The sequence below is a fragment of the Collinsella sp. AF15-51 genome, from assembly GCF_003462845.1.
In the GTDB taxonomy this organism is placed as follows: Bacteria; Actinomycetota; Coriobacteriia; order Coriobacteriales; family Coriobacteriaceae; genus Collinsella.
In genome coordinates, this window is the sequence record NZ_QRYG01000011.1 from 1 (window position 1) to 57671 (window position 57671).

Genomic DNA, 57671 nt, shown 5'->3' on the forward strand with positions numbered 1-57671 from the left:
CCTCGCGGTGACATCGTTTTTATGTCAACCTTGGTCTAACAGAGCCAAACAATAAGCGAAACGCGAAAAGGGGGCTCGCCATGTGGTGGGTCCCCTTTTGAACATTGGAGAAGACTATGGGCATTAAAGCGTGTGCGGCTGGTTTTTGCTGCGCGGACGTCTATCAGAACATCGGCGTGTTCTATCCGACTGGCAATGGCATTGACTGGGGTATCCATCTTGCACGAATGGGCGTTTCGGTATCCGCCGTGTCGGTTGTCGGCAAGGACGAGTACGGAGACAAGATGAGAGAGGCGCTGGCCGCTGAGGGGTTCGATATCTCACATCTGCGGGTGGAGGATGGCGACACCTCGGTGATGCTCATGGCATTGAAAGACGGCGTCGATCGCGTGCATCTCGAGGCAATCGATGGCGTAATGGAGACATATCGTCCGAATGAAGATGACCGGGCGTTTATCCTAGAGCATGACATCATCCATACCGACCTGTTTGGCAATTGTTTGGACCTCCTGCCCGAATGGCATGATGCGGGCAAGACGGTGGTTATGGATTTCTCGGTGTTCAGCCAGGATCCCGAATATGCCTGTGAGGCTCATTTTCCTTACGTAGACTATGCGTTCATGTCGTTTGAAGAGGACACTCCGGAGCTGCGAGACTGGGTACGCTACGTGCAGGAATTGGGACCGCGCGTTGCGGTTGCCACGCTTGGCGAGAAGGGAAGCATTGCCTATGACGGTGAGCGCTTCTATGAGTGCGGGATCGTACCGGCGGAGAAGGTCGTTAATACCGTGGGTGCCGGCGACTCGTATATTGCCGGGTTTACCAAGGGCGTGATCGATGGCCTTGATATTCCGGCGTGTATGAAGGCGGGCGCTGAGCTGTCGTCCCGAGTGATTGGTTCGTTTGAGCCGTACTAGGGTCAAATGCCTGGAAAGGAGTACGAAATGGTTATCGACATGTTGGTCCATCCTATGCTCTACGGCGAGATCTGTACGCCGGGTGATGAGCCTGATGGATTCGGTTTTTGGTCACGAGAATTTGGTATGGGGCATATGGGCCCCATGGATTGGGATGAGCTTCAAGTCGAGATGGACGTCTGCGATGTGCAGAAGAGTGTGCTCATGCCGCTCGATGTAACCACGGCATGCGGAGGGCATTTTGGCACCAATGACCAGATTGCCATGCTGGTTGCCGCGCATCCCGATCGTCTGTGGGGATTTGCGAGCGTAGATCCGCAGGTGAACGGTGCCGCAGGCGAATTGGAGCGCGCCTTTACCGAGTTGGGGGCAAAGGGGCTTTGCCTGCATCCGGCAAAGCAGGGTTTTGCCCCCGATGATGCTGTGGCCGAGCCGCTTTATGAGCTGTGCGAGCGCTATAACAAGCCGGTGGTTTTCCATGCCGGTATGTCTTGGGAGCCGGGTGCAGAGCTCTCGCGCAGTAACCCGCTTGCATTTGAGCACACAATCGCAACGCATCCAAATGTGCGTTTTAGTTTGACCCACTTTGGCTGGCCCTGGGTGCGCGAGACCGTGGCGATGCTGCTCAAGTATCCCAACTGCTACGCGGACACCTCTATCACTTATATCGATTCGCCCGAGGAAATGATGCAGCGTCTTTTCACGGTCGATATGGGGCCGCTGTGGTATGAGCGCGCGCTATCGCATCAAGTGATGTTCGCCAGCAATACGCCGCGCTTCCGTGCATTCAAACTCAAGCGGGCGCTCGATACCGTGCCCATGCGCGATGATGCGCGAGAAAGGCTCTACTGGGGTAATGCCCTGCGTTTTCTTGAAGGGGATGAGTGAACATGGTGACGCTCGAGACATTGAGCTATCTATCGACTGCTCCGGACCAGTTCATCGATATTACCGAGGACGTGCGCGCTGCCATCGAACGCAGCTCGGTGACCAATGGCTTGGCGGCGATTATTTTGTCGCATACGACCTGCGGAATCGTGGTAAACGAGGGGCTGCCCTGCGTGGAGACGGATCTTATGGAGACGCTTGATCGCATCGCCCCACTCGATGCCCCCTATGCGCATGCACACTTCCTGCCGAGCTATGGAGCCACCGGTAACAACTCCTGTGGGCATATCAAGAGCATGATTTGTGGAAACAGTTGCTTCTTTCCCGTCCAAGATGGCCACATCGTGTGCGGAGGTGCCCAGAACATCTATCTTGCGGAGTTTGACGGTCCGCAGAAGCGAAAAGTGTACGTCGAGGTGCTGGGGGAGTAACGCCCCTGCAATGACCCTAAGAAGGAGCACGTTATGTCGTTTCTAACCTCGATGTTCAAGACCGAAAAGCCGGTTATCGGAATGCTGCATCTGCGTCCTCTGCCGGGCGATCCACTGTATTACCCGGGCGGAAGCGTGTCGCAGGTCGTGGAAGCCGCCAAGCGCGATCTCGAAGCGTTGCAGCAGGGCGGTGTCGATGGCATTTTGATTACCAATGAGCTCTCGATGCCCTATGAGCAGCACGTTTCTCCCTCAACCCTTGCATCGATGGGCTATGTTATCGGGGCTCTATCCCATGATCTGTCGACTCCTTGGGGAGCTGAGGCTATTTACGACGGTGATGCCACAATCGAGCTGTGCGCTGCCGTCGATGCGCAGTTCACGCGCTGCAATTTTTGCGGTGCCTGGGCCGGTGATCTTGGGCTGATTAACCGAGATTTCGCGCACACCATGCGTCGCAAGGCGGCGCTGCGCTTGGACGACTTCAAGCTTTTTCACTTCATCACGAGCGAGGGGGAGGTTTATCTCAACGACCGCACGACTGCGGACATTGCAGATTCACTTCTCTTTAATTGCCTACCGGATGCGATGGTCATCAGCGGTTCGGCTGCCGGTCGTGGCGCTTCGGGCGAGCTTGCCGATGAGGTCCGTGAGCGTGTTGGCGAAGTACCTGTGGTATGTGGCACCGGTTGTCGCGAAAATACCGTGGCTGACGTATTTGCTCACTACGATGGCGCGTTTGTCGGCACCTGCTTAAAGCGCGACGGAAAGCTGGATGCCCCGGTTGATGTTGAGCGGGTAGCTCGTTTTATGGCTGCCGCTCGTACGGCGCGAGGGGAGTAGGCACCTATGGCGCTCTATCTGGGTATTGATATTGGGACAAGCGCCTCTAAAGGCGTTTTAATCGATGATCGATGCAACATCGTTTGTCAAGCCTCTTGTGGACACGAGACGGACAACCCGTGTGATGGATGGTACCAGCATGATGCGGAGGCAGTTTGGTGGGGCGATTTTTGCCGCTTGTCGCGCGAGCTGGTGGCGCGATCGGGGGTTAGCGCGGCACAGATCGGATGCGTGGGCCTTTCCGCATTGGGTTGCGACTGCGTACCGGTCGATACCGAGTGCAATGCGCTGGCGCCCGCGATTTTGTATGGAGTCGATGCACGTTCGAAGCCGCAGATTGACGAGCTTCTTTCCGAATATGGGTCAGACCGCGCACGCGAGCTTTTCGGACACGATCCCTGTTCGTCAGATATTGCTCCCAAGATCTTGTGGTTTAAGGAGAATATGCCCGAGGTGCACGAACGTGCCGCGAAGTTCCTGACGGCGTCATCGTTTCTGTGCGCGAAGTTGACGGGGCGTTTTACGGTGGACCGTTATTTGGCGGAGGATTTTCTTCCCCTATACGACCGCTACACTTGGAAGGTTGATGCTCGGGAATGTGCTCGTTTCTGCCGGACTGACCAGATGGCGGAGGTAATGTCGGCTACCGATATTGCCGGGGTGATTACGCAGCGTGCGGCTGAGGCGACGGGGCTCGCGGCAGGGACACCTGTCTTAGTGGGAACGGGCGACTCTGGTGCCGAGGCCATTTCGACGGGTGTGTTCCGTCCCGGCGATATGATGGTTCAGTTGGGGAGCACGGCGTATTTCATCTACCTAGCTGATCATATGATCGATGATGCCCGCCTGTGGCCAGGGACGTTTATCATTCCCGGAACTTACGGGATCTGCGCGGGGACCAATACGGCGGGTGCGCTCACATCGTGGCTGCGCCAAGAGCTGTATCGCGACGCTGTAGAGGCCGAGGGCCACGGTGGCCCCGATGCATATTCGGTTATGGCGCATGATGCCGCCGATGTGGCGCCGGGTGCCGATGGGCTCCTGTGTCTGCCGTACTTTGCAGGGGAGCGTACTCCGCTCAACGATCCCGAGGCGCGTGGCGTCTTCTTTGGCCTGACCGGAAGGCATACACGAGCCCATATGGTTCGCGCCGCCTTGGAAGGCGTCGCGTATACCGTTGCATCCCATGTCGACATTATCGAGCGAGAGCATGGACTGCCAATTGGGCGCATTATGCTTGTCGGAGGTGGAACCAAGAATCCAGTTTGGATGCAAGCTATCGCCGACGTATGCGGGCGCGAGGTCTCGGTTGCCAAGGTTACGGTGGGCGCATGCTTCGGTGATGCCATCATGGCAGCTCTCGCAGGTGGCGCCTATGCATCATGGGATGAACTCGCCCAAGTCCTTGGCGTTGCACAAACAATCGTGCCCGATATGGCTGCCCACGAGCTATATGCGTCGCGCCGCCATATCTTTGACGAATTGTATGCACGCAACCGTGATCTCATGCATGAATTGGTGTAATGCCGCCGAGCTGTACCGCCTTCCAATAGGGACTGCGTTGTGCGATTCGCATGCCCCTTGGCATTTTTGCCACAGGGGTTAGCGAAGGTCAAAAACAGAGTGCGCATTTGCTAAAACTGCCGACTCGATGCGCTTAGCGTCACAGTTTTTGAGTGAGGCAATGCGCATCGAGGTTCTTGCGAGCGATCTGATGAGCGACTGTGCGCTTGTCTCTGTGTTTGGTTCGGCTGGCACATCGGTCTCGAGCAGTAGACGGTCGAGTGGAATCTGTCGGGCATATTCGCGTCCACGTTTAGACGCGAGCATGCGTTCGTTGACGGAAAAATAGCAGCCTGCATTACGCGCGCGGACGAGTTCGTCCGAAGTGCCGCTAAACCAGTGGAAGATGATAAAGGGGGAGTCGGGATTTGGGATGAGTAGTCCATGCGATTCGAGGACGTCCAGTACGGTTCCTGCCGAATGAATGGCGTGAATTGATATCACGCGCCCAGCAAGAGCATGCTGCGCGAGCGTATCGCAGAGCCGATTAAGTGCCTGTATTTGTAACGGCTCGCTTCCAGCAAAGCGTGCGGAAAAGTCGAGCCCGATCTCGCCGATAAAACGCTCTTGTGCAGCGACTTCGCAAAGTAGATCGATTTCGGCGGGTCCGCATCGACCGTCGACGAGCCACCAGGGATGGAGGCCTACACCCACGATGATGTTCGGGTGGTGACTGCCACGCGTTTTTGCTGCCACGAAGTCGCGTGGGTCGACGCCGCAGTCAAATAGAACCAGGCCCAGTGCCGCCGACTCATCGGCAACGGTATCCGGGCAGGCCATCAAATCAAGATGACAATGCGTGTCAAAGAATCGCGGTTCCATCGCAGGACATCCTGCTAGTCCAGGCGCTGGCCATCGGAGCGTACGCGTTCGGTGCCGCGCCCGCCGATCTGGCGGATAACCTCGCCGGCAATCATTTGACCCATGATGGGCGGCATAAAACTGGCAGTTCCCAGCTCGGTGCGCTCGTGGATGTTGGAAGGGTCGCGGGGCTGTGTCTTAACCGATTCCTCGCAGCTAAACAGTACGTGTAGGCTCTTGATTCCGCGCTTCTTGCATTCTTTGCGCATAATGCGGCTCATGGGGTCACGTACCGTATCGAAGATGTCGGCAAAGCGGAGGCACTCGGGATGGAGTTTGTTGGCCCCGCCCATGGAGCTAACCAAACGGATGTCATGGTCCTGAGCATATTTGGCAATGGTGAGCTTGGCCGAGATGGTGTCGATGGCGTCGACGACGTAGTTGAGCTTGCCGCCCGTCTGCTCCAAAACGCTCGCGAAGAAATCATCGATGTTGTCGCTCAGCAGATATTCAGTTCGCTTGATGACGGTGGTGGCGGGATTGATATCGTGGATCATGGCTTCCATAACATCGACCTTTCGCTTGCCGACGGTGCTGTGAAAGGCGATGGCCTGGCGATTGATATTGCTGGGCGCGATGGTGTCCTTGTCCAGAATCACAAAATGCCCGATGCCGCCGCGGGCAAGTGCCTCGCAGCAGCTAGAGCCCACGCCTCCGCAGCCGAGTATCAGCACCGTGGCGTTGGCGAGCTTGTCGAGTGCCTCGCGGCCCATGATGATCTCGAGCTTGGTGTCGCGTGTCTCGACGGGAGCTGCGGCTGCTGATTCGGTCATAGATATCCTCCGATGGGGAAGCGGGTCGTGTTTAGCTATCGTCATTATAGGTATTATCGCGATTCCATTTGAGCCCTTGAGGCTTGTTGAAATGGGACCGGGATTCGCATAAGATGAAGCAGATGGCACCCGTTGCAGCGGGTTGGCCAACTCCAAAACACGTTTGTAGCGTGAGAAGTGGCTGTCTTCGCATTACGCGGAGGCGGCTATTTTTTTGAGTACAAGATTAGATAGTTAGACAAACATCTAAATATCGAGTATAGTGTGCACGTCGCGAGAGACAGCGAGAGGAGGTTCTATGCCGGGAGAGGGTTTTAAGGCGCTTGCCGATCCTACACGGCGACGCATTTTGGAGCTACTGCGCGAGGGCAACCGCACGGCAGGGGAGCTTGCCGAGCATTTTGACATTAGCAAGCCGTCGCTGAGCCATCACTTGGCGACGCTTAAAAACGCCGGGTTGGTGACCGACGAGCGCCATGGCCAAAACATCGTTTACAGCTTAAACACCACCGTCATGCAGGACTTGATTGGCTGGTTTATGGGCTTTACAGACACTGAAGGTGATGAGGATGAATAACGAAAACAAGGGCATTCACGCCACGGGGGTATCGCCGCGTGTATGGGCCATGCTTGTTGTGGTCTGCGCTATTAATGTCGCGGCGCACCTTATGGTGATGCCGAGCTTGCCTGCACAGATTCCCACGCACTGGGGAGCGAACGGCGCCGTCGACGGTTGGGGCCCTAGCTGGATGGCCTCCGCGCTCGGCGTGCTGCCTCTGGCACTTCTTGCAATGTTCTACGTGGTGCCACGCATTGACCCCAAAGGTGAGGCATATCGAACCTCGGGCAAGTTCTATCAGGGCTTCGTAATCGCCTTCACCTTGTTCATGTGTGCCATAAGCTGGTTGGGTGAGCTTACGGTCTGGGGCGTGGTGCCGGCGGTCGGTTCGGTCAACGTGCTGATTTCCGGTGCTATCGGTTTGCTGTTCATCGGCGTAGGCAACTACTTGCCGCGTGTGAAGCAGAACTATACGCTCGGTATCAAGACGCCTTGGGCGCTTGCCGATCCCGAGAACTGGCGCCGTACGCAGCGTTTTGGCGGCGCCTGCTTTATGGTGCTGGGCGTTGGCCTGATCGTGATGGGCGTGGCGGGCAGCGTGCTGTCGAGCGAAGTCGTCGCCGCGGTGATTGCGGTTCTGGCGTTTGGTTCAGCCGGAGCTGCCTACGTCTATTCGTATCTGCTGTGGCGCAAATCGCAGCGAGCCGCTCGTTAAGGTTGCGGAAAACTAGCGTACGCAGTTCATAGTATGTTCCGGGGGACTTTTCCCAGGTAGTATTAGGGGGTGTGGGCAACCATGCCCCTTTTTCGTTAAGTTTCAGAGCTGGTTTCCTCATTTCGTTTCCACTAAAGCGAATCAAGAATAGGGAAACAGCAGGTAGAAAGGATAAAACAGGCAAATGGCGGAGTTTATCTACCAGATGTATCAGGCTCGCAAGGCCCATGGCGACAAGGTAATCCTTGACGACGTGACCCTGAGCTTCTACCCCGGTGCCAAGATCGGTGTCGTGGGCCCCAACGGCATGGGCAAGTCGACCCTGCTCAAGATCATGGCCGGTATCGAGGAGGTCTCAAACGGCGATGCCAGGCTCACCCCCGGCTACACCGTGGGTATCCTGCAGCAGGAACCGCCGCTCGACGACGACAAGACCGTTATCGAGAACGTGCGCATGGCGTTTGGCGATATGATCGCCAAGGTCGATCGCTTCAATAAGATCGGCGAGGAGATGTGCGACCCGGATTGCGACATGGACGCCCTCATGGCCGAGATGGGCAAGCTCCAGGACGAGATCGATGCCGCCGACGGCTGGGATATCGATTCCAAGCTCGGCCAGGCCATGGACGCCCTGCAACTGCCCGATTCCGACATGCCGGTCAACGTGCTTTCCGGCGGCGAGCGCCGCCGCGTGGCCCTGTGCAAGCTGCTGCTCGAGGCTCCCGACCTGCTGCTGCTCGACGAGCCCACGAACCACCTGGACGCCGAGTCGATCCTGTGGCTCGAGCACTTCCTGCACAACTACCAGGGCGCGGTGCTTGCCGTCACGCACGATCGCTACTTCCTGGATAACGTTGCCGAGTGGATCTGCGAGGTCGACCGCGGTCACCTCTATCCCTACAAGGGCAACTACTCCACGTATCTGGAGACCAAGGCCGCGCGTATCGAGGCACAGGGCAACCGCGACGCCAAGCTCGCCAAGCGCATGGAGGCCGAGCTCGAGTGGGTGCGCAGCTCGCCCAAGGCTCGCCAGGCCAAGAACAAGGCCCGTCTGGCTCGCTACGAGGAGATGGAGGCCGAGGCCCGCGCAAGCCAGAAGCTCGACTGGATCGACATCCGCATCCCTGTGGGCCCGCGTCTGGGCAACAAGGTGCTCGAGGCCCATCACCTGCACAAGGAGTTCGATGGCCGCGTGCTCATCGACGACCTTTCGTTCACCCTGCCGCGTAACGGCATCGTGGGCGTCATCGGCCCCAACGGTGTCGGCAAGACCACGCTCTTCAAGACCATCGTGGGTTTGGAGCCGCTGACTTCGGGCGAGCTCGAGGTGGGCGAGACCGTCAAGATTTCTTACGTCGACCAGAACCGTTCCGGCATCGACCCCGATAAGAACCTATGGGAGGTCGTCTCGGACGGCCTGGACCACATGATGGTCGGCGAGACCGAGGTTCCGAGCCGCGCGTATGTGGCGAGCTTTGGCTTTAAGGGCCAGGACCAGCAGAAGCGCGCTGGCGTACTCTCCGGTGGCGAGCGCAACCGTCTGAACTTGGCGCTTACGCTCAAGCAGGGCGGCAACCTGCTGCTCCTCGACGAGCCCACGAACGACCTCGACGTCGAGACGCTGTCCTCGCTCGAGGCGGCGCTGCTCGAGTTCCCGGGCTGCTCGGTGGTCATTAGCCACGACCGTATGTTCCTGGACCGCGTCGCCACGCACATCCTGGCGTGGGAGGGCACCGACGAGAATCCGGGCAACTGGTATTGGTTCGAGGGCAACTTCGAGGCCTATCAGGCCAACCGTATCGAGCGCCTGGGCGAGGACGCAGCCCAGCCGCATCGTATCCACAGGAAACTTACCAGGGACTAGTTTGATGTGGCAAAGGGACAGCCCCTTTGTCACACGAACTTATGCTCAACCTGGGAAAATAAAAAAACGCGGCGAACGTTTTTGTGACGTTCGCCGCGTTTTGCTATTCGTTGGATTCTTCAACCTTGTCGATGGCCCAGGTGGCTCCGAGGCCGCCGGTGGTGTTGCGGCGAATGCGTACGGTGACTTCGTGGCGTTTGCCGGCCTGTGTGTAGCGCAGGGGGAAGCTCGCGCGGTTACGGCCGGCCTCGATGGTACCGCGCTCGCGAGCGATCCAGTAGTACTCGCCGACGATGCCGAGGGTGTCGGCGCCGTAGGGGAGATAAGTCGACAGCTGGTGCAGCAGCGGGCTAGGGCAGAAGACCTCGGTCGCGAAATCGATGGGGAAGTCCCCGGGGATGGTCGGTGCTGCGGGAGCGGGGGCCGGTGCTGAATTGGGGACCGGAGTCGGTGCAGGTGTGGGAGCCTGGTCACAGGCGGGTGCGGATGCGGACTCAATGACAAGTGCAGACTCAGATGCCGCTTCTGGCTTAGCTATGGAATCTGTCGGTTCCACGGAGATGGACGTGTCTTCGGTCCCGGTTTTGGCATCGGCCTGCGGAGTGTCCTCTGCCTCGACGTTCGGCTTGGCCTCGACCGGCGTGGATACCATGGTGGTGATGCCGGCGTTGGCGTTCTCGGGGTCGTAGACAACCGTGAGCGAGATGGCAGGCTGGGGCGCCTCGGGCTCCGGTGCTGCCTCGGCAGCATCTTGATCCGCGAGCTCGTCGGACTGATTGTCCTCGGTGTTGTCGCCAAAGACATCGTGGTTCTGGAACACGGGCGCCTCGGGCTGGCCAGCCGCCTCTTCGGTTGTCGACTTGGATGCCTCGTTGAGCTCCGCAGTGGCTTCCTGCTCGGATATGACTTCGGGATCGGTCGTGGCGGCGATTTCGGTTTCGGCCTCTGCTGTTACTCCAATAGCGACTTCGATCTCTGTCTCGGGTTCGGGTTCCGGCACGGCTCCAACCATGGCTTCGGGCTCGGGACGCTTAACGTGCTTGGGGCGCACGGCCTTCAGGTCCTTCTTGCCGCGCTTCTTCTTTTTGTAGGACTGCTTGGCGCCCTTGGTAGCCTTGCGCTTGTCCTCGTCCTTGGCAAGGGCGGCATCCCATGCCTCGTTGGCGATGACGGTGGCATACAGGCGGCCGCCTTTGAAGACGGTCAGCTTAATGCAGTCGTTAAGCTCCTCGAGCAATTCGCGCGTGGACTCGAAGCCCAGGTCATAAGCAGTCATGTCGTCTGCGGCGAGCGCCTCCTCGACCTGTGTCATAAATGTTTGCTTGCCGCATCCAATCGCATCGCGCAGCAGGCGATACAGATAGATGTGGTTGCCCAGCGCAAGCGTGGGCCTAACTATTGTCTTGCTCATGGCAAATCTCCTCTTTACATATGTAAAGCATCTTACCATCGCAGAGCGTTCGCCATGGCGGCGCCCAAGGCAAACAGGCGCGAACCGCTGTCGATTCGTGCCCGTTGTACAGGTTGCCTATCTGGGGATGCAGTGCCTAGTTGCCCGATGTCGTGCCTTGGCTTGAGCTGTCAGATGCCGTGCCGGACGCGGTTCCGCTCGAGCTGTTGGTGTTGCTGTTGTCGGTAGATCCCGTACTCGGTGTATTGCCATTCGCCTGGTCGCCCGTGCTCGGTTGAGAGCCGTCAGTCGTTTGGCTTGAGTCGGCCGTGCCGGATGGCGTGCCGCTGTTGGCCGTAGAGGAATCGGTGCCCTGCGATTGGTCTTGGGTGTTCGAGGACGAATTGGCAGAGGTGGAACTGTCTTGCGTGTCGTCCGTCTGCGTCTGCTGATCTTGAGACTGGGTGTTGTCATTTGCATCGCTCTCGGTCGTACGCGACGAAAGGATTGGCTCGGGGCGCTCGCCCAGGCCCTCACCGGCAGTGGTGATAAGGATGGCGCCGGCGCAAGCGATGACCGCGACGATGGCGATGGTGATCGAGAAGACGATGACCTTCTTTTGCGTCTGGCTGCGCTCAGCCGCCGCCTTGGCGCGCAGGCTGTTGGGAGCGACGCGCGCCGTGGTCGCGCGTCCCACAGCCTGGCGCATCTCCTGCGTTGTTGCGGCGCCACCTAGGTGTTCCTCGACATTGGGCTCAACGGGCTCGTAGGCGCCGGTAGGGTAGTCGACAGCGGCATGAGTGCCCTTGATTGCTTCGGCGCTGGCGGAGATAAAGTGGCGATAGACCTGCGAGGACACAACAGTGATGACTGAGCTCACAGCGGCACCAATCACCGAGCCGGCAATGCCGATCTTTGAAGCAAGCGCCACGCTCGTGGCGGCAGCTGCGGCGCCGGCGATGATCTGGGGAATGGAAATGTCATCGAACAGGCCCTTTTTGGGCGCGATGGCCATGGTCTGTCCGATGGAATGGTTCTCGTGCACGCCGTTGTTGAGCGATGCCGGCGTCATGACGCGCGTGCGCGGCGCGTCGGTGTACTTGGTTGTCATACGGGGTCCTCCCGGTTCGTTTAGTGCTGCGACAGGTTGTTCAGCCCTCAGGGTACCCAGTCGGTGTGAACCGGAGATGGATTCGCCCGCAACACCATCAACTCACCAAAGCGCGAAACTTCTTCTCAGGCTGATCGAATGAAGACGGGGCGAATCGTTCGGATGTCGAAAGGAAGGTTGACCGGATTTGAAATCCCGTGGAATAATCGGGCTCGCGGCGCTGTTGCTTGCGCCGGGTAGGGAGCGTCATGAAAATCCTTAAGCGGATCAACAACAATACGGTTATCTGCGTAAACGCCAAGGGCCGTGAACTCGTGGCAATTGGCCGCGGTATCGGGTTTCCCAATGGCCCCGATGAGGTCACACTCGATAAGATCGAGCGAACCTTCTACGGTGTCGACTCGCGCTACCTAGCGCTGCTCGACGAGATCGATCCTCAGGTGATGGAGTTCTCCGCCCAGATTGCCGATATCGCTCGCTCCAACATCTCGCGCGAGCTCTCGGCAAACCTTCCCTTTACCATGGCCGACCATATCGCTTTTGCCATCAAGCGCTGCCGCGAGCATATGTTTGTGCAGATGCCGCTTTCCTATGACGTGCAGCAGATGTACCCCATCGAGTACAAGATCGCCCAGTTCGCGCTCGAGGGCATCAATCGCGGCTTCAACGTTAAGATGCCGCGGGGGGAGGCGAGCGGTATCGCGCTCTGCATCGTCAACAGCGTGGTCGCCTCGTCTTCAAAGGCCAAATCCAATACGGTGCGTAAGGACGAGGTGATGCTCGAGAACTTCACCAAGATCATCGAGTCCGAGCTGGGGGTTTGTGTGGACCGCGACGGCTTTGACTTTTGCCGCTATGCCACACACGTGCGCTACCTGCTGGAGCGCGTGCAGACAGGAGAGCCCCTCAACACGGAGAACGGTGCGCTCTATGGGCCGCTTTGCGAGCAGCATCCCGATGTGGCCGTGTGCGTCGACCGCATGGCCGCGCTTATCGAAGAACGCTTTGACGCCGCGCTCGCCGATGAAGAGAAGGTCTACCTGATGCTCCATGTCAATCGCGTCTGCGCGGGATCCAGGTCCTGATTGACCGTTCATCGCCGAAATTCGACCGTTTGCCGGTTTCGACTTTCGTAAAAGCATCTGTTGGATGTAGTTTCGTAGTCACATAAGGTGTTATTCGAGAAGAGCCTCGAAGCATGACGTAGACAGTTCCCTGTCCGCTTTGTGCTTTGGGGCTCTTCTGTTTTTGTCTTCTTCTTGCTTTTCTCGATTTGCCTCGTGTCAGGCCTGCCGTAATCGGTTCTTCGCGTGTGCGCAAACGGGAAGACAGAAAAGCAAGGGAGTTCAGCTATGACTGACAATAAGAAAATCGCCGCGGACGTGCTCGAGGCCGTCGGTGGCAAGGAGAACGTGACGTTTGTTGCGCACTGTATGACGCGCCTGCGTTTTAACCTCAAAGATATCGATGCCCCCGATATCAAAGAAGTGAAGAAGATTGGCGGTGTGTTGGGTGCTCAAATCTCCGGAGGGCAGTTCCAGGTAATCGTGGGCCAAAACGTGCCCAAGGTTTATGACGAGCTCTGCAAGATCGGCGGCTTTGCCAAGCAGGACGCCATCGACGAGAACCTTGATGCTCCTAAGCAGAAGCTCACACCTAAGGTTATTGGCAATAACATCCTCAACTACCTGTCAAGCTCCATGGTGCCTATGATCCCCGTCCTAATGTGTGCTGGCCTGTTCAAGACCGTAGCGGTGGTGCTGGGACCTACGATGGCGGGCGTGCTGTCCGACACAAGCGACCTTTATGTTCTGATGAACATGGTTTATGACGCAGCGTTCTATTTTATCCCCATCTACCTTGGCTATAATGCGGCTAAGAACATTGGCGTAACGCCTGTCCTCGGTGCCTTTATGGGCGGCATTCTTATCGACCCGACCATGATTCAGCTTGCGACCGATGGAGCTCAGTTCTCCGTTTATGGCATTCCTTGCGTCGCCGCAAACTACACAAAGACGGTCCTTCCCATTCTTCTGTCCGTGTGGGCGATGAGTTATATCGAGCGCTTCTTCCGCAAATATGTGCCAGATACCCTTTCAACGGTTTTCGCGCCTTTCCTTACCATGGTCGTCGCTGTTCCTGTGTCTCTCTGCGCTCTCGCCCCTGTTGGTTCATGGGCCGGTAATGCCCTCGCCGCCGGTTTTGAGTTCCTTGGTACTTCCGGTGGTATCGCCGCCATCCTCGGAGGAGGTATTCTGGCGGGTCTTTGGTGCCCAATGATTATTACCGGCATGCATGTGGCGGTTGCGATGATTGCCATCGCTAACTATATGACTGTGGGAACCGACAGCTTTGTTTTGGTTGCGACGGGCGTTAGCCTTTGGGCGACCTTCGGCTGCGAGGTGGCGACCTGGCTCAAGCTGTGCGATAAAGACGAGAAGAGCATGGCATTCGGCTATTTGGTCGCAAACATTGTCGGAGGCGTCGGCGAGCCTTTCATCTACGGCATGATGCTGCGCTATCGCCGCGTGTTTGTCTGGAAGATTATCGGATCCTTTGTTGCCGGTGCGCTTGCAATCGCTCTCGGAGCCACGGTTTATACTGCCGGCGCGGCATCCAACTTCTTGGAGTTCCTCGCGTTTGCGGGCGGCGGGACCCAGAATCTCATCAACTTTGGAATCGCTGCTGGTGCAGGCTTCCTTGTGAGCGCCTTGGGCACGTATTTCCTGGGCTTTACGGCGGATGAGCTCGAGAATGGTCCCGTTTCCGAGCGTTAAGTTTTCTACGGCCTGCGTGTGGCAGGACGCATTGGAAGGGCGTCCATGACGCCCTTCTCTTTTTGTATTTCTATTTCCGATGTTTGGGCGGCGTGTGCCGCGAAGAGTTGGAGTTGGAATGAACATAGAGTTTGGAATCTCGAAGATTGACGTAACACCCCAGTCTCCTTGCCGCATGGGCGGCTACAACAGAAAAGGTGCCTGGACGGATGTTCTTGATCCTATTGAGGTCAACGCTAGCGCTGTCTGTGTTGATCTTGTCCCGTTTATTCTTATCGAGCTCGATTCAATAATGGTGTCGAAAGATTTTTCCCTTTCGGTCAAGAACGCCGTATCGTCAAAAACGGGCATCGATTCGAGCAATATCGTCGTCGCATGCATTCATACCCATTCTGCACCATGCTATTTTAAGCTTGCCTACGAGGACACGTTACCTGAAACCGAATTGACGAGTGATTTGATTGGCTTGGCTACCGAGGCGGCGGTATCTGCATGGGCGTCCAGGTCGAAGGCGACCGTATCGATGGAGATGTTAGGCATCGAGGGACTGTACGGGAATCGAAATGTTCAGGGCGGTCCGGCCGATAAACAGGTAAGTATTTTCTCGTTTGAGGACGCTCAAGGTGGTCGCCCAATTGGAAAAATGCTGTTCATGTCCGCTCATCCTACCATCCTTAATGGGAAAAGCGCCGTCCTCTCTGCTGATTTGATTGGGCATGTCAGGCAGCGTTTGGAGAGGAAATATGGCTGTCCTGTACTTTGCGTCAACGGAACGTGCGGGGATGTGTCGACGCGTTTCTATCGGCAAGGGGAGGGAGTTGCCGAACTCGAGCGTACGGCTAACGAACTTTGCGCTCAAATTGAATCCAAGCGTGAGCGCGCGGCACTCAGAGTTGATACCCCGCGTTGGGGCTCTATCAGCATGAAGAGTGTCTACGATGCAAAAACAGATCCGGATTGGATCGAGATGACCAATCGGATAGAGGCTATGGATGCGAGCCCGATGCGAGACTTTCTCCTTAAGCGGCAACAGCTTAAGCTCTCGATGGGGAAAATCGAGCTTGAGCTTCCGAGCCAGTTTGCGGTAATTGGTAACTGCATTTTTATCACGATGCCATGCGATACGTGTAGCACATTAGGCTTGGATTTTAAGAGGGCGTTTAGCCAATACAACGTCTTTGTTATCGGCTATGCGAACACGTACTGCAACTACCTTGTGCCTCAGGAAGACTACGGCAAGTATTTTGAAACCTACAACTCGCGAACGCCGCGCGGGGTTGCCGATGCGTTCGTTGCGCGAATCATTCAGGCGGTCGGTGCCGCGCTATAGCAGGCGCTATAGACCATCGTGGTAGATGAACCGGTCAGGATTATACGGAGCATGTATTGTGTCAATCATTGAACCTCTCATCCAACAAGTCCTTATCATGTTTTTGCTCATGGGAATGGGCTACGCTCTAAACCGCTTGGGCATATTGAGCGAGCAGGCTGCAATAGAATTCGGAAAGTTGCTCATCAACCTTGTGATTCCCGCAATCATTCTCAAATCATTTTGGATCGAGTATTCGTTTCAGAGGATGTATGAGTTGGGAATGACCTTAATGCTGTCGGCGGCGATGTTGTTGCTCGCTTGCGTTGTTGCCCGCCTGTTGTTCAGGGCCCGTCCCATCGACATTTTTGCTGCGGCATTCTCGAATGCTGGATTTGTGGGAATACCCCTTGTTGAAGCGGCGCTTGGAAAAGATGCCGTGTTTTTCATCACGTGCATGATCGCTCTTCTCAATGCCATGCAATGGACATATGGGCAGTATCTGCTGTCGGGGTCTAAAAAATGTATGAGTCCTAAAGCGATCCTGACAAGTCCAATGGTCATGGCTTTATTGGGCGGTTTCTTGATTTTTATCCTTCGTGTCCCAACGGTCCCTCTGGCACAGTCAGTGCTTTCGTATATCTCGGGGCTCAACACTCCGCTAGCAATGATGACTCTCGGTATCTATCTTGCTCAGTCTGATTTGATGGCGCTCCTGAGGGCGAAAAGCTTGTTTGCCGTCTCATCGGTCAGGCTGCTTGTCATTCCGATTCTTTCGCTCCTGTTCCTATGTCTCTTTCCATGTGATAGGTCAATTAAGATGGCGCTGCTGATTGCGGCTGCGACCCCCACCGGCGCGAATGTAGCTATCTTTGCCCAGCAGCATAATAAGGACTATCGATATGCATGTGGAACAGTCTGTGTTACCACCCTTCTGTCTATGTTCACTATGCCAGCGATAGTGTCCTTGTCTCAGCTAGTGTTCTAGGCGCTATGCCACGCATCTGCGGATGAACGCTTCGTGGCGGTCGATTATGGCCGGGGCCCAACAATCCGGACCGCCGTCGATCGTGCTGGCAACAGATGCCATCAACTCATCAAGGGGGCTTGCTATCATTGGTGCACTAGCTTGATGCTAAACTGAATTAATGATTGCGAGGTGGTTTACGTGATGTACCCGTATATGACATTCGAAGATGGTACCGAGGTCATTCATTCTGACCTGATCACAGATGGCGATATCGAAAAGGTCATCGTGCATTTTGAACGACCGACGGCAGAGGGTTTCGACTCCGCTCGTTGCGAGCTGCCTTCTTACAATTGGACCATGTGGGAGGGGCGTTTTACCGACGAGGAGAAGCGAGGTTTTGAGACTTTTCTGAGCAATAACGCCCATCTGCTGTATCGCTACGCCGCAAACGGAGGAGCTAAAGTTGCCTAGCCTTTTTCTTATTGGCGGCTATCGGGTCTTCTTTTGGTCCAATGAAGCGGGCGAGCCAATCCATGTCCATGTTTGCAAGGGGGCGCCTTCAGATAACTCGGCCAAAATCTGGCTGACTCGAAGAGGTGGCTGCATTGTCGCTAATAACAAAGCGAAGATCCCCCGGAGCACGCTTGATGACCTCTGTGAAATCATCGCCGCTCAGCATGAATTGATTTGCTCTAAATGGAAGGCATTTTTCCTTGTGGACGAGATCTCGTTCTACTGCTAAACGTCATCCCGGCTTCTCTTTTCCAATTTTAATCATGAGCTTGTCCCATCTGTGCTGATTGAACTTGACAGTACAATGGAGGCGGACTATATCGCCGCCGCTCGTTGCGGCTAACGGATGTGCTGGAGCTCGCATGAACGATTTTCTAAACGGTCAAGTTGAGAACGACGGTTTTTTGCGCGTGGCAGCGGCCTCGCCCAAGATTCGCGTGGCCGATGTTGAGGGCAATGCCGAGGTTGCGCTGGCGGCTGTTCGCGAGGCTACCGAGTGCGGCGTTCGTGCGCTCGTGCTGCCCGAGCTTAACCTGACTGGTTATACCGCGGCTGATCTGTTCCATAACCGCACGCTGCTGCACGCCTGCGAGGCGGCGCTGGTGCGCATCCTCGATGAAACGCGTGAGTTGCCGATCGTCTTTACTGTTGGCTTGCCCGTTGCGGTGACCGAAAACATCTACAATTGCGCGGCCGTGTGCTGCGCGGGCGAGCTTTTGGGCCTTACGGCCAAAAAGTATCTGCCCAACTACGGTGAGTTCTACGAGCGCCGCTGGTTTGCTCCGGCGCCCGCCGATCCCGTGTGGGTTGAATTTGCCGGTCAAGGTCCGGTGCCGCTTGGCTCGGGACTTGTCTACCGCTGTTGTGATGAGGGTGCCGAGGACCTAGTGCTGGGCGTCGAGGTCTGTGAGGACCTGTGGGTGCCGGCGCCCCCTTCGACCGAGATGGCGCTTGCCGGTGCCACGGTGATCCTCAACCCGTCAGCCTCGGACGAGATCATCGGCAAGGCAGATTACCGTCGCAGCCTCATCTCCAACCAGAGCGCACGCCTGTACTGCGCCTATGCCTACGCAGACGCGAGCGAGGGCGAGTCCACGACCGACATGGTCTTTGCGGGCGAGAACCTTATCTACGAAAACGGCTCCAAGCTTGCCGCGACCAGGCTTCTCACCTGTGACATGGCCATCGCCGACGTCGATCTTGACCGTCTGGTTGCCGAGCGCCGTCGCTCGACGACGTGGACACGCGCCGACGATGCGCCGGAGGCCACGACTGTTGAGTTTTCGTTTGAGGGCGTGTTGGCCGAAGAACCCGTCCTGCGCGATGCCTGCGATATCGACCGCGTTTTCCCGCGTGCACCTTTTGTGCCGGCCGACCATGGCGACCTGGCCGAGCGTTGTGAGACCATCCTTGACCTGCAGACCGCCGGCCTCAGGACCCGCCTTGCCCATACGGGCACCAAGGCTGCAGTCATCGGTCTTTCGGGCGGCCTGGATTCCACGCTGGCACTGCTCGTGACGGTGCGTGCCTTCGATGCACTGGGGCTGCCGCGCACGGGTATCACGGCGGTCTCCATGCCTGGCTTTGGCACGACGCATCGCACTAAGTCCAATGCCGAGTCGCTCGCGCGCGACCTGGGCGTGAGCTTCCGCGAGGTTTCGATTCACGCGGCCGTGGAGCAGCACTTCAAGGACATTGAGCACGATCCGTCCGTGCAGGACGTGACCTACGAGAACAGCCAGGCCCGCGAGCGCACGCAGATTCTGATGGATCTGGCCAACCAGGCTGGCGGCTTTGTCATCGGCACCGGCGACCTGTCGGAGCTGGCGCTCGGCTGGGCTACGTACAATGGCGACCATATGAGCATGTACGCCGTCAACGCGAGCGTGCCCAAGACGCTCGTGCGTCATCTGGTTCGCTATGCGGCCGATGTCTTTGGCGGGCGTATTGCCGAGGTCTTGCTCGACATCCTCGATACGCCGGTGTCCCCTGAGCTTCTGCCGCCGACGGGCGATGGCGAGATTGCCCAGAAGACCGAGGATTTGGTGGGCCCGTACGAGCTGCACGACTACTTCCTCTACTACCTGCTGCGTTTTGGCTTTGAGCCGGGCAAGATCTACCGCATGGCGCTCAAGAGCTTTGAGGGCGTCTACGACGCCAAGACCGTCCGCACGTGGCTGCGTACGTTCTACCGTCGCTTCTTTGCTCAGCAGTTTAAGCGCAGCTGCCTGCCCGATGGTCCCAAGGTGGGCTCGGTGACGCTTAGCCCGCGCGGCGATTGGCGCATGCCGAGCGACGCCAGCTCGCGTCTGTGGCTCGCACAGATCGACGCGCTCAATCCCATTGACTAAGGTTGGCTAAATTGAACCAATATAGGGGTTGCAAGCGGTACACTTTTGCAATCTGATGGCCCGTATCGCGCGGCGCTCTTGTCGGAGCGCCGCGTTTTTTATATCGAAAGGTGGCACCATGCAGGCATCGCAGCGTCTCGGTCGCTTTGGCGCGGAGGTATTTGCCTCGCTCAACAACAAGCTTCTCGCGCTGAAGGCTCAGGGCAAGACCATTTACAACATGAGCGTGGGAACGCCCGATTTTAAGCCGTACGACCACGTGGTCGAGGCGCTCACGAAGGCGGCCCAGGACCCCGAGATGTGGAAGTACGCCCTGCGCGACCTGCCCGAGCTTAAGCAGGCCGTATGTGATTACTACGAGCGCCGCTTTGGCGTTTCGGGCATTACGCCGTCCATGGTGCAGTCGTGCAACGGTACGCAGGAGGGCGTGGGCCATTTGGGCCTGGCCCTGCTCGATCCGGGTGACACCATTTTGGTTCCCGATCCGTGCTACCCGGTCTTTGAGGCGGGCGCCAAGATCGCCGATGCCAAGCTCGAGTACTATCCGTTGGTCGCCGAGCATAATTACCTGCCCTATGTGGCGGGTATCGATCCCCAGGTGGCCGATCGTGCCAAGTATATGATCGTGTCGCTGCCCGCAAACCCGGTCGGCTCGGTGGGCACGCCCGAGGTCTACGAGGAGATCATCGCTTTCGCCCGCGAGCACGACCTGCTCATCGTCCATGACAACGCGTATTCCGATATCGTGTTTGACGGCGAGCCGGGCGGAAGCTTTTTGCAGTATCCCGGCGCGCTCGAGGTGGGCGTGGAGTTCTTCTCGCTTTCCAAGTCGTTTAACGTCACCGGTGCTCGCATCGGCTTTTTGGTCGGTCGCGAGGACGTTGTCCAGGCCTTTGCCAAGCTGCGCAGCCAGATCGACTTTGGCATGTTCTTCCCGGTCCAGAAGGCTGCTATCGCCTGCCTGAACGGTCCGCGCGATGAGGTCGAGGCGCAGCGTCTGAAGTACCAGGAGCGCCGCGATGCCCTGTGCGACGGTCTTGAGGGCCTGGGCTGGGAGCGTCCCAACGCGCATGGCTCTATGTTTGTGTGGGCCAAGCTTCCCGGTGGTCGCACCGATTCCATGGCGTTTTGCGAGGAGCTCATGGAGAAGGCCGGCGTTGTGGTGACGCCGGGCGCGAGCTTTGGTCCTTCGGGCGAGGGGCACGTGCGCATGGCGCTGGTCCTGCCGCCCGATCAGATTGCTTTGGCTGTCGAGGCCATCCGCGAGGCGGGTCTGTATTAGAAACCTGTTTCGACTCGTCAATAGCTCGAAACCGATTTCGTGCAGTTATTTTACGATTTCTGCAAACAATTTCGGTAAACGGTCGATTTTTGGCTGCGAATAGGAGCATAATCAAAGTCCCGATTGGATGTATTGGGATTACGGCAAGCCGCTCGGGTCGTTCCCGGGCGGCTTGCTTGTGGAGAGAGATGGGAGTTTCTAATGGTTAACGAGAAGAAGGTCGCTATTGTCGGCTGCGGTTTCGTTGGTTCGTCTTCGGCGTTCGCGCTGATGCAGAGTGGTCTGTTCTCCGAGATGGTCCTCATCGACGTGGACAAGAACCGCGCCGAGGGTGAGGCCCTGGATATCGCGCACGGCATGACGTTTGCCGAGCCGATGAAGATCTACGCCGGCGATTATTCCGATGTCGCCGACGCCGCCATGATCGTCGTCACCGCTGGCGCTGCCCAGAAGCCCGGTGAGACTCGCCTGGACCTGGTCAACAAGAACGTCAGCATCTTTAAGTCCATTATCCCCGAGATTAAGAAGTCCGGCTTCGACGGCATTCTGCTCATCGTCTCCAACCCGGTCGATGTTCTGACCTACGCCGCCATCAAGATGTCCGGCCTGCCCGAGGGCCACGTCATCGGTTCCGGTACCGTGCTCGACACCGGCCGTCTGCAGCAGATGCTTGGTGCCCATGTCGAGGTCGACCCGCGCGATGTCCAGGCTTATGTCATGGGTGAGCACGGCGATTCCGAGTTTGTCGCTTGGTCCAGCGCTCAGGTTGCCGGCGTTCCGCTGAACACCTTCTGCGAGCTTCACGGTCATCTGGAGCATGAGGCTGCCGAGAAGCGCATCGCCGAGGACGTTAAGAACTCCGCCTACACCATCATCGAGAAGAAGCACGCCACCTACTATGGCGTCGCCATGGCCGTCAAACGCATCTGCACTGCCGTCATGCGTGACGAGCAGACCGTTCTGCCCGTTTCCTCGCTCATGGTGGGCGAGTACGGCCTGTCCGATCTTGCCATCTCCATGCCGACCGTCGTTGGCCGCGACGGCGTTGTCTGCCGCGTCCCCGTGCCGCTGAACGATGACGAGCAGCACGAGCTCACCGCCTCCGCCAAGGCCCTCAAGGACATCATCGACAGCGTCGACTTCTCCTGCTAAATCAAGCTCGCTAAAGCGAAAAGCTACAATGAAGGCGTCCGAGCCCACACGGCCCGGGCGCCTTTTTGGTGCAAAGTAACCTGACCCCAATGCACCATAGTTGACGGGAGGGCCATGTCGGATTCGCCTAATTTTTTGACCTATGCCCAGACGGCGTTTGACCCGTTTGAGGAACGGCCGTTCTGCGCGGTGGATAGCCTCGTCTTTGCGTGGTTGTCCTATTTGCGTTTGCCGGGTGATATGGCGGAGCTGACGAACTGGCAGGGCCTAGACGTACGCGAGCTGCTGCGTGCCGAGTGCTACCGGGACATGATTGACGACTTGTGGGACCCGGAGGGGAGCAAGGCCTTGCTGGAGGCCGTGGCAGCAAGTCCTCGCTACCGTGGCGTGCACGTTTGCGGCTATCGTGCCGTGAGCGATGTGGTGGCGACAGAGCAGTTTGCAGCCATGGCGTTCCGGTTTCCGGCGGGGTTTAGCTATCTTTCCTTCCGGGGGACCGACAGCACGATTGTGGGCTGGAAAGAGGACTTTAACATGGCGTTCCGGTATCCTGTGCCGGCCCAGGAATCCGCGGCGCGTTATGTGGACGAGGCGGCGGATGCGATTGACGGGCCGCTTTTGTGCGGAGGTCATTCCAAGGGTGGAAACCTTGCGGTGTACGGTGCGGCGATGTGCTCCGATGTCGCCCGTGCGCGAATCGAACAGGCGTATTCCCATGATGGTCCGGGTTTCGTCGAGGAGTTTCTGAACGGCAACGCCTTTGCCGATCTTTCCGGTCGAATCGACAAGACGCTACCTCGGTCGTCGATCTTTGGCATGATGTTCGAGACGCAGGAGGACTATGCCATCGTTGAGAGCACCGAGTTCAGCCTGCTGCAGCACAATCCCTTTAGCTGGGTGGTTGATGGTCGCGACTTCGTGTACTGTGAGCGCCTGTCCGCCGGTGCTCGATACGTTGATGGCTCCATTCGCGAGATGCTGCTTGCAGTTTCGCCTAGCGAGCGCGAGCGTTTTGTAGATGCGTTGTTCTCCGTGTTTGAGGCTACGGGTGCTGAGCGGTTTGCGGATATCGCTGGGAATCTGCGCGAGAGCCTGCCCGTGATGCTCCAGGCTGCGCAAGGGTTTGACAAGGATACGCGACGCTTTGTCTCGCAGACCATCGTGGCAATTCTTAAGTGTGCGCTGCTGCCCAAACGTCCCGAGTTCAGCGTGCCTTCTAGTGGTAAGAGCCTGGCAGAACAGCTCGAGGTATGGCAGTCCGAGCTCCTGCGCTAGCCATTGGTGCAAAGCAACCTGTCCCCGATGCACCAATCTTCGATGCGCCTGGGGCGGGCTCGACCGCTATACTGGTTCGTGCTCAATTCAATCTAGAACGGAATGCCGTATATGAAAATCAATCATGCGATTCTGCATATCCTGGACTTTGACTCTGCCGTCAACGTTATGAGCCAGCGCGAGCTCGATATCGAGAGCCGTACCGTGCGCAACTTCGTGACCACGCATCTGCGCCGCGCACGTACCTCGGCCGACAATAAACGCGCCGCGTTTGCCGAGAACTCTGCGTTTGGCGGCGAGCTCAAGGGCTATTTCTTTGGCGAGCGCGAGTTCGTGGACCTGTCGCAGCAGATTGCGGAGTTTATCTCCTCCGAGCTCACCAAAGCCGAGAAAGCCGAGTCCACCGACGTGCTCGTGGCCGATTTTGACGACGATGAGGATGCCCGCTGGTTTGCCGTGATGCTGCTGGGCTCCAAGCAGGCTTTTATGCACGAAGTGGGCCGCGAGGAGGGGGAGGTGCGCAACGACATCGCGCGCCACTACGCCATTCTGCCGAATCCCTCGCAAAAGGTGCCGAGCTATGCCATCGTGCGCGCGAGCACCATGGAGATCGGCTACGTGGACAAGAAGCGCAAGATTGCCGGCGAGGACCGTATGCTTATCCCCGATGGCCTGCTGCAGTGCGACACGGGCGTATCGGGCAAGGAGGTCATCGACACCGTGACGCGTGTGGTTGAGGAAGTCGCCGAGGAGCACGGCGCCAACACGGCCGTGGCGCTCGCCAAGGTTAAAGCCGCTGTGGCCGAGAAGGTCGAGGATGACGAGGAGCTTCCGCCCTGGGATATCGTCGATGAGGTCTTTGAGGACGAGCCGGTCATCAAGGAAAGTGTGCGCGCGGCACTGACCGAGGAGAAGGTTCCCGAGCGCGTTCCCGTGGAGCGCAAACAGGTCGAGCGCGCGGCGGTGCGCAATCATAAGATTCGTACCGATACGGGCATCGAGATCAGCTTCCCGGCCGAGATGGGTTCGAACTCCGAGTACATCGAGTTTGTCAACGAGCCCAACGGCCTCATTTCCATCGAGCTCAAAAACATCGGCAGCATCGAGAATCGATAAGTTGCGTTACGCCTGCAGCGAGAAAGCGAAGGCCGAAGCCCTTTGGGTCTTCGGCCTTTTTGCTTGGAGCTCAATTGAGTTGCAGACTGAGCATAAGTCAGCGAAAGCGCCCCTAAGCGAGCAAGGTGACGTGAAAGAGGAGGGAAGCGTACTTTGGTACGCGACCGACGATTGAACGTCAGATTGCCGCTTAGGGGCGTTTGTAGCGTCGACCGTTCCGTCGTTCGTTAGAACGACGGAACCAAAGGTGCAGCGTCGAGCCGTTACGCGGGTTGGTAAACCCGCGTAACTATTAAAGTTGACGTAAGCCCTCTTCCAGGCCGGTCTTGCTGTCGGTCTTCTCGTCGCGCATCTTGATGACGCGGGCGGGGACACCGGCCACGACGGCGCCGGCGGGGACGTCCTCGACGCACACGGCGCCGGCGGCAACGACGGCGCCCTTGCCTACGTGCACGCCCTCCAGGACCACGGCGTTGGCGCCGATCATGACATCGTCCTCGATGATGACGGGCGTGGCGCTGGCGGGCTCTACGACGCCTGCCAACACGGTGCCGGCACCGATGTGGCAGTTCTTACCCACGGTGGCGCGGCCGCCCAGCACGGCGCCCATATCGATCATGGAGCCTTCGCCGATGACGGAGCCGATGTTGATGATGGCACCCATCATGATGACGGCGCGATCGCCGATCTCGACGCGGTCGCGGATGATTGCGCCCGGCTCGATGCGGGCGTTGATGCCCTTGAGGTCGAGCATGGGCACGGCGGAGTTGCGGCAGTCGTTCTCTACGTCGTAGTAGTCGATGGAATCGGCATTGGCGACCAGGATGGTCTTAAGCTCATCCCAGTCACCAAAGACGGTCTTGCCGCGACGACCGCCGTAGACGTGCGCATTGCCCCACTGGACCTTCATGCCCGGCTTTTCGCGCACGTACAGTTTGACGGGCGTTTTCTTGGGCGCGGTGGCGATGTAGTTGATAATCTCCTGTGCATCCATCTCGGCTGCGTTACTCATATGCTGTTTCTCCTTTTCGTGGATACGGTTGATACCTGGTTAGGCAAACATGACCTGGTCGAAGGTGTAGAAGCCGGGGTCGCGGGTGATGAGCTTCTGGGCGGCGGCCAGGGCGCCGTTGACAAAGATCTGGCGGCTCGTGGCACGGTGTGTGAGCGTGACCTCCTCGTCCTGGCCAAAGAAACTCACCTCGTGCACGCCGGCGACAGTGCCACCGCGCAGCGAGTGCATGCCGATCTCCTTGGGGTCGCGTGCACCGCACATGCCCTCGCGGCCATAGACGGGGTGGTAACCTGCCTCGGGCTCGGCTTCGACGACGGCGTCGAGCAGCAGCTTCGCGGTGCCGCTGGGGGCGTCGGCCTTTTGGTTGTGGTGCGTCTCGACAATCTCGCAGTCAAAGCCGGGCAACTCACGCGTGGCCTGTGCCACCAGATGACGCAGGGCCGCGATGCCGATGGAGTAATTGCCGGAGTGCATGACGCGGGCGTTCTGACCCAGCTCGCGCAGGCGATCCATCTGCTCGGGCGTGTAGCCCGTGGTGCCCGAGACCAACGCCGCGCCCGTGCGCTCGACATAGGCGACGACAGCATTGAAGGTCGCAACGTTCGAGAAGTCGATGATGACGTCGGCTGCTGGGGCGTTCTCGAGCTCGGACAAGTCGAAGCCGGTCTGGGCGACGATATCAAAAACGGGCTGACCGGCGGCGTCGACAACGCCCTCGGCGGTGGTGCGGATGAGCGAGCCCATGCGGCCCGTTCCCATAATGACGGTCTTAATCAAGCAGACCAGCTCCCCTCAGAGCATCGGTAAGTGCAGCGCGTGTGTCGTTGGCCATGGGGCACAGCGGCATGCGGTAGTTTGCCTCGATCATACCCATCTGAGCGAGCGCTTCTTTAACGGGGATGGGATTGACCTCGCTAAAGAGGGCGTTGATGAGCGGCTGACCGGCAATCTGGATATCGCGGGCGCGCTCCACGTCGCCGTCCAGATAGGCACGGCACATGTCATGCACGAGCTGCGGCTGAACATCGGCCCACACGCTGATGGTGCCCGAGGCGCCCAGGCTCATGAGCGGCACGGTGAGTGCGTCCTCGCCCGAGTACATGCGGAAGTCGTCGGACAGCAGGTGTGCGATCTTGGCGGCATAGGCGACGTTGCCCGAGGCTTCCTTAATACCCATGATATTGGGGTGCGCGGCCAGGCGCTCCACATTGCGCTCGCTGATGCCGCAGCCGCAGCGGCCGGGGATGTTGTAGAGGATGCAAGGGATGTCCACGGCATCGGCGACGGTCTTAAAGTGCTGGTAGATGCCCTCTTCATTGGACTTGTTGTAGTAGGGGGTAATGAGCAGCAGACCGTCGGCGCCCAGGCCTTGGTAAGTGAGCGACTTGGTGAGCATGGTTTGCGTGGAGTTGGAGCCCGAGCCGGCGATGACGGGGACGCGTCCTGCAACATGCTTGACCACGGCGGCGACAACGGAGTTGTCCTCGTCATCGGTCATTGTGGCGCTCTCGCCGGTGGTGCCCAGGGTGAGGATGGCGTCGGTGCCGTTTTGCAGGTGGAAATCGATAAGGCGCTCGAGTGCGTCAAAGTCGACGCTGCCGTCCTTTTTAAACGGCGTAACAAGGGCGACGATTGAGCCCTCGAGGTTGCGGATATCCATGTTCTTCTCCTTCGCTTCCGCGATCTGGATGCGCTTATTCCATTGGGCGGCGACGGCCAAGCGCTCGTCCTGAGCGCGATGGCGAGCACTTTCGGCGCGCGACTTGGCCAGCAGCTCTCGGCCGCACGGCAGCACATCGAGTGTGGCAAAATAATCGCCCGGGCGCTCGGCGCGGCGGATGAGGTCGGCCGAGCCGTCGGGGCGCAGCAGCACCTCGGCGGAGCGCAGGCGTCCGTTGTAGTTGTAGCCCATGGAGTAGCCATGCGCGCCGGTATCGTGGATCACGAGTACATCACCCATGTCGATCTGCGGTAGCTCGCGGTCGATGGCGAACTTGTCATTGTTCTCGCACAGATTGCCCGTAATGTCGTACGTGTTTGTGACAGGCGCCGCGGTCTTGTCGGAGCCACCCGGCTGGCCCATCACTGTAATGTGGTGGTAGGCGCCATACATGGCAGGGCGGATCAGATCGACGGCGCTTGCGTCGACACCGATATAGTCCTTGTAGATCTGCTTTTCGTGGATGGCCTTGGTGACCAGGCAGCCGTAGGGGCCCATCATAAAGCGGCCCATCTCGGTGCAGATGGCCACATCGCCCATGTCGGCGGGAACCAGGATCTCGTCGTATGCCGCGTGCACTCCCTCGCCGATGGCGTGAATGTCGTTGGCCTGCTGCTCTGGCAGGTAGGGGATGCCGACGCCGCCGGATAGATTGATGAAGGCGACGTGTGCGCCGGTCTCGCGCTCCAGGCGCACGGCAAGCTCAAAGAGGATGCGCGCGAGCTTGGGGTAGTAGTCGTTGGTGACGGTGTTGCTGGCAAGGAATGCGTGGATGCCAAAGTCCTCGGCGCCCTTGGCCTTGAGCGTGCGAAAGGCCTCGAAGAGCTGCTCGGTGGTCATGCCGTACTTGGAGTCGCCCGGGTTGTCCATGATGCCGTTGGAGAGCTGGAACAAGCCGCCCGGATTAAAGCGGCAACTGACTGTCTTGGGGATGGGCCCCGCGACACGCTCAAAGAACTCGATATGGCTGATGTCGTCAAAGTTGACGATGGCGCCCAGCTTGTCGGCGAGTTCAAAGTCGGCCGCCGGCGTGTCGTTGGACGAGAACATGATGTCGTGTCCCGTGATACCCAGCGAGCGGGCGATCATGAGCTCGGTATAGCTCGAGCAATCGCAGCCGCAGCCGTATTCGTTGAGAATGGAGATGAGCGCCGGGTTGGGGTTGGCCTTGACGGCAAAGTATTCCTTAAAGCCCGGGTTCCATGCAAAGGCGTCGCGCACTTCTTGCATGTTGCGGCGGATGCCCGCCTCGTCGTATAGATGAAACGGCGTGGGGAACTGCTCGACGATATGCTCGAGCGTCTCCTTGTCCACAAACGGCTGCTTGGCCGCATATGCCTCGTTGGGGGTCAATGCCATGTCCCGTAAACCTCGCTATCCAGACGGCGCCATCTGCGCATCGAATCCGCATAGCGTGGACCCAATGTCCGGATAGCGCTCCCGCATTGCTGCAGACAGTCCTGTGGGTGTTTCCCACAGGCCCACCAGGTTGTTCGTGCCCGAAAAACCCAGTTCGGCGGGTTTCGCCTCCCCACGGGGTCAAAGCCTGCCGGCTCGCCCGCGGTTCTTCGTGCCCGCGCCTCTATCAAGTGGTAACGACCCTACCACGTTGCACTTTACCAAACAAGAGTATTCGTATATAACGTTTAAAAAATGCAGGGATATGCTGGAAATAAGGGTATGGCAATCTTGCGGCACAATAGATAGCAACCGGCGCACACCAATGAAAGGAACCTCTATGACCGAGCTCCAAGAACTCCGTCGCTATCGGCGCGACTTGCACAGGATCCCGGAGCTCGACTTCGATCTTCCGCAGACTATTGCCTATATCGAGGGCGTGTTGGCGTCGCTTGCCTGCGAGGTGACCCATCCGTGCCCCAGCTGCGTCTGCGCTTTCTTTGACGCTGGCGTTGGTGCCACGCATGCCACGGCGATTCGTGCGGATATGGATGCGCTGCCCATTGCCGAGGCGACGGGTGCGGCCTTCGCCTCGTCTCATCCCGGCAAGATGCACGCTTGCGGGCACGACGGACACATGGCCATGGCGCTCGCCGCCGCGACGTATGTCGACCGCACGATTCGCGAGCAGCCGGGTTCACTTAAACGCAACGTGCTTTTTGTGTTCCAGCCGGCCGAGGAAACGACCGGTGGTGCCAAGACGGTATGCGAGAGTGGTGTGTTCGAGCGCTATGGGGCCGACCGCATTTTTGGCTTCCATGTGTGGCCCGATCTGTCTGCCGGCACGCTGGCGAGTTGTTCTGGTCCGCTGCTGGCGCGTTCGAGCGAGACGCATATCCATATTCACGGTGCGAGTATCCATATTGCTAAGACTTATGGTGTGCCGGTTGAGGAGTCACACGATGCCGCGTTGGCGGCAGCGAAGTTTTTGGTTACCGAGCGCGAGCTGATGGACGAACTGGGCACCGGCGAGCCCTGTATCGGCAAGTTTGGCCTGCTGCAGGCCGGTACCGTCTGCAACGCGGTGGCGGGGGAGGCCCATGTGGCCGGCAGCTTGCGTGTGTTTACGGACGGCATGTTCGACCGTGCACGCGAGGGTGTGCGCCGCGTGCTTGATGAGGCATGCACTGCAACGGGCTGCACGTACGATCTCGACTTTGCCGAGGGCTATCCGCCGGTCGACAACGATCCCGAGTTGTTTGATCGAATCGCGCCTGCTCTGCCCGAGTTACAGCTCGTGGACGAGCCGCTGCTGATTGCCGAGGATTTCGCGTTCTATCAACGCCATCTGCCGGGCGTATTTTTCCTGCTGGGCACGGGTATGCCAGAGGACCAAGACAACCCGAGTGATTCGGATGGCTGCCCCGCCTATGCCACAAGCGCTCTGCATACCGATAGCATGCTCTTCGACGAGGAAATCCTACTCAAAGGCCTCGATGTCTACAAACGATTGCTTTTGCTTGACTAAGGCGTGAAGGACTATTTGTTCTAGAAAATACGAACAAACGTACGATATAATAGAGATGTAAGTCTATAGAAACGTTTGACGTTACTAACGTAAGGCGATACTATGATTGCATCGTATAAAGATGAGGATACCGAACGCTTTGCCATGGGTGTGCGGGTCAGGAAGTTCGTGCCCTTTGAGCGTGTTGCGTTGAGGAAGATTCGCCAACTGCAGGTTTGTGCTTCGCTTGATGATCTTCGCGTTCCACCGGGCAACCGCCTGGAAGCTTTGAAGGGCGATCGTGCCGGGCAATATAGCATCCGTGTTAACGAGCGCTATCGGGTCTGTTTTGAGTGGAGACAGGAGATGGCTTGGAATGTCGAAATCGTCGATTATCACAAGTGATGAGACTTCGGCCGATTTGCTGTCGCCGGTGACTCCTGGTGAGCTTCTCAAAGAGGAGTTTCTTGTTCCCATGGGCATTTCTCAATATCGCCTTGCGAAAGAGACCGGGATTCCTGCTCAGCGTATCGGGCAGATTGTCTTGGGAAAACGTCGCGTGACGGCCGACACCGACCTCCGTCTTTGCCGTTATTTTGGCCTGACGGATGGTTATTGGCTGCGTGCTCAGGTGGCGTTTGACCTTGAGGCCGAGAAAAGGCGGATCGAACCGGAACTCGATAAGATCGTTCCTGTTCAGCGGGCCATCGCACTGTAGTGTTCAAAGATGATGGGGGCGACGATGAGGCGACGCCGACAGTCTGCCGTATATAGCCCGGGTGGATGCGGGTGTGGCTTGCTACTGCTCCCGGTTATTGCTGTGAGCATTGGCGTGATGTTTGCGCTTGCCGGGGTGGCAGCAGCGGCACTCGTGTTGCTGATTGTGGCCATTGGCGTGACGGTCTGGCTGTGCCGTTCTCGCGAGCAACGTCGTGCCGATGGTAAGACCAATGTTGGATGGACTATCTTTTTAGTCGTCGCCTACCTATTGAGCATCAGCTATTTAGTTTTCTTTATCCTGTTGCTTGTGAGCACCTTTACCGGGGAATCCGTCACGGTGGGTTGATGCGCTGCTAGCAGACGGTCACGCAAAGTGCGTTTGCTCGGCGTCTGGATAGCTGCATTGGCCGTTTACCGCAACCTTAGCTCTCAGCTAATGAATTCAAGTTCAATCCTTTCTACGATGTGCTGTGTGCCGGCGCGGTAGCCGGATCGTAGGAAGGATGAATAATGGCAAAAGAGGGAAAGAAGCCGATCGGCAAGATTGTCCTAGGCGTCATCGTGGTGCTGGTTATCGTCGGTGCCGTGGGCTCTATGGGTGGCAATTCAACCGATTCGTCTGCGAGCGATTCGGCAAAACCTGCCGAGGCGACACAGCAGGCTGAGGAGCAAAAAGAACCGCAAGAACCGTATACCATTGCTGACGAGGCTGAAGACACCTCCAGTCAGTTTGCCTATAAGATCACGGGCACGCTGACCAATAACACGGACAAGGAAAAGAGCTACATTCAGATTGAGTATGTTCTGTATGATGCCGATGGCAACCAGGTTGGAACGGCTCTTGCAAACACCAATCATCTGAAGGCGGGCGGCTCCTGGAAGTTCGAGGCGCTGGGTACGGTGTCTCCCGACCAGGTTGCTAGCTGGGAGCGTTCGGACGTAAGCGGTTTCTAGCATGTTGCATGCACTGGGGGAGGTGAAGTCGTATGCCCGATAAAAAGCTGACTGAGGAGTTGCTCAATGAGCTTCTCGATGCACCGAACATCGATGGCTATATCAGGGAGCACGACTTTGCCGCCCCGTCGCTTTCGGACTACCTGAAGCAGCTGATGCAGGAAAAGGGCTTGGAGCGCTCTCGCGTGGTTCGTATGGCCGATCTCAATGAGACCTTTGGCTATCAGATCTTTACTGGTGCGCGTCACCCGAGTCGCAATAAGGTGCTGCAGATTGCCTTTGCGATGGCGCTGACGCTCAAAGAGACCAACCGTGCGCTGACGGCTGCCGGGGTGAGCGTCCTCAACTGCAAGGATCGCCGTGACGCGATTATCATCTTTTGCATCGATCGCGGGTGCAGCCTCCAAAAGGTCAACGAGGAGCTGTATCGCTTTGGCGAGGAGACGGTGAGTTAGCGGCTGATATCTGAGCCGGCGGAGCTGCCGAACAACGATGCAAACGAACGGGGCGCGGATGCCATGGGGTGTCTGCGCCCTGCGCTATGATGGAGGCTATGGATACTCAGACCCCAACATATCCCGATGACGAGCTGACCGCAGCGCTTGCCGAGCACCTGGCGTCGCTCGATCGCGACGACAGCTATCGCGTGGAGCGTGTACTTAAGCGCTCGTCCGTTGAAACAACTGAGCTCGTGTACTTTGAAGGAACCGGCGGTGGTTCGCTCGGCCCCTTTGTCCGTAAACGCATCGATGCCTCGGCTCAAATCGGCGGGGCATACGAGCGTCTGTTTGCCGCTCAGCGGGCAGGCAGGCGTTTTGAGCACCTGCCCAGAATCGTCGATTGTCGTCGTGTGGGCGACGAGCTCAACGTGGTTATGGAATACATCGAAGGGGAGACGCTCGGGGTGCTGGTGGACCGTCTGGGAGCCACCCCCGATTATGCGCGTGAATTGTATCCTCCCTATGCGATGCCGTGGGCGAGCTCCACGCCGGTTTTGCAATGGCGGGGGAGACGTCGGCGCCGGTGATCCATCGCGACCTCAAACCGTCGAATATCATCGTGACGGGTGCGAACTGTACGCTCGATGAGGGCCTGACGTTTTCGTCGCTGGTGATTATCGACTTGGGGATCGCGCGCGTATGGCGCGATGGCGCCGATGCCGACACCGTCAAGTTTGGCACGCGACCCTATGCGCCGCCCGAGCAGTATGGGTTTGGGCAGACGAGTGTGCGCAGCGACGTCTACGCACTTGGCGCCCTGTTGTTCTTCTGCTTGACGGGAGTCGACCCTAAACCAGGGCTCGACATGCGCGAGCAATGCGAGGCGCGTGGCATTCCCACTCCACTTGCCGATGCCGTCTGCATGTCGATGGCGCTCGACCCGGCCAAGCGTTTTGCGAGTGCGGAAGCGTTGGGACGGGCGACGCGCTCGGCATACGATCTGAGCCGCCCCGTGCGGCCTCCTACACCTGCGCCTGTCCGTACTCCGGCCTCGGAGACGGTGTTGACGCTCCAAGGGCTCCAGAACCCCGCAGGGCTTCCTAGGCCTGCCGCCTCCGCTGCATGCGGTCTGCTCTCTCGCGTTCCGGAGTCTCTGGGGCGCATTTGGAATGCGCTCGTCTGCTTCTCGCTACTTGTGTTCTTTGCCGGAAGTCACTTTGCCGTCTTTCACCCCACGGGAGCAAACCAAAGCTACCCGACGTGGCTTCTCATAATCGAGTATTTTTTCTTTGTCGATGGCCTTATGGTGCTTATGCATTTTGCGCTGCTCGATAAGCGCCGTCTTCGTCGGCGATTCGCACTGCTCGACAGCCATCGCGGCAAGAAACTCGCGAAACTCTGGCTCAAGGTATTGGGTGTGCTGCTCCTATGCATGATCGTCATAGTCGCGATTGCCAATGCGACCGGCGTCGTCGATACCTCCGCTACCTAAAAGAAAAGGGCCCCATTGGGGCCCTTTGCAGTTGCGCTTAGATGCGGTTCATCTGAGCGGCGACTTTGTTGTACCAGTCCTGCCACGTGGGCGGGCAGTACTTTTTGGCCGCTGCCGGGGTAAGGGTGGAGCCGTAGTTGGCGCCCAGATAGGCAACGTGAGCGGAGATGCCCTCGCTCCAGCTGCCAAAGCTGCGCCAACCGCCGCCACGGGCACTCCAGCCCCAGGCGTTGTAAGAATTGGCGCAATAAGCACCCTTGGTGCTCTCGATGCAGGCGATGGCGGGGGACCAACGGGGGTCGACACCGGTATTCCAGGCGGCGACGGCAAAGTTATAGCCCTGGCCTGCCATGGGGGAGCCGGCGAGATAATTGTCGATGCGGCTCGTCCACTCATTAATGAACGAATCGTAATCGGAACTACCGGTATTGGAGTTGTTCACCGTGGTGTCTATGGTGGTGTTGGTGTTGGTGGCCTGGCTGCTGGAATTGCCGCCGCTTACGCCCTCGCCCGAGAGCTTCTCGGCGGCAGCGGCCTTATCGGCCTCAAGCTTGGCAAGCTCGGCGGCATTTTCCTGCTCGGCTTTTGCCTGTGCCTCGCTGCGGAGCTGCTGGGCCTGCGCCAGCGCATCCTCGGCGTTTTTCTGCTCTGCCTCAAGCTGTGACTTGGCCTGCTGGAGCTCGGCCTTGTTCTGCTCGAGTTCGGTTTGCATATTATTGAGCTCTTCGATCTCGTCGACGCTCGAGCTCGTGATCTGGTTGGTGTATTTGCAGGTCGTGATGAACTCACCCAGGCTCTGCGCATTGACCAGGAAGCTCACGATGGGATTGGTGCCTTTCTGATACTTGTACAGATCGCGCATGGCGGAGCTTGCCTTGGCCTGCTGCTCGGGAAGTTTAGCCTCGATTTCCTCGATGCTTGCCTCATTGGAGTCAATCTGCTTTTGCAGGTCATCGAGTTTGGTGCGGGCGTCGTTGTAGGCGCTCGTGGCGGCTTCGATCTTCTGCTGGGCTGCGGAAAGCTGGTCCTGCGTTGCCTGCGAGGCGGCATACGCCGCAACGGGGGAGAGCATCGGCGTGGCCGTCAGCGCAACGGCGAGCGCGGCGCTCGTGATGATACGAGCCGGCTTCGACGCAATGAGCGCTGCGGTGCGATGATTCGAATGCTGCATCCAGTCCCTCTGCAATCAATCGTAGGTTATGGTTCGAACGGTATTCTACTACTGCTTTCGACCTCAACTTGAACCTTAAAGGTTCCAAAGGGTCAAGTTGAACTTGAGGCTTTGGCTTTGACCTGCAGTTATGATGAATTGTTGAGAAACCATAGAGTTCAACTTTAACGTTACGGAACCCTGTCGAGAAGGTTTTTGTTTATCAAAAGTCGCCTCATGTGGGGTTTTGCAACTACAGGGTCCCATCACGGCGAGGGCGGATTTCATGCTGGACGATTACGTCGATTGCCATAGATACGGTGGAGCTTTGGGCGCCGGCGGTTTGGCACGCTAGAATAAATTAGTTGCGCAAAGACCGCCCGTTGTGTGGGCAGTTCATGATAGGAAGTTTCCATGGCATTGCAGTTTACAGAGCGCGAGTTTATTCCCGTGCTGCTCGGTGGCGACATCAACGCCTATTCGGTGGCGCGCGCCTTCTACGAGGAGTACCAGGTCAAGAGCCTGGTCTTTGGCAAGTACCAGACGGGTCCCGCGTACCGCAGCCAGATTATCGACTACACGCCCAACGTGGATATCGATACCATGCCCGTGATGCTCAGGACCGTCAACGGCATTGCCCAAGCGCATGCCGATAAGACGATTGTTCTTGTGGGCTGTGGCGATAACTATGTTGCCCTCGTGGCTCAGGCCAAGGATGCCCATGAGTTGGCGGATAACATCGTCGCGCCTTACGCTCCCTACAGCATGCTTGAGCAGTGTCAGAAGAAGGAGATCTTCTACGAGCTGTGCGAGAAGCATGGCGTGCCCTATCCGCATACCTTTACCTTCACCATGGCGATGCTGAACGCCCAAGGCGAGGCACCTGCCGAAGTGCTCGACCAGATCGATTTTCCTTACCCGATGATTCTGAAGCCTTCTGACGGCATCATGTGGTGGCAGCACGAGTTCGAGGGCCAGAAAAAGGCCTATGAGATTGCCGACCGTGCCGAGCTGGAACAGGTCATTCGCGACTCGTATGCCAGCGGCTACACCGACGACCTGATCTTGCAGGATCGCGTGCCCGGCAATGACGAGTGCATGCGCGTGCTCACCAGTTATTCCGACCGCAACGGCAAGGTGCGCATGATGTGCCTGGGTCACGTGCTGCTCGAGGAGCATCAGCCTCACGGTGTCGGCAACCACGCCTGTATCATCACCGAGCCCAATGACGAGCTCATGGGCGGCGTGCGCAAGTTGCTCGAGGACCTTCACTTTGTGGGTTATTCCAACTTTGACGTTAAGTACGACGAACGCGACGGCTCGTTTAAGTTCTTCGATTTCAACACGCGCCAAGGTCGCAGCAACTACTACGTCACCAACAGCGGCTTTAACGTTGCCAAGTATGTGGTGGACGAGTATGTGTTCAACCGCCCGTTTGAGCCGGAGTTTGTGACGGCGCAGGACGAGGCGCTGTGGATGGTCGTTCCCATGGGCGTTGTCGACAAGTACGTCAAGGATCCCGAGCTGCGCGCTAAGGTGCATCGCCTGGACAAGGAAGGCAAGGGCGCCGACCCTTCGTTTATGAAGGGCGACTTTGTCTTTAACCGCTGGCTGCGCATGTGGCACACCAAGCTGCGCCACTTTAAGCTGTTCAAGACGTATTACAAGTAGATGAGTGCGGCGCCCGTCCGGTTTACATCGGGCGGGCGCGGGTATGATACGCGCAATTGCGCAAGCGTCACCAAGGAGGCGGCGATGGAAAAGCTGGGAGTTATCGGCGGCATGGGCGCCGAGGCCACGTCGTATTACTACGACCAGGTGGTGCGCCATACGGCTGCTGCCTGCGATCAGGAACATATCGACATGGTGGTGCTCTCCAAGTCGACCATGCCCGACCGCACGCTTGCCATTAAGACCGGCGAGCATGCCAAGCTGCTGGCGACCATGAAAGAGTGTGCCCAGGCACTCGAGTCGCTGGGCTGTGCGCACATTGCCATTCCCTGCAACACGTCTCACTACTTCTACGACCAGATCCAGTCGTTTACGAAGGTGCCGATTATCCACATGCCGCGTGAGTCGGTGCGCTATGCCCTTGCGGGTGCGGTGATGGGGGAGTGCGAGTTCGACCCCAACCTGAGTATGCCGGCCGAGCCGGTGCACAAGATTGGCATTATGGGCACCGACGGAACCGTGGGCGCGGGCGTCTACGGCCGCGAATGCGAGGCTGCGGGTGTTGAGGTCGTCTATCCCAGCGAGAAACGTCAGAACGATGTGATGTCGCTTATCTACGATGATGTGAAAGCCGGACGTGAGCCCGATATGGATAAGTTCGACCGCGTGATGTGGGAGTTCGCCCGTAGCGGCTGCGACCGTGTCATTCTGGCCTGCACCGAGCTATCGGTGCTGCAGAAGTATCGAGAGATGCCCGAGATCACCCTCGATGCCATGGATGTCCTGGTGCGCGAATCCATCATCCGCAGCGGCGTCCCCTACCGCCTCTAGCTTCCGACCCGTCAAAAAGGGACAGGTTAATTTTGGTAGGTTTTATCTGGTGAAACAATAAAGGTCTCGGCTCGTTTGGTGCGAGCCGAGGCCTTTTGCGTTGGGCGGTTGCTGTCGGTGGCGAACTAGAACAGGAAGCCGATGGCGATGAGGGCGATGCTGACGATGAGTACGGCGATGTCCAGGCCCTTGATGGGGTAGCGCTTGTACGAGCTGGCGCGCGTGCGCAGATAGAAGCCGCGCTGTTCTGCCGCCAAGGCCGTGGCATCGGTCTTGCCCACGCTCGAGATGAGCAGCGGCACACACAGTGGCAGCATGAGCTTAAGCTTCTTGATAGGGTTCTTGGTGTCGTACTCGACGCCGCGCGCGGTCTGCGCTTCCATGATGGCGTTCATCTCCTGACCAAACACCGGCACAAAGCGCAGCGCCGTGGTAAAGGTGAAGGCATAGCGATACGGTACGTGCAGCACCTCGACGCAGGCGTTGGCAAGGTCGTTGAGCTTGGTCACCATGAGCATGAGGATGAGCGGTAACGCCACACCCAGCAGGCGCAGACAGGCCTTCGATCCTGTGATGAGGCCCGTGTCGGTGATAAAGCCCCACACAACGTTGCCATCGCGCATAAAGGCAAGCTGGAGCACCAGCATGATAAGCGCGAGCGGAATCAGCAACTTGAGCAGCGAGAGCAGACGGTCGACGACACCGGCATAGGCACCCAGCGCAAGGGTGAGTGCCAAAAAGCCCAGCAGCGCCACGTAGGTGTCGGACAAGAAGATGCCGACGATGATGGCGGCGGCGAGGCCCAGTTTGACGACGGGGTTCAGGCGATGCAGCAGCGTATCGCCCGGCATGTAGTCGATGACGTTAACCACGGCGGACCATCTCCTTGGTAATGCGAACGATATCGGTGACCTCGCTCACCTGCGCAAAAGCGGGCGAGACGGAAGATGCCAGACGGCGCGAGAGTTCAATAACCTGGGGCGGCTCAACATAGGCACGCCGCATGAGATCGATGTTCGAGAATAGCTCGTGCGTGCGGCCGCGGTCGAGGATGTGACCGTTTGCCATGACGACGATGCGCTCGGCAAAGTCGGAAACAACTTCCATATCGTGGCAGACCATGATAACGGCGCAGCCGCGCTCGGCCATGGTGCGCACCGTTTCCATGACGGTCATGCACTCGCGGTAATCAAGGCCGCTCGTGGGCTCGTCGAGCACGACGATCTTGGGCTCAACCACTACGACGGAGGCAAGCGCCACCATTTGTCGCTGGCCGCGCGAAAGTGAGAAAGGTGCCTCATCGGCAGGCAGGCCAAAGCGGTCGATAACGAGTTGAGCACGACGCAGAGCCTCGGCACGGTCGATGCCGGCAAGCTCCAGGCCAAAAGCGACCTCGTCGAGTACGGTATCCTTGCAGATCTGGCGGTCGGGGTTTTGGAAGAGCGTTGCGACTTCGCGGGCGATGCGGCTCGTGGGAACGGCCGCGGTATCCAGTCCCGTGACGCGCACGCTGCCCGAGGCGGGCTTGAGCAGGCCTGTGAGCAGCTTGGTGAGCGTGGTCTTGCCGGCACCGTTTTGGCCGACGATGCCCACGAGCTCGCCGGGATAGAGGGTCAGGTTGAGGTCGTGGACGGCGGCGCCGCCATTGGGATAGGCAAACTCAACATGGTCGAAGGTGAGCACGGGCTCGGCGTCCTTGGCGTGCGGGCGCAACGACGGTGCGTGCGGTGAGCCGGCGGGTGCCTGAATGTCGCTGCTTGCGTGTGCGGGGTCGACGATGCCCGAAATCAGGCGCTCGGCCTCATCGACATCCAAGCAAGGGGTACCGCTTACCAGGCCATCGGCCTCGAGGCTATTGAAGATACGCGTGACGCGAGGGCAGTCGACGCCGATGGCACGGAGCTCGTCGGTATGCGCGAAGACCTCGTGTGGCTCGCCCTGCAGCGCGATTTCGCCATGGTTGAGCACGAGCACGCGGTTGCAGTACTCCGAGAGTAGGGCGACCTTTTGCTCAACGACGACGATGGTGATTCCAAGCGCGCGGTTTGCCTCACGCAGCGTCTCGAAGACCAACGTGGAGCTGGCGGGGTCGAGTGCCGCGGTGGGCTCGTCGAGAACCAAGACGCGCGGACGCATGGCGAGGATGGCAGCGATGGCCACCTTTTGCTTCTGTCCGCCCGAGAGGGTGGCGATCTCGCGGTCACGCAGGTCGCTGATGCCGACGGTCTCGAGCGTTTCACTCACGCGCCGCTCGATCTGGTCGTGGGGAACGCCAAAGTTCTCGAGGCCAAAGAGCATCTCGTCCTCGACGACCGAAGCGACCATCTGCGTGTCGATATCCTGCAGCACACTGCCGACGATTTGCGACACGTCGGTGAGCGAGGCTTCGCAGGTGTCGTGGCCGTCTACCATGACGGCCCCAAAGAACGTGCCGGTGTAGTGGTGGGGCACGGCACCCGACAGGCAGGCGGCAAGCGTGGACTTGCCGGCGCCCGAGGGCCCGATGATGCCGATGAAATCTCTCTTGTTCACGCTGAGCGAGATGTGGCTGAGCGCCCGCTCGGTCTGCGTGCCATAGGAGAACGAGACATCGTCGACGTTGATGATCGTTTCCATGGATACCTTTCATAGTCATTGGGGACGTTCTTTAATGACTAGTCGTTTAAGAACGTCCCCAAGAGCTAGTTGTTTGGGACAGTCTTTGTTGGTGGAGTGCGGAGACGGCTTTACGAGGGGCCCCAGGTTGGCGCGAAAGAGGAGCGAAGCGTACTTGGGTACGCGAGCGACGAATGAACGCCAAGATGGGGTGGCTCATAAAGCCGAGCGGGTTAGTTGAGCTTCAGGGCCTTCTGAATGGGCAGATAGAGGGCGCCGACCAGAATGGCGTTAAAGACGGCGGTCATGGCGACGACGGGCAGCATAGCGGCGGCGAGCTCGCCGACCACGCCAAGCATGGCCATCTTGATAACCATGAAGATGACGCCGGAGACAAAGGTGGTCACGAAGGTAGCGACGATGGCGACGGCAGGCTTGACCTGACCGTTCTTGCCGGCGGCGTTGACGATGCCGGCCATGAGCATGGCGGCGATGCCCTCGGCGGCAAAATCGACGAACGGCGAAGTGGTGGTGATCTGGATCACGGCAGCCGAGATGAGGCCAATGACGAGCGCCTGGCCGATGTTGGGGCGAACGACCAGGATGGTGAGGCAGAAGGCCGAGATGATGAACTCGGGGCTGATCATGCCGCCCGAGATGCCCGAGATTGCCTTGCCGACGGTGAAGTTGAGGATGAAGCCGGCGGCGAGCAGGATGGCGAGCAGGACGAGGGCGCGGACATCGAGTTTGCCGCGGTCGGCGGTCTGGACGGTGCGGGGCTGGGCGGCGGTGTTCTGAGACATGGTGAAAATCCTTTCGGAATGGGAGTGCAAGAGAAAAGCGGAGGCGCGTGATGCGAATGCGATCGGGCTCGAGATAGAAAAAGGCCCCCGGTCGAAACCGGAGGCCTTCCAATCACCTAGAGCTAAAAAACAGGCGTGAGGGACTCACTGTCGACCGATCGTATTCGCATCACGCCACCACCAGTTGTTGAGAGAGTTCATCGTGTTCTTCATGTTGGTGGCTCCTTTCGTGATGCCGTGGCGCGGTCGCACCTAGTTGCTGTTGCGCTGCACTATAGCACAGCGAAGTGTGTGCGGGGAAATCTTTTTTAAAAAGATTTCAGGCGGGTTTCCCGCCGGTCAAAAGAGCGGGCTAAGCGGGCGAGGCTGCCATTGCTGCCTTGCCCGCTCAGCTAGGACGTTACTCCTTGTTGCGACGGTAGAGGAAGTAACCACCGGCGGAGATGACGGCAACGCCAGCGATGGCGAATGCAGCCACCATGCGGCCATCAAAACGATCACCGGTGGTGGGCAGGCCGCCCTTGGTGTTCGTTTTGTTGGTGGTTACTGTGGTTGTGGTGTCCGACTTGCCAGGCTTCTCAGGCTTGGTGGTGGGCTGCTCGGGCTTAGCGGGCTGCTCGGGGGTGCCGGGCTGCTCGGGGGTGCCGGGCTGATCCGGGGTGACCGGATCGGTGGCAAGAGCATCCTTGGCGTAAGTGATGGACACCTTGAGGCCGTTGGTCTCGGTGTTCAGGTCGCTCGGGGTGAAGGGCTCGTCAAAGTTTCCGGCCTTCTGATAGGCGCGCATCTCCTGGAGCAGGGCCTTGCACTTGACGTAGGTGTTCTCGGTGGCAGCCTTGCCGGCCTTGTTGGCCAGAGCGGTGCGGCCCTCGGTGGTCGTCTCGGCCAGCATGGCGGCGTCGACTTCCTTGTTCTGTTCGATGAGCTCGTTCTGGAGTGCATCGAGGTAGGAGCGGACGCTGATACCAAGGGTATCGGGATTCTCAAAGCAGAGGGAGCTGATGTCCATGAGGACGTAGTTGATGGAGTTCTCGGGCTCCTCGTTGTTCACGATGTCCGTCTCTTTGCAGTGGTCGAAGGAGACGGTCTGGTCGCTGAAATACGGGCTAACCTCGGTAATCAGCGCGGAGTAGAAGGGGATGGCGACGGAGTACGCGGCGCGGGAGAGCATTTCCCACTGGATTGTTGCAACCTGGGGATCAAGACCGTTGCGAACCTGGAAGACGTGAATCTCGGTGTTGCGCTCGGTGCCGATGGCATAGGCACCGTCAGTGTTGGCGTTAAGGCCCGGGGTATTCTCGCCACGGTTACCGAGAGAGCGAATCATCTCAAAGGTAGTCCAGTCTTTCTTTCCGGGCTGGAAGAACAGCGGCTGCATCTCGTGGACCAAGGCGCCGGTCGTGGCGCGAGCCTCTTCGCGCTCGTCCTTGACGATCTCGTAGTCGGTGCCCTCCTGGAGCTCGTTGCCAAAGTAGTTACGGCCCTGGACGTAGCGGGTCCACTGGTGCATACCGGAATTCTGAATGGTCTCGCCATAGGTTGCGGCGACGTCGAACTTGCCGTCGGTGTACTCGGCAAAGCCCTTCTCCTTAGGCATGGACTCGATGCCCTCGGAGTGCAGGCAGTTCTCGGGGTCGTTGAGGTCGACATCGTAGTTGAGGTTGCCGATGTTGGGGTTGATCGAGGCGACGTCGTCGGCGAGCTTCATGCCGATCCACTGGTGACCGGAAAGCGCGGCAAATAGCCAGGTCTCGTTGTTGTCGGCGATGATGATCTGGTCGTTGGAGCAGACGCCCTGCTCGTCAATCAGGCTGCCGAGGAGCTCGACGCCCTCGCGGGCCGTGGCGCTCTCGCCCAGGATGACGCTGGCGTAGTTGTACTCGCCGATGCCGGTTTTAGTCAGGGGGTCTGCTGTCTCGGCATCTGCATTCATACTGGTGCTTAGCGTGGCGGAGCAGGATACGCCCTTCTCGTTGATGCCTGCTTCAGAGTAGGCATCCCAGCGGTTGTCCCACTGGGAGGGATGGTCGCGTACATAGGTGTAGCGATACGTGGTCTTGGTCGAGGTGTACATGAACGAAGACTCGTCCGAGCTGTACGTATGTCCCGGGCCGTGAGAGGGCTCAATGCCAAAGTGCTTAAGATAGCGCGGGCCATAGTCCTCGGAACGGCCGTAGTACGTGTTGCCGTCGGCCGTAAGGTTTTTGCCCATGTAGACCTGCGTGCAAGCGAGTGCAGAGGTCGGCATGGACATGATGGTTGCAGCTCCAAATGCAAGGCCTATGCCAAGCTTCTTGAGCGCGTTGACGGGGCGAGTTTTCCTCATTTTCCCTCCCAGCGTGCGAAAGCCCTCTGTCGCCAGAGGGCTTCAGCCAATAAAGACACCTCATTAGCGTAACGAACTGGAAACAATATTCATCTATGAAAGAAACTTACTCGATAAGCGTGATGAAATATGCGATGAGCGGTTAATCGTACTCAGTTTGCAGCTTTACTTTAATAAAGACGCCCTGTAATTACTGTAGCCGAATAAAGTAGCTGGGAATGCCCGAAATGAAAATCCCCCGCTGTTTGACGAATGCATAAACAGCGGGAGAGGCGATAACTGGATGAATATCATACCAATGTGGATTTACTTCTTTCGGCGGTGAATCACGTTGATGGCGTAACCGACGAGCATGGCCAAGACGATGACAATAAAGCCGATCAGGGGATTGTCGTTCATAGGGTCCTCCTATTTTCCGAGCGGGGAGAATTCGTCGACGATGAGGTCGAGGCATTGCGGAAGCGCGCGGGCTCCAAAGACGCCCGAATTGCTGGAGATAATCTCGCCATCGAACTGCATGCCCAGTGACGGGGTGCAGGTGATCTTGGCTTCCTTGGTCTGGATGATCTTGAACTGTGGGCGCCCGAGTACCTTACCGGCGGGGTCAAGCGCAGCGGTGATCACAGTAGGCAGCAGCTGAACGGTGCGCACGGGTTCGATGACCGCAATATCGACCATGCCATCGTTCATGCGGCAGTCGGGGAACAGGTTGATGTCGTTTTGAATGACCGAGGTATTGCCCGCCATGCAGCAGATGCCGTCGAGCTCCTCGACAATGCCGTCGTGCTCAATGGTAAAGTGCGCCACCGTGGGGTTGGGCGTGGCGAGAGCGGAGAGGAAGTAGGCGATCTCGCCGATGTCGTTTTTGGTGGGAGCGGCCTTCATCATGATCTCGGCGTCGAAGCCCGAGCCGGCGATGATGATAAAGCCGTGGCGCTTCTCTCTGCCGTTCTCGTCGAGCCAAAAGAGCTCGCCCATGTCCACTTTGACCGTGCGACCGGCGCGGCAAGCCTTGGCAAGCGCCGCCGCCTCAGGGGCATTGCCGATGTTGTTGAAGAACAGGCAGGCCGTGCCGGAGGGGAAGACGAGCGTGGGGACGCCGCATCCGCGCATCTGGTCGAGCACGTTGGAGACGGTGCCGTCGCCGCCCGAAATCACCACGCGATCAAACTCGCGCACGTCTGCCACGGCGTCCTCGGGTTCCATGCCATCGCCGATAAAACGCATCACGACCTCGTCGCCGCCCTGCGCGAGGGCGTGCGTGAATGCGTAGATTTCATCTGAGCTGGGGCCCGATGCCGGGTTGTGGATGATAAGGCAGCGCATACTTACGTTCCCGTTCTGTGACTAACCGAGTATAGTTGTAAGACAATGCCGTTATCCTACCCGTGTTTTTCGGGCCTAACCTTATTCGATGGGTTGATATGTACATTTCCACACATCAGGCTCTACTCGACTTTTGCCAGCGCGCCCGTGAGTTTGACGCGATTGCCGTCGATACCGAGTTTTTGCGCGAGCGCACGTTCCATCCGCGCCTGTGTTTGGTTCAGATTGCCACCCCTGCCGAGAGCGTCGCGGTCGACCCTCTGGTGATCGACGACCTGTCGCCGTTGGCCGAGCTTATGGCCGACGAGAGCGTGACCAAAGTCTTCCACGCCTGCTCGCAGGATATGGAGGTTATGCTTCATACCGTAGGCGTGCTGCCGCGTCCGATTTTTGACACGCAGGTGGCCGCCGCCTTTTTGGGCGAACGCCAGCAGATTTCCTACGGTGCGCTCGTGCAGACGTTTTGCGGCGTCTCGCTGCCCAAGACCGAGTCGCTGACCGACTGGTCGCGTCGCCCGCTGACCGACAAACAGATCGAGTACGCGATCGATGACGTCAAGTACCTGATCGTCGCCTATACCGAGATGATGAGCCGCCTGCGCGAGCTGGGCCGCGTGGACTGGGTGCTCGACGAGCTGCGCCCGCTGGCTGACGAGTCGCACTATCGCGCCGATCGCCACGAGGCGTTCCGTAAGGTCAAACGCATCAATTCGTGCAGCCGTCACCAGTTGGGCATCGCGCGCGAGCTCGCCGCCTGGCGCGAGGACCGCGCCGAGCGCCGTAACATCCCGCGCAAGTGGGTCATGTCCGACGACACGCTGCTTGCGCTCGTTAAGCGCAATCCCGTGCGCGTTGAGGAGTTCCGTAGCATTCGCGGTACCGACCAGTTGGGGGAGCGCGATGTGGACGGCGCGCTCATGGCCATCAAGCGCGGCGCGAGCTGCCCGTACGATCGCCTGCCGCTCATGGTGCGCGGGCACCGTCAGATCTCGCCGGAGCTGGAGAGCGTGACGGACCTGATGTATGCGCTCATCCGCCTGGTTGCCGAACGCTCGGGAGTGGCGACCTCGGTTATTGCCTCGCGCGATGACCTGGCCGACTACATTGAGCATCCCGAGCAGAGCCCCCTGCGTGAAGGCTGGCGTTTTGAGCTTGTGGGCTCGCGTCTGGACGATCTGCTTTCCGGCAATATGGGACTCACCGTGAAGGACGGAAAGATTGAGTTGTTATAGGGAAGCCTAGTCTGCTGAGTGGGTAGAATGCCTCCAACGTGTAACTCGATTCGGAGGAATTCGCATGCCCTATTACTATGGATACGGCTTTGGTATCGACCCGCTGTACCTGCTGGTTGTTCTTGTCTGCACGGTGCTTGGCCTTGCCGCGCAGAGCTATATCAATTCGACGTACAAGACGTGGTCCAAGGTTCGCTCGGACGGCGACACGGGCGCCACGGTCGCTCGCCGCATGCTCGACGCCAACGGCTGCAATGCCGTGGGTATCAAGGGTGTCGCCGGTGAACTCACTGACCATTACAACCCGCAGGATAACAACCTGTATCTCTCGGAAGCCAACCGCTCGGGCGGATCGGTCGCAAGCGTTGCCGTGGCCTGCCACGAGGCGGGCCATGCCGCCCAGCGTCAAAGTGGTTATGCCATGATGAAGGTACGCACTGCCCTGGTCCCGGTCGTCAACTTTACCCAGAACACCTGGACCATCGTGCTGCTCATGGGCCTGTTTATGAACATCGCGGGACTCACGACCCTCGCGCTGATCTTCTTCTCGTTAAGCGTGCTGTTCCAGCTCGTTACGCTGCCGGTCGAGATTGACGCCAGCTGCCGCGCCGTGGCGTATATCGAACAGTCGGGCATGAGCTCCAAACAGGTCAACGGTGCCAAGAAGGTGCTGACGGCCGCCGCGCTTACCTATGTGGCTGCGGCGCTCACCTCGATTATTCAGCTGCTCTATCTTATGGCTCGCTACAACAGAAACTCCAACCGATAACAAATTGGGTCGCTGGGCGCCGCGGGGATTTGTGTCCCCGCGGCGCTGTACTATGTGTTGGACTTGAATTTGCGCAGGGCCGGAGCCCTTGTGCACGATGACGAAAGGAGGCTGCGTGGCAGGCTGGAATCTAACCGGCAATGCCGTTTCCGCCGAGTTCGACGGTTCGGACGAGCAGGAGCGCAAAGAGCTCAGCGTGAGCCAGGCGGTAGAGATCGCCGCCGGTGCGCTCGAGGCCATTCCGCAGCTGAGCGTTCTGGGCGAGGTCACGGGTTTTCGTGGCCCAAACGCCCGAAGCGGCCACTGCTACTTTCAGATCAAGGACGACTCGGCGGCCGTCGACTGCATCATCTGGAAGGGCGCTTACCTTAAGCGCACCTTCGACTTGCGCGACGGCATGCAGGTAAGCTTTAAGGGCGGCTTCAATCTCTACAAGCCTACGGGTCGTATGAGCTTCGTCGCCCGCTCGTTCTCGTTAGCGGGGGAGGGTCTGCTGCGTCAACAAGTGGCGCAACTGGCCGAAAAGCTACGCCGCGAGGGCCTGATGGACGAAGCGCGCAAGCGCCGCATCCCGGTGTTCTGCTCCCGCGTGGCGGTCGTCACCTCGCTTTCGGGTGCCGTAATCGACGACGTCAAGCGTACATTGCGTCGTCGCAACCCGCTCGTCGAGCTCGTTTGCGTGGGCGCCAAGGTTCAAGGCGAGGGTGCGCCGGCCGAGCTCATTGAGGGCTTGCGCCGCGCCGCTTCCATTACGCCGGCGCCCGACTGTATTTTGCTGGTGCGCGGCGGCGGTTCCTTTGAGGACCTCATGACCTTTAATGACGAGGAGCTTGCCCGCGCGGTGGCGGCTTGTCCTGTGCCCGTGGTGACCGGCATTGGCCATGAGCCCGATACCTCGATTTGCGACATGGTGAGCGACCGACGCGCCTCCACGCCCACGGCGGCGGCAGAATCGGTGGCGCCGGCTATGACGGAGTTGGCCGATGTGCTCGAGGCGCGCCATCAGCGTCTGGGTGCCGCGATGGCATCGATGATTGGGTCGGCCCAGGTCGACCTGGAGATGCTCGATCAGCGCGGTCGCCGTGCCTGGGATACCTATACGGCTCGCTTGGGTGATGCGCTCGATGCCGCTGCGTGTCGCCCGTGCCTCAACGACCCCACATTTATGGTCGAGCGTCGCGAATCGGAGCTTGCGCTGACTGCCGATCGCCTGTCGGGCGCCATAGTACGCTCGGTCGGGACATTCCGCTCCAACTTTGAGCGCTTGCCCGAGCGTCTGGTTACAAGCACCTCGGGGCTCGATGGTAAGCGCCATGCGCTCACGCTTGCGAGTTCCCGCCTGGAGCATCAGGGACGTTCGATGCTCAGCAAACCCGCGTCCGACCTGGGCCGTGCAGCAGCCTCGCTCGATGCCCTGTCGCCGCTCAAGGTGCTTGCCCGCGGCTATTCCATCGCGTACAGCGACGATGGTGTGGCTACGAGCGCCAAGACCTTTAAGCCCGGCGACGCCATTCGTGTGCGCATGGCAGACGGCAACGTGGCGGCAACGGTCGATATGGTCGAGTAACCCGCGTTTCATAGCGATAAACCTTTAGGAAAGGAAACAGATATGGCAGAGAAGACCCCGGTCGAGCAGCTTACGTACAAGCAGGCTTCGCAGGAGTTGGAGCTCATCATCCGCAGCTTGGAGTCTGGCGATATGGAGCTCGAGGAGTCGCTCGAGAGCTATACCCGCGGCGTCGAGCTCCTCAAGAGCCTGCGCACCCGCCTGTCCGATGCCGAGCAGAAGGTCTCGGTGCTCCTTAAGGACGTCGACGGCAACGACGTGCTCGCCGACGGCGAAGCCGCCAACACCGACGACAGCCTCTCGTTCTAACCATCTCGACCAAATATAATTACCTTGGTCTGTAAGAAAGGAACCAGCTATGTGCGATTGCATCTTCTGTAAAATTGCCAACCACGAGATCCCCTCGACCGTTGTCTATGAGGACGACCAGGTCATCGCCTTCGACGACCTCAACCCGCAGGCGCCGGTCCACACGCTCGTGATCCCCAAGAAGCACTACAGCGACATCGCCGACAACGTGCCTGCCGAGACCATGGGCGCCATGGCTCACGCCATCCAGGAGGTCGCCAAGGCCAAGGGACTGGAGGACGGTTTCCGCGTCATTTCCAACAAGGGTGTCGACGCCGGCCAGACCGTCATGCACTTCCATATGCACGTCCTCGGCGGCAAAAACCTGGGCGAGAACCTCATCTGAGGGCGCGTAGCCCGTCGACTTGGCTGCCTTTGGAGTAATCTATGCAGCTTTCTCAACTCGAATACCTTCAAGCGGTAACGAACTATGGCGGCGTGCGCAAAGCAGCTCGCGCCGTTCATGTGAGTCCGCAGGCTGTTTCGTCGGCAATCAAAAAGTTGGAATCTGAGTATCAGATTGTTTTGCTCGACCGATCGGCGGGGGAGGCTGTTTTGTCTCCGGCGGGTAGAGAATTTGCGCGTCGTGCACGCGTGATCCTGGCACAAGTCGACGATCTCAAAAAGTACGCTCAATCGGGGAGCGACGGCGTTTCGCCCGATGGCCACTTTCGTCTTTACGCCCCCTGCCTTCATGGGCGGGGGCGCCTTTTTGCCGAAAACTGGTATGACTCGTTTGAAAGCTCACATCCTCAGATTCACCTTGATGTGTGGCATCAGCCAACGGCTGCATGCTTTGAATCACTTGTGCTTGGTATTTCGGATGCGGCCATCTCATTTGAGGAACCAAGGGACAGTGTCCTTTCTTCGAAATACTTGGGTGAAAAGGAGCTCAAGGTTCTTTCGTGCCCAGCGGGTCATCAATCTGTGGGCGCTATGACCGTTCGTGAGTTACTGGGCGGCAGGCTCGCTGTTCCCATTAATTTGTCACCCTGTCTCAATGCAATCAATCAATGTCCCGAAGCCCAGCTCGTCAATTTTCGCTTCCGTGATGTTGAATACGGAAGCAGGGCTCAGACTGAGTTTCTTCAAGCCGGGGGATTGATATTGAGTTTGTCTGGGTCCTCTCTCGCATCGGATGGGTCAGAAGTGAGTGAGTGCTCCATTGAAGGATCGCGTGACGTAGCCTTGCCCATCTACTTTTGCTATCGACAAAATACCTGGACCGATCGACACCAGACGGTTTTTCTGCACCTATTGCGTCATCTTGCTTCGTGAGATTAATTGGCTTCGAGACGTCAAGTGATTATTGACGCCTTGTAACACATAGCTGACAGCTTTGCCCTCATGCTTTTCCAAGATTCCGATTTAGATTGCTGACTCTTGGAGGGCGGAGCATGAAAAACCGTACGGTTTTGCTTTATATGACGTTCGTTTTTCTGCCGAACTTCAGCACCATCTTGTTTTTTCTAACTGTCTACCTTGAGTTCGTCGGATTCTCGATGGTGGCGATTTCTAGCATGATGATTGCATACCAAGTGAGCAAGTTCATCCTTGAAGTTCCCACTGGCTATATTGCTGATAGGTTTGGACGAAAGACAAGCGGTCTCGTTGGCGTCGCAGGAATGCTTGGATACTACGCCGCCCTGCTTCTCGTCCGTTCTCCCCTGCTTTTAATCGGTGCGTTCGCTCTTAAAGGTTTTGCCGTTGCATGTGTGAGCGGATCCATAGAAGCGATTTTCATTGACAGCGTCTCTCAGGACCAGCTCGTAAGACTTAATGTCGTTGAGCGATTTGTTTTCTATGCCTCTTATGCCATCTCCGCTTGTGTGGGCGGCTTCATTTCGTCTGTCGGTGCATACCTCATTGGTCTTTCGGCAGATATCATCGCAATGGTGTTGACGTTGGTTGTCGTTATCTGCATTCCTGAGATGCGAAGAGGGGGCACTGCGGCGACACCTGAGCGTGGAATGAGCCCGAAGATGATCGGTGCTGCTATTACGGGTAATGGCGTTCTTCGGTCAGCGTTTATCATGGACTGTTCTCAGGCATTTGCCTTCGTCGCTCTGGAAGACTTTTTCTCACTGTTGCTTGCGGGCCGCGGAATGAATGCCGTCGCTTCGGGCGTGACCATTGCGGTCCAGCTCCTTGCCTCCGCCTCCATAGGGTTTATTGTGCCCAGTGCGATTACTCGTGTCGACAAGGGCCGTTTTGCGCGTATTTGCGGCATCATTCGCTTAGTATTGACAGCTTTGTTTTTGATTCCCCTTACTCCGGTTAATTTGCTGCCCGTGTTCTATGTGCTGCAGACGGTTGCGTACTCGTTGTTTGCCCCAATCAAATACTCAGTTTTCCAAAATGCTGCCGATTCAGCGATGCGCTGTTCGCTGATTTCGGATCAAAGCCAGATGGTGGCGGTGGGTGCCGTTCTTTTCTATCTGCTCAACGCTGTGTTGAGTAGCGTTGCGGGCATTCGAGTCGTATTGCTTGTTGCGCTCGGGATTTCTTCCCTGGTGTATATCCCCGCGCTATTTCGTTTTACAAGTCAAAGGCCGTGAGTATTTGGGCATCGATAACTTATATATCAACGCAATAAACCCGAGCGCGAGGGCGTTTGGGTTTATTATTGAAACGTATGTAACCTGGCGGCGCCACACCGCCTGTTAGTAGGGAGACACATGAACGTTCTGGTCGTCAACGCAGGATCTTCGACCCTTAAGTATCAGGTCATCGATACCAAGTCCCACAAGGTGTCCGCAAAGGGCTCCTGCGAGCGCGTCTGCTTTACCGGCGGTACCTTCACCCACGCTGCCAACGGCTCCAAGAAGGTGACCGAGAACATCGAGTTCCCCGACCACAAGGTCGCCATCGAGGTCGTCCTGAAGGACCTTGAGGCCAACGGCGTCAAGATCGAGGGCATCGGCCACCGTATCGTTCAGGGCGGTTGGTACTTCGGCGATTCCTCCCTCGTCGACGAGGACGTCCTCGCCAAGATCCGCGAGGTTGCTCCGCTCGCCCCGCTGCACAACAACCCCGAGGCCAACGTTATTGAGTACTGCCTCGAGCAGTATCCCGACCTGCCCAACGTCACGGTCTACGACACTGCTTTCCACTTCAATATGCCCGAGGTCGCCAAGACCTACGCCCTGCCCAAGGACGTCTGCGACAAGCTGCACATCCGTAAGTACGGCGCCCACGGCACCAGCTACCGCTACATCTCCAAGAAGGTTGCCGAGATGACCAACGGCGAGGCTCGCAAGGTCGTCGTGTGCCACATCGGTTCCGGCGCTTCCCTGTGCGCCATCGAGGACGGCAAGTGCATGGACACCACCATGGGCCTGACGCCGCTCGACGGTGTCATGATGGGCACCCGCTGCGGCTCCATCGACCCGGCTACCGTGTGCTACCTGCAGCGCGAGGGCGGCTACACCTTCGACGAGGTTGACGAGATGATGAACAAGAAGTCCGGCCTTTTGGCTGTGACCGGTGGCAAGACCAACGACTGCCGCAATGTCGAGGAGCTCGCTGCCGCTGGCGACCCCGAGGCTCAGCTCGCCTTCGATATGTTCGTCTACAAGATTGCCGCCAAGGCTGCCGAGATGGCCACTTCTATGTGCGGTATGGACACCCTGGTCTTTACCGCCGGCATCGGCGAGCACGCTCCGGCCGTCCGCGCCGGCGTTGCCGACCGCCTGGCCTTTATGGGCGTCAAGATGAATCATGCCCGCAACGCCCTGCGTGGTGACGGCGCTTGGTGCCTGTCTGCCAAGGATTCCAAGGTCAAGATTTTCGTCATCCCCACGGACGAGGAGTTCATGATCGCTTCCGACGTCGAGCGCATCGTCAACGGCAAGTAATTGCAAGAGGGGAGGGGCTGGACGACCGAGCGCCGTTCAGCCCCTCTTTTGTCTCGATGAGCGATATGCCTGATAGCTATTTATCAAGTTGTGATAACTTCTTATTAACATGCGGCCGCCTTAAGGGGTCTGCGCCGACCGTATCGCACTGCAAAGGAGTCTCATGAACGTACTTGTTGTCAACGCCGGCAGCTCGAGCCTTAAATATCAGCTTTTGGATACCGATACCCGCGAGGTTTTCGCCAAGGGCAACTGCGAACGTATCGGTTCGGACGTGGGCATCTTTGGCCACTCCGAGAACGGTGGCGCCAAGCAAACCGAGGAGGCCCCCTTCCCGGATCACCGTTCGGCTATCGCACGCGTGCTCGAAGAGCTCGAGAAGACCGACTTTACGATCGATGGCATTGGGCATCGTATTGTTCAGGGTGGCTGGTACTTTGACGATTCCGCGGTCGTTGACGATGAGGTCATGGCTAAGATCCTCGAGGTGGCACCGCTTGCCCCGCTACACAACTACGGCGAGGCAGCGGCAATCGAGTATTGTCGCGAGAAGTATCCGGAGCTGCCCAACGTGGCCGTCTTCGACACCTCGTTCCACATGACTATGCCCGAGGTCGCCTACACCTACGCCCTGCCCAAGGACGTGCGTGACAAGTATCACGTGCGCAAGTACGGCGCCCACGGCACAAGCCACCGCTATGAGTGGATGATGGCCAAGGAGATCCTGGGTTCGCGCTGCCACCGTCTGCTTTCGTGTCATCTGGGCAACGGCGCTTCGCTCGCCGCCATCGAGGACGGTGTATGCCGCGATACCACGATGGGCCTCACGCCGCTCGACGGCCTGATGATGGGCACCCGTTGTGGTTCCATTGACCCGGCCACCGTGTGCTACCTGCAGCGCGAGGGCGGCTACAGCTACCAGGAAGTCGATGACATGATGAACAAGCAGTCCGGTCTGCTTGCCATCTCGGGCATCTCCAACGATGCCCGCGACATCCGTACGCGCGCTTCCGAGGGTGACGAGCGCTGCCTGCTCGCCTTCGATATGTTCGCATACAAGGCCATGCAGCAGGCCGGTTCCATGATTGCCTCCATGGCGGGCGTGGACACCATTACCTTTACCGCCGGCATCGGCGAGAATGACTGGTCGATCCGCAAGGCCTTCTGCGACTGCTTTGAGTGGCTGGGCGTGCGTATCGACAACAACAAGAACCGCGAGGCCGTGGGCAACGGCCCACAGGTCATCAGCGCCGCCGGTTCCGCCGTCACGGTCATGGTCATCCCCACCGACGAGGAATACATGATCGCCCACGACGTCGAGCGTCTGACCGCGAATAACTAGTGCGTTCGCTTGCGATTGAACGAAAGGCCTCCTGAGCAGCAGCTCAGGAGGCCTTTTTGCTAGCAGGCGGAAATTCCAGTCCCAAAGTGATCATCACCAGTAACGCCTGCGCTCCCAGCAACGACACCCATCCATTCAGATCCTCAGCCCCAGCTCGTAGCCAAGCCGCCGTCCACTCCAGATGCTCTGAATGCTTCGTAGCAGTAGAAGGCCGTACGGGCTAACCCCTGAAAACATTCCGCAGACCAGAAACGCCCCCGTTCGTAGCTCCGAAGGAGCAGAACGGGGGCGTTTCATTGGTCGAGGACGTTTTCAGGGGTTAGCCCGTACGGCCTTCGGGCGAGTGCGTCCGCTACTCAGCCATCTGAGCCTGGACGGCGGTGATGGCTACGACACCCACGATGTCGTCGGCAGAGCAGCCGCGCGAAAGGTCGTTAACCGGCTTGGCGATGCCCTGCAGGATGGGGCCGTAAGCGTCGGCGCCGGCGAAGCGCTGGACCAGCTTGTAGCCGATGTTGCCGGCCTCGAGGTCGGGGAACACGAGCACGTTGGCCTTGCCGGCGACAGAGGAGCCGGGAGCCTTGAGCTGAGCGACGGTGGGGACGATGGCAGCGTCGAGCTGCAGGTCGCCATCGATGGCGAGCTCGGGAGCCTTTTCCTTGCAGAACTTCACGGCCTCCTGGACCTTCTTGGCAACCTCGCCGCCGGCGGAGCCCATGGTGGAGTAGGAGAGCATGGCCACGTGCGGCTCAACGTTGCCCATGAAGGTGGACCAGGAGTGAGCGGAGGCGATGGCGATCTCGGAGAGCTCGTCGGAGGACGGGTTGATGTTGAGGCCGCAGTCGGCGAAGATCAGCGTGCCGTCGGTGCCGAACTGCGGGGTGTCGGTGCACATCACGAAGAAGGCCGAGACCAGCTTGGTGCCTGGGGCGGTCTTGAGAATCTGCAGCGCGGGGCGCAGGGTATCGGCGGTGGAGTGGCAGGCGCCGGAGACCAGGCCGTCGGCGTCGCCCATCTTGACCATCATAGTGCCAAAGTAGGTGGCGTCCATCACCTGGGCGCGAGCCTGCTCGATGGTAACGCCCTTCTTGGCGCGGAGCTCGGCAAACTTCTGTGCGTACTCCTCGTGCTTCTCGGCGTTGCGCGGATCGATGACGGTGGCGCCGGGGACGTTGATCTCGTTGGGATCGCCCAGGATGACGATGTTGGCCAGGCCTTCCTCGATGATCTTGTTGGCCGCGACGATGGTGCGCGGATCCTCGCCCTCGGGCAGGACGATGGTCTTAAGGTCGGCCTTGGCGGCAGACTTCATACGGTTTAGGAAATCGCTCATGTTACTCCTTGCAAGCGTTTCGCTAAGCTCCAGGCGCCCGGCTGTTCACGAATAAACCCGCTGCTAGCGGGTTTACCTTTCAATAATGTACGCCGCGGTGCTTGAGCTTTCCTTGTGTGGCAAGCTCATTATAGGACGCATTAGCGCTATAATCGCTCTGATAAATATGTCTCGAAGAATGTTCGAGAAAAGCCCAGCTAACGAGCCCGTGGCTTTTGACAAGGAGTATCGATGCAGATTACCTCAGGCCTGCCTGAAGGCTTTAATGCCGGTGCGTACGACATGATCGTTGTCGGCGCCGGTTATGCCGGTGCCGTTTGCGCCCGCCGTCTTGCCGAAACTATCGGCTATCGTGTTGCCGTTTTGGAACGTCGCGGCCACATCGCGGGTAATGCCTACGACTGCACTGACGAGGCCGGAATCCTGGTCCACGAGTACGGTCCGCACATCTATCACACTTTTAATGAGCGCGTCCATAACTTCCTGTCGCGCTTTACCAAGTGGACGGACTACCAGCACAAGGTGCTCGCCAACATCAACGGCACCCTCATGCCCGTACCCTTTAACCATGCGAGCCTCAAGCTCGCCTTTGGCGATGAGCGCGGCGAGGAGCTGTATCAGAAGCTCGTGGAGACCTTTGGCAAGGACGTCAAGGTGCCCATTATGGAGCTGCGCAAGAAGAACGACCCGGATCTTGCCGAGGTCGCCGATTATGTCTATGAGAACGTCTTTTTGCATTACACCATGAAGCAGTGGGGCCAGACGCCCGACCAGATCGACCCCTCGATCACCGGCCGCGTTCCCGTCTTTGTGGGCGATGACGATCGCTACTTCCCGCAGGCTCCTTTCCAGGGCATGCCGCAGGACGGCTATACCGCGCTGTTCGAGCATATGCTCGATCACGATCTGATCGACGTATTCTGTGACGTAGACGCCCGTGACCTCTTTGAAATCGACGAGACCACCGTCAAGATCGACGGCAAGGTCTATGGCGGCGAGATCGTCTACACCGGTCCGCTCGACGAGCTATTCAACCTCGACCTGGGCGCGCTGCCGTACCGCACGCTCGATATGAAGTTCGAGACGCTCGATATGGACCAGTTCCAGCCCGTGGGCACCGTCAACTACACCACGAGCGAGGACTATACGCGCATCACCGAGTTCAAGAACATGACTGGTCAGGTCCTGCCCGGCAAGACCACCATCATGAAGGAGTACTCCAAGGCCTATACGCCCGGCTCGGGCGAGACGCCGTACTACGCTATTCTGGAGCCCGAGAACCGTGAGCTCTATGAGCGCTACCTTGAGCGCGTCCAGAACCTGACGAACTTCCACCCGGTGGGTCGTCTGGCCGAGTATCGTTACTACGATATGGACGCCGTGACCAATTCTGCCCTCGATCTTTCGGATGAGATTATCGCCTGCCATGCATAAAGTCATAACATTCGGTATTCCCTCGTATAACGCCGCCAAGGATATGGACCATTGCATCACCTCCATCTTGGAGGGGAGCAATTACGCCACCGATATCGAGATTATCGTGGTGGACGACGGCTCCAAGGACGAGACGGCCGCCAAGGCCGACGAGTGGGAGGCCCGTTATCCTGGAATCATCCGCGCGGTGCACCAGGAGAATGGCGGCCACGGTATCGCCGTCCTCTCGGGCCTGCGTGAGGCGCATGGTACGTACTATAAGGTCGTTGACTCGGACGACTGGCTCGACGGTGCGGCGCTTTCGACCATGCTGTCGATTCTGCGTGGCTTTGAGGAGCGCGACCAGCGCGTCGACCTGTTTATCTCGAACTACGTGTACGAGAAGGTTTACGAGGGCACGCATACCGCTATTGGCTACAAGTTTGCCCTGCCGCGCAAAAAGATTTTCTCTTGGGACCAGATCGGACACTTCCGTCCCGATCAGAACCTGCTCATGCACAGCCTGTGCTATCGCACCGACGTACTGCGCGAGTCCAATCTGCCTATGCCGGCACACACGTTCTACGTGGATAATATCTACGCATACGTGCCGCTGCCGCGCTGCAAGACCATGTACTACGCCGACATCGACCTCTATCGCTACTTTATCGGTCGCGAGGGCCAGAGCGTCAACGAGGCTACGATGGTCAAGCGCCTGGGTCAGCAGTTCCGCATAACGCGCATCATGATGGAATCGTTCCACCTGTACCAGGACGTTGAGTCCTCGCGTCTGCGTTCGTACATGATGGGCTACTTCACCATGATGATGGCTATTTGCTCGGTGCTCACCAAGCTTTCCGAGGAAGATTGTGCCGATGAGCGCCTGAAGACGCTGTGGAAGGACCTGAAGGAGTACGACGAGCGCATGTATCGTCGCGCTCGCTACGGCGTGGTCGGATTCTTTACCAACCTGCATGGACGGGCCGGAGACAAAACCACACTCGGCCTATACCATCTTGCCTCAAAGATCTTCAAATTCAACTAGCTGCTGAGTAATCGCTGCTGATAGGTTGACTGGGCCCCTTGGCCTTTAGTTTGCTACTGCGAACAGTCCTGCTCGCACGGAAAGCACATTAAGTGCTTTCCGGCTCGTGCGGAACTTGTATCAAACTAAAGGCCAAGGGGCCTCTGCTATAAGAATC

At 58.4% G+C, this 57671-nt stretch carries 54 protein-coding genes and 1 riboswitch; of the genes, 40 read left to right on the forward strand and 14 right to left on the reverse strand.

Annotated features, from left to right (window positions below):
* The first annotated feature begins 116 nt into the window (after positions 1-116).
* Genes frlD through DWW51_RS06360 form a run of 5 tightly spaced genes read left to right on the forward strand, consistent with a single transcriptional unit; the run spans position 117 to position 4603 of the window.
* Positions 117-917 (forward strand): fructoselysine 6-kinase, encoded by an 801-nt coding sequence (frlD, locus tag DWW51_RS06340; protein WP_117773899.1) that lies wholly within the window; start codon positions 117-119, stop codon positions 915-917.
* A gap of 27 nt (positions 918-944) precedes the next feature.
* Positions 945-1805 carry an amidohydrolase family protein gene (locus DWW51_RS06345; protein WP_231501594.1) on the forward strand — a complete coding sequence of 287 codons (861 nt, stop codon included), beginning with the start codon at positions 945-947 and terminating at the stop codon, positions 1803-1805.
* A gap of 2 nt (positions 1806-1807) precedes the next feature.
* Complete coding sequence (locus DWW51_RS06350) at positions 1808-2236, forward strand: secondary thiamine-phosphate synthase enzyme YjbQ (protein ID WP_117773901.1); 429 nt, start codon at positions 1808-1810, stop codon at positions 2234-2236.
* 33 nt (positions 2237-2269) lie between these two features.
* Entirely contained in the window at positions 2270-3079 is an 810-nt protein-coding gene (locus tag DWW51_RS06355) for a BtpA/SgcQ family protein (RefSeq protein ID WP_117773902.1), read from the forward strand.
* Positions 3080-3085: 6 nt separating this feature from the next.
* Entirely contained in the window at positions 3086-4603 is a 1518-nt protein-coding gene (locus DWW51_RS06360; RefSeq protein ID WP_117773903.1) for an FGGY-family carbohydrate kinase, read from the forward strand.
* Positions 4604-4681: 78 nt separating this feature from the next.
* Here the strand turns inward: DWW51_RS06360 and DWW51_RS06365 are convergent, their stop codons facing one another.
* Both DWW51_RS06365 and DWW51_RS06370 read right to left on the reverse strand, forming a co-directional pair.
* Entirely contained in the window at positions 4682-5464 is a 783-nt protein-coding gene (locus tag DWW51_RS06365) for a TatD family hydrolase (RefSeq protein ID WP_117773904.1), read from the reverse strand.
* A gap of 14 nt (positions 5465-5478) precedes the next feature.
* Positions 5479-6276 carry a ThiF family adenylyltransferase gene (locus tag DWW51_RS06370; protein ID WP_117773905.1) on the reverse strand — a complete coding sequence of 266 codons (798 nt, stop codon included), beginning with the start codon at positions 6274-6276 and terminating at the stop codon, positions 5479-5481.
* 298 nt (positions 6277-6574) lie between these two features.
* On the opposite strand from DWW51_RS06370, the gene DWW51_RS06375 reads away from it, so the two are divergent.
* The 3 genes from DWW51_RS06375 (at position 6575) to ettA (ending at position 9414) form a co-directional block, all read left to right on the forward strand.
* Entirely contained in the window at positions 6575-6853 is a 279-nt protein-coding gene (locus DWW51_RS06375; RefSeq protein ID WP_117773906.1) for an autorepressor SdpR family transcription factor, read from the forward strand.
* On the forward strand, positions 6846-7550 hold the full coding sequence (locus DWW51_RS06380) for an SdpI family protein (protein WP_117773907.1): 705 nt from the start codon (positions 6846-6848) through the stop codon (positions 7548-7550). The genes DWW51_RS06375 and DWW51_RS06380 overlap by 8 nt, the downstream gene beginning before the upstream one ends.
* 184 nt (positions 7551-7734) lie before the next feature.
* Positions 7735-9414, forward strand: coding sequence for an energy-dependent translational throttle protein EttA (gene ettA, locus DWW51_RS06385; RefSeq protein WP_117773908.1), 1680 nt, complete (start codon positions 7735-7737; stop codon positions 9412-9414).
* Between the two features lie 103 nt (positions 9415-9517).
* On the opposite strand, the gene DWW51_RS06390 is transcribed toward ettA, so the two are convergent.
* On the reverse strand, positions 9518-10825 hold the full coding sequence (locus tag DWW51_RS06390) for a hypothetical protein (protein WP_117773909.1): 1308 nt from the start codon (positions 10823-10825) through the stop codon (positions 9518-9520).
* Between the two features lie 136 nt (positions 10826-10961).
* Positions 10962-11915 (reverse strand): hypothetical protein, encoded by a 954-nt coding sequence (locus DWW51_RS06395; RefSeq protein ID WP_117773910.1) that lies wholly within the window; start codon positions 11913-11915, stop codon positions 10962-10964.
* Positions 11916-12163: 248 nt separating this feature from the next.
* On the opposite strand from DWW51_RS06395, the gene DWW51_RS06400 reads away from it, so the two are divergent.
* The 11 genes from DWW51_RS06400 (at position 12164) to DWW51_RS06450 (ending at position 24660) form a co-directional block, all read left to right on the forward strand.
* Positions 12164-13000 carry a PRD domain-containing protein gene (locus DWW51_RS06400; protein ID WP_117773911.1) on the forward strand — a complete coding sequence of 279 codons (837 nt, stop codon included), beginning with the start codon at positions 12164-12166 and terminating at the stop codon, positions 12998-13000.
* A gap of 267 nt (positions 13001-13267) precedes the next feature.
* On the forward strand, positions 13268-14692 hold the full coding sequence (locus tag DWW51_RS06405) for a PTS transporter subunit EIIC (RefSeq protein ID WP_117635424.1): 1425 nt from the start codon (positions 13268-13270) through the stop codon (positions 14690-14692).
* A gap of 118 nt (positions 14693-14810) precedes the next feature.
* Positions 14811-16022 carry a hypothetical protein gene (locus tag DWW51_RS06410; protein ID WP_117773912.1) on the forward strand — a complete coding sequence of 404 codons (1212 nt, stop codon included), beginning with the start codon at positions 14811-14813 and terminating at the stop codon, positions 16020-16022.
* 58 nt (positions 16023-16080) lie between these two features.
* Positions 16081-16989, forward strand: coding sequence for an AEC family transporter (locus DWW51_RS06415; RefSeq protein ID WP_197032196.1), 909 nt, complete (start codon positions 16081-16083; stop codon positions 16987-16989).
* A gap of 183 nt (positions 16990-17172) precedes the next feature.
* Entirely contained in the window at positions 17173-17442 is a 270-nt protein-coding gene (locus DWW51_RS06420; protein WP_117635421.1) for a hypothetical protein, read from the forward strand.
* Complete coding sequence (locus DWW51_RS06425; protein ID WP_117635420.1) at positions 17435-17713, forward strand: DUF4160 domain-containing protein; 279 nt, start codon at positions 17435-17437, stop codon at positions 17711-17713. Before DWW51_RS06420 ends, DWW51_RS06425 begins: the two co-directional genes overlap by 8 nt.
* A gap of 133 nt (positions 17714-17846) precedes the next feature.
* A complete protein-coding gene (locus tag DWW51_RS06430; protein WP_117773914.1) occupies positions 17847-19835 on the forward strand; it encodes an NAD(+) synthase in 1989 nt (662 codons plus the stop codon).
* Between the two features lie 118 nt (positions 19836-19953).
* Positions 19954-21117 (forward strand): pyridoxal phosphate-dependent aminotransferase, encoded by a 1164-nt coding sequence (locus DWW51_RS06435; RefSeq protein WP_117773915.1) that lies wholly within the window; start codon positions 19954-19956, stop codon positions 21115-21117.
* 201 nt (positions 21118-21318) lie between these two features.
* Complete coding sequence (locus DWW51_RS06440; RefSeq protein ID WP_089573042.1) at positions 21319-22269, forward strand: L-lactate dehydrogenase; 951 nt, start codon at positions 21319-21321, stop codon at positions 22267-22269.
* Positions 22270-22383: 114 nt separating this feature from the next.
* Entirely contained in the window at positions 22384-23544 is a 1161-nt protein-coding gene (locus DWW51_RS06445) for an Mbeg1-like protein (RefSeq protein WP_117583912.1), read from the forward strand.
* A gap of 111 nt (positions 23545-23655) precedes the next feature.
* Positions 23656-24660: a nucleoid-associated protein gene (locus DWW51_RS06450; RefSeq protein WP_117583913.1), complete on the forward strand. Its 1005-nt coding sequence runs from the start codon at positions 23656-23658 to the stop codon at positions 24658-24660.
* Positions 24661-24952: 292 nt separating this feature from the next.
* Here the strand turns inward: DWW51_RS06450 and dapD are convergent, their stop codons facing one another.
* Genes dapD through dapA form a run of 3 tightly spaced genes read right to left on the reverse strand, consistent with a single transcriptional unit; the run spans position 24953 to position 28754 of the window.
* Positions 24953-25672: a 2,3,4,5-tetrahydropyridine-2,6-dicarboxylate N-acetyltransferase gene (dapD, locus tag DWW51_RS06455; protein WP_117773916.1), complete on the reverse strand. Its 720-nt coding sequence runs from the start codon at positions 25670-25672 to the stop codon at positions 24953-24955.
* Positions 25673-25711: 39 nt separating this feature from the next.
* Entirely contained in the window at positions 25712-26452 is a 741-nt protein-coding gene (gene dapB / locus DWW51_RS06460) for a 4-hydroxy-tetrahydrodipicolinate reductase (RefSeq protein ID WP_197032197.1), read from the reverse strand.
* Complete coding sequence (gene dapA, locus DWW51_RS10380; RefSeq protein ID WP_117773917.1) at positions 26445-28754, reverse strand: 4-hydroxy-tetrahydrodipicolinate synthase; 2310 nt, start codon at positions 28752-28754, stop codon at positions 26445-26447. Before dapA ends, dapB begins: the two co-directional genes overlap by 8 nt.
* Before the next feature lie 65 nt (positions 28755-28819).
* Positions 28820-28988: riboswitch (Lysine riboswitch) on the reverse strand.
* Between the two features lie 145 nt (positions 28989-29133).
* Between dapA and DWW51_RS06470 the strand changes: the two genes are divergently transcribed.
* The 8 genes from DWW51_RS06470 (at position 29134) to DWW51_RS06505 (ending at position 33906) form a co-directional block, all read left to right on the forward strand.
* On the forward strand, positions 29134-30321 hold the full coding sequence (locus tag DWW51_RS06470; RefSeq protein ID WP_117770130.1) for an N-acetyldiaminopimelate deacetylase: 1188 nt from the start codon (positions 29134-29136) through the stop codon (positions 30319-30321).
* Between the two features lie 102 nt (positions 30322-30423).
* Entirely contained in the window at positions 30424-30705 is a 282-nt protein-coding gene (locus DWW51_RS06475; protein WP_117635415.1) for a type II toxin-antitoxin system RelE/ParE family toxin, read from the forward strand.
* Positions 30677-31018 carry a HigA family addiction module antitoxin gene (locus tag DWW51_RS06480; protein ID WP_117770129.1) on the forward strand — a complete coding sequence of 114 codons (342 nt, stop codon included), beginning with the start codon at positions 30677-30679 and terminating at the stop codon, positions 31016-31018. Before DWW51_RS06475 ends, DWW51_RS06480 begins: the two co-directional genes overlap by 29 nt.
* Positions 31019-31042: 24 nt before the next feature.
* Positions 31043-31366 carry a hypothetical protein gene (locus DWW51_RS06485; RefSeq protein WP_147343550.1) on the forward strand — a complete coding sequence of 108 codons (324 nt, stop codon included), beginning with the start codon at positions 31043-31045 and terminating at the stop codon, positions 31364-31366.
* A gap of 164 nt (positions 31367-31530) precedes the next feature.
* Complete coding sequence (locus DWW51_RS06490; protein WP_117773919.1) at positions 31531-31974, forward strand: FxLYD domain-containing protein; 444 nt, start codon at positions 31531-31533, stop codon at positions 31972-31974.
* A gap of 32 nt (positions 31975-32006) precedes the next feature.
* Entirely contained in the window at positions 32007-32429 is a 423-nt protein-coding gene (locus DWW51_RS06495; protein WP_117773920.1) for a helix-turn-helix domain-containing protein, read from the forward strand.
* 98 nt (positions 32430-32527) lie between these two features.
* Positions 32528-33001 carry a hypothetical protein gene (locus DWW51_RS06500; RefSeq protein ID WP_117773921.1) on the forward strand — a complete coding sequence of 158 codons (474 nt, stop codon included), beginning with the start codon at positions 32528-32530 and terminating at the stop codon, positions 32999-33001.
* Entirely contained in the window at positions 32974-33906 is a 933-nt protein-coding gene (locus DWW51_RS06505) for a protein kinase (protein ID WP_117773922.1), read from the forward strand. Before DWW51_RS06500 ends, DWW51_RS06505 begins: the two co-directional genes overlap by 28 nt.
* Before the next feature lie 37 nt (positions 33907-33943).
* Here DWW51_RS06505 and DWW51_RS06510 read toward each other — a convergent pair whose 3' ends face one another.
* Complete coding sequence (locus DWW51_RS06510; RefSeq protein ID WP_117635409.1) at positions 33944-35077, reverse strand: glucosaminidase domain-containing protein; 1134 nt, start codon at positions 35075-35077, stop codon at positions 33944-33946.
* Between the two features lie 393 nt (positions 35078-35470).
* Here DWW51_RS06510 and DWW51_RS06515 point away from each other — a divergent pair, with 393 nt between their 5' ends.
* Both DWW51_RS06515 and DWW51_RS06520 read left to right on the forward strand, forming a co-directional pair.
* The gene (locus tag DWW51_RS06515; RefSeq protein ID WP_117735764.1) at positions 35471-36727 is read left to right on the forward strand and encodes an ATP-grasp domain-containing protein; all 1257 of its coding nucleotides are present in this window, start codon (positions 35471-35473) and stop codon (positions 36725-36727) included.
* An 84-nt stretch (positions 36728-36811) separates the two neighbouring features.
* On the forward strand, positions 36812-37558 hold the full coding sequence (locus DWW51_RS06520) for an aspartate/glutamate racemase family protein (RefSeq protein ID WP_231501595.1): 747 nt from the start codon (positions 36812-36814) through the stop codon (positions 37556-37558).
* Positions 37559-37683: 125 nt separating this feature from the next.
* On the opposite strand, the gene DWW51_RS06525 is transcribed toward DWW51_RS06520, so the two are convergent.
* The 5 genes from DWW51_RS06525 to DWW51_RS06545 all read right to left on the reverse strand — a co-directional run bounded on the left by DWW51_RS06525 (position 37684) and on the right by DWW51_RS06545 (position 44608).
* Entirely contained in the window at positions 37684-38430 is a 747-nt protein-coding gene (locus DWW51_RS06525) for an energy-coupling factor transporter transmembrane protein EcfT (protein ID WP_117773924.1), read from the reverse strand.
* Complete coding sequence (locus DWW51_RS06530) at positions 38423-40174, reverse strand: ABC transporter ATP-binding protein (RefSeq protein WP_117773925.1); 1752 nt, start codon at positions 40172-40174, stop codon at positions 38423-38425. Before DWW51_RS06530 ends, DWW51_RS06525 begins: the two co-directional genes overlap by 8 nt.
* 212 nt (positions 40175-40386) lie before the next feature.
* On the reverse strand, positions 40387-40956 hold the full coding sequence (locus DWW51_RS06535) for a hypothetical protein (protein WP_117773926.1): 570 nt from the start codon (positions 40954-40956) through the stop codon (positions 40387-40389).
* Between the two features lie 400 nt (positions 40957-41356).
* Positions 41357-43282 carry a C69 family dipeptidase gene (locus DWW51_RS06540; RefSeq protein WP_117773927.1) on the reverse strand — a complete coding sequence of 642 codons (1926 nt, stop codon included), beginning with the start codon at positions 43280-43282 and terminating at the stop codon, positions 41357-41359.
* Positions 43283-43690: 408 nt separating this feature from the next.
* On the reverse strand, positions 43691-44608 hold the full coding sequence (locus tag DWW51_RS06545; protein WP_117773928.1) for a diacylglycerol kinase family protein: 918 nt from the start codon (positions 44606-44608) through the stop codon (positions 43691-43693).
* A 98-nt stretch (positions 44609-44706) separates the two neighbouring features.
* Here DWW51_RS06545 and rnd point away from each other — a divergent pair, with 98 nt between their 5' ends.
* The 9 genes from rnd to DWW51_RS06590 all read left to right on the forward strand — a co-directional run bounded on the left by rnd (position 44707) and on the right by DWW51_RS06590 (position 53723).
* Entirely contained in the window at positions 44707-45840 is a 1134-nt protein-coding gene (gene rnd / locus DWW51_RS06550; protein WP_117655316.1) for a ribonuclease D, read from the forward strand.
* A gap of 64 nt (positions 45841-45904) precedes the next feature.
* A complete protein-coding gene (locus tag DWW51_RS06555) occupies positions 45905-46609 on the forward strand; it encodes a zinc metallopeptidase (RefSeq protein WP_117773929.1) in 705 nt (234 codons plus the stop codon).
* 115 nt (positions 46610-46724) lie between these two features.
* On the forward strand, positions 46725-48176 hold the full coding sequence (xseA, locus tag DWW51_RS06560; protein ID WP_369832566.1) for an exodeoxyribonuclease VII large subunit: 1452 nt from the start codon (positions 46725-46727) through the stop codon (positions 48174-48176).
* A gap of 42 nt (positions 48177-48218) precedes the next feature.
* Positions 48219-48485, forward strand: a complete 267-nt coding sequence (gene xseB, locus DWW51_RS06565; protein WP_117773930.1) for an exodeoxyribonuclease VII small subunit — start codon at positions 48219-48221, stop codon at positions 48483-48485.
* Between the two features lie 49 nt (positions 48486-48534).
* Complete coding sequence (locus DWW51_RS06570) at positions 48535-48870, forward strand: histidine triad nucleotide-binding protein (RefSeq protein WP_117773931.1); 336 nt, start codon at positions 48535-48537, stop codon at positions 48868-48870.
* A 41-nt stretch (positions 48871-48911) separates the two neighbouring features.
* A complete protein-coding gene (locus DWW51_RS06575; RefSeq protein WP_117773932.1) occupies positions 48912-49802 on the forward strand; it encodes a LysR family transcriptional regulator in 891 nt (296 codons plus the stop codon).
* A 119-nt stretch (positions 49803-49921) separates the two neighbouring features.
* A complete protein-coding gene (locus DWW51_RS06580; RefSeq protein ID WP_117773933.1) occupies positions 49922-51082 on the forward strand; it encodes an MFS transporter in 1161 nt (386 codons plus the stop codon).
* 120 nt (positions 51083-51202) lie between these two features.
* Positions 51203-52381 carry an acetate/propionate family kinase gene (locus DWW51_RS06585; RefSeq protein WP_117773934.1) on the forward strand — a complete coding sequence of 393 codons (1179 nt, stop codon included), beginning with the start codon at positions 51203-51205 and terminating at the stop codon, positions 52379-52381.
* Between the two features lie 163 nt (positions 52382-52544).
* On the forward strand, positions 52545-53723 hold the full coding sequence (locus DWW51_RS06590) for an acetate/propionate family kinase (protein WP_117773935.1): 1179 nt from the start codon (positions 52545-52547) through the stop codon (positions 53721-53723).
* Positions 53724-54075: 352 nt separating this feature from the next.
* Here the strand turns inward: DWW51_RS06590 and pta are convergent, their stop codons facing one another.
* Positions 54076-55056, reverse strand: a complete 981-nt coding sequence (pta, locus tag DWW51_RS06595) for a phosphate acetyltransferase (protein WP_089573084.1) — start codon at positions 55054-55056, stop codon at positions 54076-54078.
* Between the two features lie 231 nt (positions 55057-55287).
* Here pta and glf point away from each other — a divergent pair, with 231 nt between their 5' ends.
* Both glf and DWW51_RS06605 read left to right on the forward strand, forming a co-directional pair.
* Complete coding sequence (gene glf, locus DWW51_RS06600) at positions 55288-56490, forward strand: UDP-galactopyranose mutase (protein ID WP_055252340.1); 1203 nt, start codon at positions 55288-55290, stop codon at positions 56488-56490.
* Positions 56483-57514, forward strand: coding sequence for a glycosyltransferase family 2 protein (locus tag DWW51_RS06605; RefSeq protein ID WP_117773936.1), 1032 nt, complete (start codon positions 56483-56485; stop codon positions 57512-57514). The genes glf and DWW51_RS06605 overlap by 8 nt, the downstream gene beginning before the upstream one ends.
* The last annotated feature ends 157 nt before the right edge of the window (positions 57515-57671 follow it).

Bases quoted from the DNA above. Each gene is read 5' to 3' on its own strand.
- DWW51_RS06540 (WP_117773927.1), bottom strand. From the start codon at position 43,282: ATGAGGAAAACTCGCCCCGTCAACGCGCTCAAGAAGCTTGGCATAGGC.
- DWW51_RS06400 (WP_117773911.1), top strand. From the start codon at position 12,164: ATGAAAATCCTTAAGCGGATCAACAACAATACGGTTATCTGCGTAAAC.
- DWW51_RS06590 (WP_117773935.1), top strand. From the start codon at position 52,545: ATGAACGTACTTGTTGTCAACGCCGGCAGCTCGAGCCTTAAATATCAG.
- DWW51_RS06370 (WP_117773905.1), bottom strand. From the start codon at position 6,276: ATGACCGAATCAGCAGCCGCAGCTCCCGTCGAGACACGCGACACCAAG.
- DWW51_RS06510 (WP_117635409.1), bottom strand. From the start codon at position 35,077: ATGCAGCATTCGAATCATCGCACCGCAGCGCTCATTGCGTCGAAGCCG.
- glf (WP_055252340.1), top strand. From the start codon at position 55,288: ATGCAGATTACCTCAGGCCTGCCTGAAGGCTTTAATGCCGGTGCGTAC.
- dapA (WP_117773917.1), bottom strand. From the start codon at position 28,754: ATGGCATTGACCCCCAACGAGGCATATGCGGCCAAGCAGCCGTTTGTG.
- DWW51_RS06410 (WP_117773912.1), top strand. From the start codon at position 14,811: ATGAACATAGAGTTTGGAATCTCGAAGATTGACGTAACACCCCAGTCT.
- DWW51_RS06570 (WP_117773931.1), top strand. From the start codon at position 48,535: ATGTGCGATTGCATCTTCTGTAAAATTGCCAACCACGAGATCCCCTCG.
- DWW51_RS06420 (WP_117635421.1), top strand. From the start codon at position 17,173: ATGTACCCGTATATGACATTCGAAGATGGTACCGAGGTCATTCATTCT.
- DWW51_RS06580 (WP_117773933.1), top strand. From the start codon at position 49,922: ATGAAAAACCGTACGGTTTTGCTTTATATGACGTTCGTTTTTCTGCCG.
- DWW51_RS06520 (WP_231501595.1), top strand. From the start codon at position 36,812: ATGGAAAAGCTGGGAGTTATCGGCGGCATGGGCGCCGAGGCCACGTCG.
- DWW51_RS06500 (WP_117773921.1), top strand. From the start codon at position 32,528: ATGGATACTCAGACCCCAACATATCCCGATGACGAGCTGACCGCAGCG.
- DWW51_RS06405 (WP_117635424.1), top strand. From the start codon at position 13,268: ATGACTGACAATAAGAAAATCGCCGCGGACGTGCTCGAGGCCGTCGGT.
- DWW51_RS06350 (WP_117773901.1), top strand. From the start codon at position 1,808: ATGGTGACGCTCGAGACATTGAGCTATCTATCGACTGCTCCGGACCAG.
- DWW51_RS06390 (WP_117773909.1), bottom strand. From the start codon at position 10,825: ATGAGCAAGACAATAGTTAGGCCCACGCTTGCGCTGGGCAACCACATC.
- DWW51_RS06485 (WP_147343550.1), top strand. From the start codon at position 31,043: ATGAGGCGACGCCGACAGTCTGCCGTATATAGCCCGGGTGGATGCGGG.
- DWW51_RS06360 (WP_117773903.1), top strand. From the start codon at position 3,086: ATGGCGCTCTATCTGGGTATTGATATTGGGACAAGCGCCTCTAAAGGC.
- DWW51_RS06605 (WP_117773936.1), top strand. From the start codon at position 56,483: ATGCATAAAGTCATAACATTCGGTATTCCCTCGTATAACGCCGCCAAG.
- rnd (WP_117655316.1), top strand. From the start codon at position 44,707: ATGTACATTTCCACACATCAGGCTCTACTCGACTTTTGCCAGCGCGCC.
- DWW51_RS06445 (WP_117583912.1), top strand. From the start codon at position 22,384: ATGTCGGATTCGCCTAATTTTTTGACCTATGCCCAGACGGCGTTTGAC.
- xseB (WP_117773930.1), top strand. From the start codon at position 48,219: ATGGCAGAGAAGACCCCGGTCGAGCAGCTTACGTACAAGCAGGCTTCG.
- DWW51_RS06505 (WP_117773922.1), top strand. From the start codon at position 32,974: ATGGCGGGGGAGACGTCGGCGCCGGTGATCCATCGCGACCTCAAACCG.
- pta (WP_089573084.1), bottom strand. From the start codon at position 55,056: ATGAGCGATTTCCTAAACCGTATGAAGTCTGCCGCCAAGGCCGACCTT.
- DWW51_RS06575 (WP_117773932.1), top strand. From the start codon at position 48,912: ATGCAGCTTTCTCAACTCGAATACCTTCAAGCGGTAACGAACTATGGC.
- DWW51_RS06535 (WP_117773926.1), bottom strand. From the start codon at position 40,956: ATGTCTCAGAACACCGCCGCCCAGCCCCGCACCGTCCAGACCGCCGAC.
- DWW51_RS06430 (WP_117773914.1), top strand. From the start codon at position 17,847: ATGAACGATTTTCTAAACGGTCAAGTTGAGAACGACGGTTTTTTGCGC.
- DWW51_RS06555 (WP_117773929.1), top strand. From the start codon at position 45,905: ATGCCCTATTACTATGGATACGGCTTTGGTATCGACCCGCTGTACCTG.
- DWW51_RS06355 (WP_117773902.1), top strand. From the start codon at position 2,270: ATGTCGTTTCTAACCTCGATGTTCAAGACCGAAAAGCCGGTTATCGGA.
- DWW51_RS06395 (WP_117773910.1), bottom strand. From the start codon at position 11,915: ATGACAACCAAGTACACCGACGCGCCGCGCACGCGCGTCATGACGCCG.
- ettA (WP_117773908.1), top strand. From the start codon at position 7,735: ATGGCGGAGTTTATCTACCAGATGTATCAGGCTCGCAAGGCCCATGGC.
- DWW51_RS06480 (WP_117770129.1), top strand. From the start codon at position 30,677: ATGTCGAAATCGTCGATTATCACAAGTGATGAGACTTCGGCCGATTTG.
- DWW51_RS06440 (WP_089573042.1), top strand. From the start codon at position 21,319: ATGGTTAACGAGAAGAAGGTCGCTATTGTCGGCTGCGGTTTCGTTGGT.
- DWW51_RS06585 (WP_117773934.1), top strand. From the start codon at position 51,203: ATGAACGTTCTGGTCGTCAACGCAGGATCTTCGACCCTTAAGTATCAG.
- dapD (WP_117773916.1), bottom strand. From the start codon at position 25,672: ATGAGTAACGCAGCCGAGATGGATGCACAGGAGATTATCAACTACATC.
- DWW51_RS06450 (WP_117583913.1), top strand. From the start codon at position 23,656: ATGAAAATCAATCATGCGATTCTGCATATCCTGGACTTTGACTCTGCC.
- DWW51_RS06345 (WP_231501594.1), top strand. From the start codon at position 945: ATGGTTATCGACATGTTGGTCCATCCTATGCTCTACGGCGAGATCTGT.
- DWW51_RS06490 (WP_117773919.1), top strand. From the start codon at position 31,531: ATGGCAAAAGAGGGAAAGAAGCCGATCGGCAAGATTGTCCTAGGCGTC.
- DWW51_RS06435 (WP_117773915.1), top strand. From the start codon at position 19,954: ATGCAGGCATCGCAGCGTCTCGGTCGCTTTGGCGCGGAGGTATTTGCC.
- DWW51_RS06545 (WP_117773928.1), bottom strand. From the start codon at position 44,608: ATGCGCTGCCTTATCATCCACAACCCGGCATCGGGCCCCAGCTCAGAT.
- DWW51_RS06475 (WP_117635415.1), top strand. From the start codon at position 30,424: ATGATTGCATCGTATAAAGATGAGGATACCGAACGCTTTGCCATGGGT.
- DWW51_RS06470 (WP_117770130.1), top strand. From the start codon at position 29,134: ATGACCGAGCTCCAAGAACTCCGTCGCTATCGGCGCGACTTGCACAGG.
- DWW51_RS06380 (WP_117773907.1), top strand. From the start codon at position 6,846: ATGAATAACGAAAACAAGGGCATTCACGCCACGGGGGTATCGCCGCGT.
- frlD (WP_117773899.1), top strand. From the start codon at position 117: ATGGGCATTAAAGCGTGTGCGGCTGGTTTTTGCTGCGCGGACGTCTAT.
- DWW51_RS06530 (WP_117773925.1), bottom strand. From the start codon at position 40,174: ATGGAAACGATCATCAACGTCGACGATGTCTCGTTCTCCTATGGCACG.
- DWW51_RS06365 (WP_117773904.1), bottom strand. From the start codon at position 5,464: ATGGAACCGCGATTCTTTGACACGCATTGTCATCTTGATTTGATGGCC.
- DWW51_RS06515 (WP_117735764.1), top strand. From the start codon at position 35,471: ATGGCATTGCAGTTTACAGAGCGCGAGTTTATTCCCGTGCTGCTCGGT.
- DWW51_RS06495 (WP_117773920.1), top strand. From the start codon at position 32,007: ATGCCCGATAAAAAGCTGACTGAGGAGTTGCTCAATGAGCTTCTCGAT.
- DWW51_RS06375 (WP_117773906.1), top strand. From the start codon at position 6,575: ATGCCGGGAGAGGGTTTTAAGGCGCTTGCCGATCCTACACGGCGACGC.